The following is a 57,671-nucleotide window of genomic DNA, read 5'->3' on the forward strand; positions in this document are numbered from 1 at the left end:
AGGAGGTGGCGGCAACAATCGCCACAAAATGCGATGATTCTGTTCATGAAAAACCGAAATAGCACTCAAGGACGACAATTGTTTAATAAATAAATCCGAATCCAAAACTTCCTGATGATTTTCCACAAACCAGGCGAGCTCTGAGAAAATGGGAGTATATTCGATCTCATCTTTAAAAAGATCATGGGAACTGAGTGAGCGCGGAACTGAACAAACTCGAGAGGCAAAAGAACCACCTTGAGCAAGATAAAGTTTGCGGCTTTCTCGATAAAGACGACTTAGAGTCAGCAACTGGGAATCAAAAGGATATTCTGGCAAGACCCATTTTGAATATCTTGAAGAGGCACGGACAGAAAATAACAACTTCATCTCTGATAGAAAATTTCGCAAATCAGAATTCTTCACTCTCATCATTCACCTCTTTAGCGAAGCTCCGTTATTTAAATATAATCTTCAAACAGATCCTGGACCTGTTCTGGCGGTAACTGATAGGTAATGGCACCCAACTCTTTCAAGTAGATTTCAAGAATCTGAGTTTCAGAAAGCTTGGGAAATTCTTGCTTTAAGGCCTTCACCAATAAAGATTCAGCCTCTTTGATCATTTGCCCCACTTCACTGCCAGCATTTTTTTCTAGATAGTATAAGACAAAAAGATAAGGCATCTTTCTTACATCAATCAATATCTGCCGAAGTCGTTCACGGATTCCCACTGAACGGGTTCGTTCTATATTAAAAAAATGCGAAATAATGAACTTGTAAGCTTCTTCCAAAGCCGTCTTTTTCTCTTTGCCGAAGTAATAATAGATCAAAGAACGAGTGATTCCGGATTCTCGGGATATCTCTGAGAGAGTCCACTTAAGATGCCCCTTTGCGACCTCCATTTTGAGGATCGCGTTACAAACAGAAAAATAGATGTCTTCTTTGGACTGCGTGGTCGCCATAGGGGGATTTGACAAGAACTCGTGAAAACTGTCAATGGAAGATCCCCTTTTCGACAGAATCCGCCCAAACCTGTCAATGGGTTTAGGCGACAGAGTGACTAAACCTAAATAAATTAGGCCTATCTCAAAAAGGAGGTCTTTTATGTTTACGATGGATTCTGTTGTTCAGGGGCTTGGTCAAAAATACCTTAAAACTTACGCTAACTATATGAGCGTCACACGGCAAGATCTTCTGGAAAAACAAGAAGATAATTTTAAAAGCCTTAAAAGATCCCTGACTGGAACCCGTATCTATAGCGACCTCCGTCTGTCTCACATCCAAAGTTATGAAGAATTTGTGACTCATGTTCCCGTCTATGGTTACGACGACTATGCGCCCTATACGGACATGATCGCAGCGGGGCACAAAAATATCCTATTTAAGGACAATGTCGAGTACTTCGGCCTTTCTTCTGGCACTTCAGGAAAAGACAGTAAGCGCGTTCCCTATAACGAAAGAATGATTCGTATGTTCTTAAAATCGCAAAAACGAATCGCAAGTAAGCTGAGCACACTGGAACCAGATATCAACTTCCTCAAGGTGGGACGATTGACCTTTGGATCAGATCCCTATCTTTATTCCCAAAATGACATTAAATATGGTTATATCTCTGGAATTCTAAGCACTCGCGTTCCCAAAGCCCTTGCGAAAAACACCTTCCCTTCAAGGGAGGTCCTGGCGATTTCCAACTGGGAACGTAAAATCGAGATGCTGATCTCTGAGTCCCTCAAAGAAGACATTCAAGTTGTCAGCGGAATTCCGACCTATTTGATAAGCATCTTTGAAGCCGTTCTAAAGAAAACCGGAAAAAAGCATATCAACGAAATTTGGCCCAATCTCAAAGTCTTTATCTATGCGGCCACCCCCATTAAACAATACCAAGAACGAATCAATCGCCTTGTTGGGCATGAGCTAAATTATTATGGAGTTTATGCGGCCACGGAAGGAGCCATTGGTCTTCCCTATGAAAAATTCCAGAACGGTCGTCAGCGATATATTCTCAATCCCGACCTCATCTACTCCCTAACCCCTGTTCAGAATGCCGAACGAAACCTTGGTCTTCATGAAATCGAAATGGGAGTTCCATATTATATTAATATTGGATGCCCCAACGGACTGATTCACTATTCTATGAAAGATGTAATCACGTTTGAAGAAGTTCATGGTGATCTGGTCTTTGAATTCGTGGGACGCAAAAGCACCGGCATGAATTTGGCTGCGGAAAAGGTCAGTGATGATCAGATCTTAGATTGTTACCTGGCCACAAAAAATGCCACCAATATCGATCTTCGCCACTTCTTCTTGTCGCCGGTTTTAGAAAATGGAAAGGCTTCCTATCTTTGGACCCTTTTTGTTCCTGCTCACTCTGAAATCAACACGGAGGTCCTCGCCCAGTCTCTGGATAAGGAAATGCAACGACTCAATGGAGACTACAAAGATTGCCGAGATATCGACGTCCTCGGTCCCGCTCAGGTCTGCCTTAAAAGCGCCGACTATCTGCAAAAATATTTTGAACAAAACCGCAGTCGCGGGCAGTTCAAGATGAAAACCACATTTGAAACGGCAGAAGAGTACATAACTTTCATGCGCCAACATATTGAACAAGGAGAGACTTTACAATGATCCTCGGTCTTCTTCTTGTTGGCGGACTTTCTGCATTTGCTTTAGGCCCGGCCAGTTTCAATATTATTCGGACCTTAATTTCCAAGAGAACATGGCCATGGGCGTCCATCGCAGGATTCCTGGCTGGCGATCTCGTTTACATTGGCCTGGCGCTGATTCTTTTGCAAAGCGCCCTCTTGCAAATGCCGTGGCTCAGGATCTCTTTAACCAGTCTCACTGTTTTATGTCTGATGATCTATTCAATAAGAATTCTTTTGCCCAAACAAAAACTGCCAGAGACTTTCCTGGAATCTTTTTCTTCTCCCAGCTTTAAGAAAAGTTTTCTTCTGACATTAGCCAATTTTCACCTTGTATTCATTTATGCAGGACTTTTTGCAAATCTTGGCGCGGACGGCAAGATCGCAGTCTATAGCGGTGCCCTGGCTTATTTTATTGGGTTTCTTTTAGGTTTTTTCTCTTTGCTCTATGGGTTTCACTTTTTTCAAAGTTCACTACGAACATTATTGAGAAAAATGGAAGTGGTCGCTGCTTTTGGTTTTTTAACTTTTTCGATTTATTTGTCTTTGGAGATATTATGAAACACTTCCTTTCGCTTTCACTCATTCTTTTGCTGCCTGCATTTTCTTGGGCAAACTGCATTCTGAAGAATGAACTGCGTGGCCAGAAGCACTTTATCTGTCAGGCCCCAGGAACCAGCAAAGCCGTTCATGTGCTGGACCTTGCAGGTGGGTTTTCAGAAACGGCCTACTATCATGGATTCTTTCTTCGCAACGAAATTGAACATGGTGTCCTCAAGGGTGTCCAAGTTCGCACTGAAAGAGCTTTCTCAGAACTATCCGACAAAGATCGCCAGCAGATCTCACTGATCAAAAAGTGTGTCATCAACAACTATCGCCAGAGTGTCTCTGACGAGTTCAAAACAGGTCTTAAAAATCTCTATGCAGGTCTTAAAGACGCGGGAAGTTCCACAGACTGGTCTTCGTTTGAAGAATCCAACTACATGGTCGAGTTCTCAATTTTCACAGACTCCATGCAAAGACAGATGAGTGAGAATTCACGCAAAGGTAAAATGAAGATCTTTGCTTCTTGCGCGCCCTATTTTGTTGGAAATACCTTATTCAAACCTTTTAAGAAGCTCGCGCAAAGTTTACGTTCAATTAAAATGGGTTGCACAGGGATCAGTGCGTCGGCGTCAAGCTCCAGGGATGGGGCCCTTATCCACGGAAGAAACTTCGATACCGGTCTTTTGGGTTTTTATGAACCCAATCAGGTTGTTGTGATCAACCGACAAAAGAATGGAATCACTTCCGTGGGACTAGGCTCTGCCGGTCTTCACTACGCCGGTGGCATCAGTGGTTTTAACAACCACGGACTGACCGTCAGTCTTCATGAACTTCAAACGGAGGGAGCAAAAATCGCCTACCCCGAGGGAAGTTCCGATATTGCTCCCTACCTTCTTCATTCAGTGATTATGAATGCCCGCAGCTTGGATGAAGCGATTCAGATAATACAGACTCGCAAAGGTTTTGGCGCTTGGACCTTCTTCATTTCGGATTCTAAAACTGATGAATCGGCTTCTATCGAACTTAGCGGCGAAACCGTCGTTGTCGCTCGTCGTACTCAGAATAAATTCATGGGACAAAGCAATCACTTTATTGCTTCAGCAACAAGTCGGGAGGGATATGAATACAGCCTTAATAAAACATTGGAAACTCGTGCTCGTCTAAAACATGTAACTCGAACCATGCAAGAGGACTGGGGACGCCTTGACAGTCAATGGGTGATCGATCGTCTTTCTGGGCATTACGACGAATTAGTGGGTCCTCGCAGCTTCGGTCGTACAACAACAAAGGTTTATACCGCGGCAACTCACGTGATGGTTCCGGCCCGTCAAGAGTGGTGGATGAGTGTGGCTGAAACATATCCTACAAACAGATCTCATTTTGTCGGTTTTAGACTTGATCCGATTCAAGGCGTGAAAATCGTCGGCGTCACAAAGGCCCAGGAGGATCTAACAAAGCAAAACTGGTATGACTCGATGAATTTCTATGTCAAAGCTTATCTATCCAACGAAGAGGATCGCCAAAGTCTTTCTGGGATAGATCGCACTTTGGGACTTCTTGAAAATGCCATTCAAAAAGCTTCTGAAGATCAGGTGTATGAATTTCCATATCACTTTATGTGGGCCCGTATCAAAGTCTACCGCGCCGCCAAGGCCATTATGCAAGGACAACGCGATACCGCTTACACGGATTTACTCGAAGCCCAAGCAAAGCTTGATGAAATAAGCTCCACACTAAACAACAAACTTCACCCTTATGAAATCTTTCAGATCCAGCTTTGGAAATTCCGTGCAGAGACCTTGAAACCACAAGCCAGACAAAGCAGATCTCTTCAGGGTTTGACCCAAATCACCGCTCAACAAAATCTAAAGAGATTGATTCAACAATACCCCACTCAAAGTGAACTTTACGATCTAGAATGGAGTCTGGGAGAAAGTGCACAGCTATACATCGTACTTGATGCCGACATTCGTTTAGGAACTGTGGAGTAGTATCCGAGTCTCCGGAAATATCATGCCGAAATAATCCCTGAAGACCGCCCAATAAGGCGGTCTTCAGATTAAAGTCCTTGAACATAATCAATGGTCGAGCGACTTTCCATACTTCCGATTCCGAGTTGCCCCGAAGAGTTGTCACCTGAGCAACCGATGAATCCGCCAGCTCTAATACCGCATGTATGTTGTCTACCAGCACCCAGTCCTACGAAGTCATTGACCAGTGGGATTGTTTGCGGTGCGGTCTGTGTTCCTGAAGGACCAATAGCTAATTGACCGTAATAGTTGTCTCCCCAGCATTGGGCTTGTCCGGTGTTCTTCAGTGCGCAAGTGTGCTCTTGTCCCGCCGACAATCCAATAACTCCTGAAAGTCCACTGACGGTGACGGCAGTGTTTCTATTGGCCGTCGTTCCGTCTCCAAGTTGGCTGTAGGCATTGGCTCCCCAACACAGGACAGACCCATCGTTCTTAGTCATACAGGCGTGTTCAGAGCCTGCCACCAGATCCACGGCATTGCTTAATCCTAAAGCTAGGTTCGGAGTTTTATATTCAAGAGCGGCCGTGCCATCGCCCATCTGACCTTTGCTGTTATCTCCCCAGCAGTACACTTGATAGAAATCATCTATACCGCAAGTAAAGTTCTTACCTAACTTCAAGTCAAAGAAGCTCTTACCAACAACGACGGGTTGATTTCTTTGAGTGTTATCACCAAGACCCAATTGACCGTTGGTGTTGTCACCCCAACACTTGATAGCGTCACTCGCGTCTTTGGCGCAAGTGTGGTAGTCCCCTGCGCGGATAAATCGAGAACCTGCCAACGTCGTGACTTCAACCGGCGTCGTGTGAGGCGAAGAGTCTGAACTTCCCAATCCCAGCTGGCCTTTGTTATTTCCACCCCAACAATAAACTTTAGAGTTCGCAAGGGCACAGGTATGGTAAGCGCCAACCGCAAGATCCACAGCTCCTTTTAAAGATGTGATTTCGACTGCAGAAGTTCTCGCCGTGGTATCGCCTTGTCCTAATTGCCCCGACGTATTGTCACCCCAACAATAGATCTTCCCGCTTAAGATCGCGCAGCTATGGGAAACTCCCGATTGAACCGCGAAACCTTGATACGGAACGAGGTCATAGAAGAAGCGGGCGGAGAATAATGCGGGGGTTGAATTGAGATACGCAGACTGGTTGATTAAGTTCATATTAAGAGCTCCCGCACTCCAATTAAAACATTTCAGATTTTCTGATTGGAGTGCACATTGATAGCCCTGTCCAGCTTGCAAATCAGTCACCCCTCCTGTTAGGAAAGTATTTTGGTATATACTTGATCCTGTGATTGTTCCCCAGCAAACAAGATTGTCATTTTGAATAACACAAGTATGACCACTACCCGCCGACACACCAGAAATTGTTCCGGTTATGCCTGTAATATTAAGAGGAGATGATTTATTTGCAGCACTAGAATCAATTTGGTAGTTGGTATTATAGCCCCAACACTTAACCGTATTGTTTTGGACTGCGCAAATATGACTCTGACCCGCCGAAATAGACGTGATGGTGCCATTGGCGGCATCCAATGTTTTATATGGAGCTGTGACAGGAGTGGCTGTATTCCCCTGCCCCACTTGGCCATAAGTGTTGTCACCCCAGCAATATAAAGAACCATTTTGAACAGCGCAGGTAACGGTATTTCCTAAAGTCACATCCGTGACATTACCAGTAAGAACCTGCACGGGTGATGCTTGAGGACTTGAGGCGGTGTTGGAAACTTGCTTTCCGCTATTACTTCCCCAACAAAATAGATTTCCATTTTGAATAGCGCATGTATGCTGACCGCCTGTGGAAACCTTCGTAACCCCAGAGGTTAAACCCACAACCTGCACAGGATCTGTCGATTGTATCGTCGAATTGTTGCCTAATTGCCCAGAAGAATTCAATCCCCAACATTTAAGGGACCCACCGTGAATGGCACAGCTGTGACTAGCCCCGACGGCTACTTGCGAAGCTCCGGAGATCTTTGACTCTTGAACACCGTTTGCTGAGGCGGTTCCTAGTTGGTTGTTGCCATTATTACCCCAACACTTTGTTCGACCATTCGCCAAAACGCACATGTGGTTGGCGGAACCTCCCTTTGCAATAGCACTAATGGGTTTTGCGCCAGAAATAGGAATCGCCATGGATTTGGCGAATCCAGCATTATTTCCCATACTGCCTCCCCAACAATAATACCAAACCCCTAAAAGAGCGCAGGTATTTTGATTTCCAGCTCCGATCGTAAGAGCTTGTGTACCAACGGTCTGCGGCACTTCGGTCGTCGAATTCAACAATGGGTTTATCTGGTAAAAACTACCAGCCCCCCAACACTTCATTATACCTGTTTGAATAGCACAAGTATGAGAATTTCCCAGAACAAAGCTCGTCACGTTCCCCGTCGCCGAATTAAGAGGAACCGCCGGAGATGCCCCATAGTAATTATTCGTTCCCCCATTCGAGGTAGAACCAACTTGAAAGTTATCATTTTTTCCCCAACACTTTAAAGCTCCTCCTTGAATTGCACAGGCTCGACTGTATTTCATTTGTATGTCTGTCACGACACCACTGCCTGCATCTAAAACCAAGACGGGTGAAGGTTTTGCAATATAATCGTTGCTAGTCGTACTTTGAACCTCTCCAAATGAATTCTTTCCCCAGCACTTCACTCCCCCACTTTGGACCGCACAAACATTTTGCTCTGACACGACGACCTTCGTTACGCCGCTTGCCAAGACTGCATACGGAGACGTTACATCGGCCCCTCCGGATCCAGTCCCGATCGCCCCGCTGGCATTTTCCCCCCAACACTTTAAAGATCCCGATTGAATTGCGCACGTTACAAGATTATCCGAGATAACATTTGTTACATTCGACGCAAGTCCGGTCACACTGACGGCGGTCGATGGACTGGCGGTGATTGTCCCATCACCTAATTGTCCGCTGGAGTTATCTCCCCAACATTTCAAGGCGCCATTTTGGACTCCACAAGCATGGCTAAACCCAACCGAATAATCCGTGATTCCCGCACCACTTAAGAAAGTTTGTGGGCTGTTGGACATTCCTTGCCCCCAACATTTCAAGGTCGTTCCTTGAATCGCACAGGTTGTATAAGAATATTGACTTGAGCTATAAATTTTAACTGAGGACACGACTCCCGCTGATACATCCAACACTAAGACTGGGCTGTTTCGAAGTGTGGTATCTCCAGTTCCCAGGTTTCCCCAACCATTATATCCCCAACAATATAATGATCCATTTTTTATCGCGCAAGACGACTGACCACCAGAAACTAAATCCGTCACTCCCGTGCTTAAGCCACTGACGCCCACGTATGCTGTTGGACTATTGGAACCATTTCCATCTCCCAATTGACCGTTTGAACCATTCCCCACACAATAAACCGCCCCATTATTTAAAATACAGGCGTGATTATACCCCTGCGCAATCTTCGGATTCGCATTGATCAAATCTTTCAAAAAAGGATCTCTTCTAACCAACGACAAAGCCGCTGGTGAATCGTTATCCAAAATCGAAATTGTCATCTGCGTGATCGCACCAAAGCCCGCGCCGACGGGGGCGGCGAGTTGGACGATTAAGGTTTCTGTGGGTTCTTGCAAAGGATCATCGTAAATCGTCACAGGAATAAGGACGCTTTTTTGTCCCGCTGGGATCGTCACCATTCCATTCGTTAAGTTATGATCAGAACCAGGACTGGAGGTTCCGCTTACAATGTATTGAGCCGTCACATCGGCGGCACTGGTTTTATCTAAGACCACTTTAATATTATAAGACACGGCGTTTTCGCTTAAAGTTCGAGAGCTTTCCGCAAAACCGATCATCGGCATCGCTCCGCCCACACCAATTAAAGTGACATTCAAGGTCGCCGCTGTGAGATCCGGAGAACCCCCACTGTCATCAGCACTCAAAGTCAAAAATTGAGAATCCGTGGCTTTATAGTAGAAAATAACTTGCGTATCCACCGGCCCCAAAGTTGCATTTCCAGAAAGGGCCGTACATGCCGCATCTGAATAGAATGCTCCCGTACCACCACCGCCGAAGCTAATAATTTTAGTTGTGCCCGTGGGAACAACGTTGTTATTGGCATCTTTCACCAAAACCGCATAAGCCACGCACGTGTCACCACTGACATTCGTTAAACCACTGAGGACTAATTTCGATGGCGGCAACGGTGTCGAGGCAAAAGCCTTGGAAACCGAGATGGACAAACTTTCTGCCGTCAATGCCTGCGCTTGAAGATTTACATTTTCAGCAGAGAGATTTTTATAATAAACCACGGTGGTGCTTTGCCCACTTAAAATGCTTGCCTGTGTAATTTGATTAAGCGCCGTACACGATGAGTCTGAATAGAAGTGACCACTGCTAACACCTCCCAATGCCACTATAAGGTCGGCAGGCTGCGTGACTAAGTTTGAATACAAGTCCAAAGCCTTTAACGTGAACGGAGAACACTGTCCCACTTCCGCCGAAGCTGATCCCTGCATAGCTAAAGCCGTGGTGGCATTGGCATTCACCGTCACGGACTTCGTTCCGGCAGCTAAAGGGCCCGGGTCATCCACAGAAAGTGTCAGAGATTGAATAGAACTGTTTTTATAATAAACCATCGTTTGCTGCGCATGGGCCGGCAGTGTGATCGACGAGACCGCGGTAGCACACGCATTATCAGAATAGAAAGATCCTAATCCTGAGCCAGACAAATTCAACGTTGTAGCCGTCGCCACAGAGACATTGTTATTTACGCTGTCTTGCAGATAGATATCAAAAGCCATGCAAGAACCCGCTTGAATCGCCGCAGGTCCCACCAACGATAAGTGATGAGGCGCACCTGTGGTAATTGCCACAGCCACCGTCGCTTGAGTCAACCCGCCGGATGTGGCGGTAAGATTAATATTCTGCGCCGTCGTTGACTTAAACGAGAAATCCTTCACTGAGCTTCCCGTTAAAATCGTCACCGCACTGACTGGCGCCCCGGAACAGTCCAAAGAATTAAAATATTCCCCAGGTCCGTTCATTCCAAGATTCGCACTAAGATCTGCCCCCAGTGTCACGGGATTTTGGAAGTTATCTAAAACTTGCGCAGACACGCTGAGACACTGTCCAACCATGATAGAGTTTGCACTGATCAGTCTTAACGCCTGAGGTCCTGCCGTATTCACCGTCAGATTGAAGGTGCCAGACGTTAACCCCAAACCCGCAGCAGTAAGAACCGAATTTTCTGCCATCAGATCTTTAAAGTAGACTAATCCCGAAGATTGACCGATAGACAAATTCAAAGTGCTCGAAGCTGTCGTGCAACTAGCCTCCGAGAAAAACTGCCCTGAACCATTGCTGCTTAAAAGTACACTCAAAGAACTTGTCACCGTTGCGGTGTTGTTCCAACCATCCTGCAAAGTCACTAAGAAGGAACCACAAGCCCCGGCAGTCATAGGTGTCACACCGGAAAGAATAATTTTATTGGGACTATTGGAAGACACGGCTGCAGAGTAACTGGCATCACTCAACCCTGCCGCAGAAGCCGTGATTTGAACAGACTCGGCCAAGGTATCCAAATAATAGAAAGTCGCGCTTGCTGAACCGTTAGGTACAACGACACTTCCAATAAGACTTCCTCCAGCACAATTATTCGCGGAATAAAACGACCCACCCGTCGCTGCCAGATTCACCGTCTGTCCTGCACCACCGGCGGCAACAGATGAAGAGGTCGCACTTTGAATTGTCACTGTCATGGGCGTACACACACCCGCTTTTAGAAGTGGGTTGCTTAATGCTAACTTTGAGGCCGGTAAATTCACGACATTCACGGTGAGGCTGGAGTTTACAATCCCCGCCGCTCCGGCCTGACTGTCGTCCGCATCAAGGGTCACACTTCCTGCAGCAGAAGACTTATAGTAGACCACAGCACTCGAAGTGCCCGTACTCATCATCATGTTTGAAATAGACGCCAGACAGCTGCTATCCGAGAAATACCCTCCCGAACCCGCTGTGAATTGCACTAAAAGTCCTGAGACCAAGGGCGACACATTTCCGTAAGCATCTTCTGTGCTGACCACATAGGGTTTGCACTCATTCAGACTCAAGTTCGTAGTTCCAGAAAGTTTTAACTGAGCCGGAGCCCCCACTTGGACGGTGACACTTTTACTGCCCGCTAACAGAGGTCCCACGTCATCCGCATTAAAGATCAAGTTTGCGGGTGTTGTTGACTTAAAGTAGAAATTTTTAATCGATTGGCCCGCCACAAATGAAAGTGACGTCATCGGCCCACTACAGTCAGAGTTCTCGTAGAAGGTTCCTGCGCCGCTGCCTGTGACATTCACGGTGATAGCCCCCGTTGCCGCCTGAACCATATTGGAATCATCAACAAGCTTGATTTCATAAGCTGAAGAACACGCCCCCGCACTCACTGTGTTAGGGCCAGAAAAAGCCAATCGTGTCGGGGTTGTCACAACAATCGGATTCACCGTGACGTTAAGAAGACCATTCCCCAATGTGTCGCCATCATCGGCAATGACTTGAATCACACCAAGATCCGAAGATTTAAAATAGAACAAAGCCTGACCTTGATCCGCTGGAATTGTCAGATTTACCAAAGGCACACTGCAACTGGAATCCGAGAAGGCACTAAAACCAGCTCCTCCACTGACAGTCATCGCCACCGGAGTCGACGTGATCGTCGGAGTCAATGTTGTATCCACTAATTGCGCCACCACTGCCAAAGAGCACGCCCCTTGAGTGACCTGACTTACTCCTGATAGTTGAATTTGCGCTGGGGGTTTTGCAGAACTTTCAACATTAATAGGATAAAAGACCGATTCAATAGAAGTCGTATCCGCCTCGGCACTTAAAATCAGACTTTCAACCGCCGGTGCTTTAAGCCAGAAGTTCACAAAACTTTTATTTGCCGGCAAAGTCACCGTCGAAGCGGCCGCGATTGTCGTACACGCACTGTCCGTGTAAACGGCGGCTTGACCCAACCCACTAAAAAGAACGGCTGTCGCGGAGCTTTCACTGGTGCTTTGATTTACCGAGTTTAAAAGACGAAGTGTATAAGGACGGCAACTTTTTACCGGCAAAGAGGCGCTTCCCACAACGCTGAATTTCTTTGAACCCGTGGGCGTTCCCTCTGGCGCCGTCAATGTGATCTGCAAAAGAGCGCCGATCATTTTTTCCGTTTCATCATTAAATCGCAAAGAAACAATCTCTGATGAATTGTTTTTATAAAACAAAGGAACGGACACCTTTTCAGCCGGAAATACAACTGAACTTCCCACCGCGCTCGTGCATGCGGCATCCGTATAGAGACTTCCGCTACCAAATCCGGCTACTAAAATTGTCTTTTGTTCAGAGGGAATAATAGGACCGTTATTGGCATCTAAAATAGAAAGGATTAAAGGATTACAAGCCCCTACGCTGGCACTGGCTGAACCCGCAATATTCAGATGATGGACTGGACTGATTGGCGTCAGTATCCCCTTACTGCTATCACTAACAATTCCAGAAACCTCTCCACATCCAGTTAGAGCCAGGATGGATGAGACAAACAAGACGAGTAGACTTTGGGTTTTTGTATTTTTTTGGTCCATGTCTAACATATCGACCAAAAACACAGGACACCTTTAGAAAAACGGCTAGACCTTACAGAGATGTTGAGTACAGCATTGGCGCACTCGACTACTGTATGATTTCTTCGCGAAAAAGAATGTGTAGAATTAAGATAAGATCTTTATTTCTCTTTCAGAATACGATTTAAGGTTCCGTCTTTTCTCATCTCTTCGATAGTTTTAGAAAAGGTTTTTGCTAATTGATATCCCTCGGCCGTGTCTTGAAAAGCATAAAAAACGGCAGGCTTTCCCAAAGGTTTGCTTTTGTCATACTCAATATTTCTTACGCCACTCAACTCCAGAGCCTTTAACCCAGAACGTTCTTCCACCACGAAGGCTTCAATAACCCCTTGAGCCAATTTTTTCATATTAATGATGTCATTTTCCGCGTACTCAAACTTGATTCGTCTATTATCAACCAATTGACGAAGATAGGTGTAACGGAACGTCAGTCCCACCTTCTTGCCTTCCAGATCTTTGATGGTTTTTAAAGAGTGACCTTTTCGATAGAAAATATAATTGGTCTTATAGTAAAATGGAACTGTCTTGGTCGAGATCTTTATTCCAGAATCATCCAAAGCAGGAAAGAATCCATCAACCTGACCGTTGGAATACATCAAGAGGGCTTTTCCGGGTTGTTCAACAATGATGTTCAATTCATAGTTATTGCGTCGGGCGATTTCTTTGGTCAGATGAATGAATAAACCTTTTTCTGAATCTTCGACCAACAAAGGAATCGGAATAGTAGAAAGCTTAATGACTTTTGCGTCCGCAAAAGAAGTTAAAAGCAAAAACACCAATACGCCCAGTTTGATTTGCATAACTTAAGTAAACTTTTTTTGCTTTAAATTAGCAAGAGTTTTTCCAAAGGACCTAGGGCCAATTTCAGGGAAGTTTTTTTACCCCCAATGTGGAGTTGCGTTTTCCTTGAAATCCCTCACGTACGACAACCTCAAAACCCTCACTTTTTAAAGCTCTTTTAAGGCTTCCCTTGCAGGCGTAGGTGGACACTAGGCAATGCTCCTCAGCTCCCTCCCTCAATAACTTTGCAAGGAATTCTTCTTCCCACAAAAAAGGAGACGTTTTGGAACTGAACGCATCGTATAGAATTCCGTGATATTTAGACTCAAGGCTCACACTTGAGGAAAGCTCCTGACGTATATCATTTAAACTTTTGAAATGAGTTCGCAGAAAGGTCTTCAGATCCTGGGGCAATAAATTCGTGCCCTTTGAAACATGAGCCAAGACCAGATCGTAAACCTGCGAAACCTCCTCAGACAATCCCGCAACATCTTCGTGCAGCCATTTAAAGAAAAACTCACGCAATTCAGGAACGCTTTCATAGCTGGTAATAAGACCTACTTGCCCGGCAGACTTCCCCTGCAATAAAGCTTCCCTCGCGATTACAAGCTCAATATAGCCCAACCCCAAACCCACGATTAAAAAATGAGGCCGCTCTATATTTTCCAATATTTTGCGAATGGGCTCTCCATAAATGAGCAAGGTCTCAGCGCAAGCACCTCCAGAATGGTGCATGGATTCACCGCGGTCTTTTAGAGGATCCACGGCCTGCAGAAGACGCAAGCTGGGACTTTGATCTCCGGTGATCTCAATTTCAAATCCAATATCACTCCATGACTTCATTTGATTGACTTCCCGCAAAAGAAATTTATAACCGTCCCATGGAAAAAGGTTGGCTAGGACTTCCCTATCATACAATCAGCGAGCACTACAATAAGCTCTTTGGAGAAAAGGTCTATAAGATCCCCGTCTCTGTCGTTGATGATTGCCCTAATCGCCGTGGCCTTAAAGGGATGCAGACTTGCGTCTTTTGTGATGTCTGGGGTTCAGCTGCCAATGCTGAAAGCCTGTCCATGGAGTTAAGGGCGCAAATTGAGAAGTACCAATCTCAAGTCAGCGCTCGCTACAAAGCCAAAGCTTTTTTGATCTACTTTCAGGCTTATACCAATACTTTCACCAAGGTCTCGGCACTTCGTCATAATTTCGATGTCGCACTATCCTACCCTTGGGTGAAGGGTTTTACGGTCGGCACCCGCCCAGATTGCCTCTCGAAGGCCGTCTTGGATCTTTGGCAGGAATACCACGAAAAATCCTTTGTTGCGGTGGAATTGGGCGTTCAAAGTTTTTTTAACGACCAATTGGAGTTCATGCGCCGAGGACATACTGCTGAGGCCTCCATTGAAGCCGTTCACAAAATTGCTGAAAATACGAAGGTCGACCTGGGAATTCATCTGATCTTTGGAAATCCCGGCGAAACTGATGAGCATATTATTAAGACGGCAGAGATTGTAAACACACTTCCTATCACCAATGTGAAGCTTCATAATCTGCATGTTTTAAAGCAAACTCCTTTAGAGGAAATGTATCATCGTGGAGAGTTTGCCCCTATTGATCGAGACACCTACGCTCGCAGAGTCGAGATCTTCCTTCAACACCTGTCGCCACGTTTTGCCCTTCATCGTTTGGCCGCCTACTCATCTCGCTGGGAGGAGCTTATCGCCCCCGAGTGGACAAAAGACAAAATGGGCACACACCAATACATCATCGATCACTTGCGGGCTCAAAAGTCCTATCAATCACAAAACTACGTGGTGAAATCAGAAGAAGAGCTTTTAGCGCAAAAATTTTTGCAGCAAAAATCCGTCCCTGTGTCCTCAGTTCTTGCTTAGTTTCTGTACAATTTAAGATCGTGTAAGATCAGTACAGGAAAAATCCCGTTCAAAACAGCTAAAAACAGACTCTCAAAGCTAGACTTTAGTTTTACGAGGTAAAATAACAAAGTCTTGCTGGTTTTGTTTGCAGCATATTCAAGTCAAGCAGATCACCAAAGCTGCTTAATTGATGAGCAATGTCACAAAAAATAAGCGCTATGTTCAAAAATATTCTTGCAACTTCGACGAAAGAATTACACAGTTGGAATTGAGACCGATACCCGCCTTATGGACAAGGCACCTAGAAGACACCCCTAGATATAGGGGTCTGCTGAAAGAGAATCTGACGGCAACTAAAGGGGGTTCACCAGGACCAACAGCTAAGAATTAGCAACTCAGTCTCTCAAATAACACACATTTATATATTAAACCACGGCCTGATTTTTTACGAGGGGTGAAAAATCGGGGCGGGGATTTTTTTGCCCAAACGGAACGGGGCAGAGGGGATACACCATGTTGGAAACAACAGCTCACATCATGAGAGTTAAAAAAAGGGATGGCACACTAGAGCCGGTTGACGTCACGAAGATCGTTGAACGCGTAACTAGAAATTGTCAGGGGCTTACGCAAGTAGACCCACTCCGTGTTGCTACGAAAGCAATTAGCGGCCTTTATGATGGAGCTACAACAAACGAGCTTGATAATCTTTGCATTCAAACAGCGTCTTTGCTTATCGGTGAAGAACCTGAATACTCTCGTTTGGCTGCTCGCCTTCTTTCCATCTATATTGATGAGGAAGTTCGTTCCCAAAAGATCCAGTCTTTTGCTGATTCTGTCTCTTTCGGTTTTTCTGCAGGTCTTCTCTCTGAAACAACTTATAAGTTTGTAGAGACAAACAAAGCCGCTCTTTGTGCGGCTATTGAGCCTTATCGTACAGACCGATTTGAATATTTCGGACTTAGAACCGTTTACGATCGTTACCTTCTTAAAAACCCAACTTCCCGCCAAGTATTTGAGACACCTCAGTACTTCTTTATGCGCGTGGCTTGCGGTTTAGCACAAACAATTGAAGAAGCTATTGAGTTCTATCGCTTGATCTCCTCTCACGACTACATGGCTTCGACACCAACTTTGTTCAATTCTGGAACGACCCGTCCTCAAATGTCTTCTTGCTACCTCCTCGATTCTCCTGAAGACGACTTGAGAGCTATTTATGACAAATACACTGACATCGCCCTTCTTTCAAAATTTGCCGGTGGTATTGGGGTTGCTTATTCTCGCGTTCGTTCTCGTGGCTCTTTGATCAAAGGAACTAATGGCCACTCTAATGGCATCATTCCTTGGCTTAAAACAATGGATTCCTCTGTTGCCGCCGTCAACCAAGGTGGTAAGCGTAAAGGTGCAGCTTGCGTCTACCTTGAAACTTGGCACGCGGATATCGAGGAGTTCCTTGAACTTCGCGACAACACAGGTGACGAAGCAAAACGCACGCACAATCTGAACTTGGCAAACTGGGTTCCAGATTTGTTCATGAAGCGCGTGGAAACAGATGGCATGTGGTCTTTGTTCGATCCTCGCACGGTTCCGCACTTTGTGGACACCTACGGCCCTGAGTTTGAGGCGGCTTACGCTGAAGCTGAGGCGAATAAACTTTATGTTAAGCAAATCAAAGCCCGTGATCTTTATTCACGCATGATGAAGACTTTGGCGCAAACTGGTAATGGCTGGATGACGTTTAAAGATGCTGCGAACATGAAGGCCAACCAAACAGGTGAAGCTGGAAATGTGATTCATCTTTCAAATCTTTGCACAGAGATTTTGGAAGTCACCTCCAACAAAGAAACCGCCGTTTGCAACCTTGGTTCTGTTAACTTAGGTCGACACATTGAAAATGGTCAGTTTAGCTTTGAAAAGCTTGCGCAGTCCGTTCGCGCTGCAGTGAAGTATTTGGACCGCGTTGTTGATATCAACTTCTACCCTATTCAGACAGCTCAAGACTCCAACCACAAATGGCGTCCTGTTGGTTTGGGTGTTATGGGTCTTCAGGATGCTTTCTTCCAATTGAAGCTTCCTTTTGACTCTGCGGCGGCTCGTGATTTGTCTGCAAAAATCCAAGAAGAGATCTATTACAATGCTCTTCTGACATCTTGTGAGCTGGCTGAAAAATACGGACCTCACGGCGCTTACGAACAAACAAAGGCAGCTAAAGGCCTGTTACAGTACGATCTTTGGGGCGTAACTCCCTCTCAACCAGAGCGTTTTGAAAAACTCAAAGAACGCATTAAAAAGCATGGCTTGAGAAACTCTTTGATGATTGCGATTGCGCCAACAGCAACGATCGCATCCATCGTGGGATGTTACGAGGCTATCGAACCTCAAGTTTCTAACTTGTTCAAACGTGAAACACTTTCGGGTGAATTCATGCAAATCAATAAGTACTTGGTGTCCGACCTCAAGGCCTTAAACCTTTGGAACGAAGACCTGCGCAATGAAATCAAAATGCACGATGGCTCAATCCAAGACGTAGCGGCAATTCCTCCTCAATTGAAAGAGTTGTACCGCACCGTTTGGGAAATCCCGATGAAGTCTTTGATCGATATGGCTGCAGATCGCGGCGCTTACATCGATCAAGCGCAATCTTTGAATTTATTCATGGAAAGCCCTACGATCGGTAAAGTGTCTTCAATGTACATGTACGCATGGAAGAAAGGTGTAAAAACCACTTATTACTTGCGTTCACGTCCTGCGACGAAGATTGCTAAAACGACTGTGAAAGGCACTAGTGGATTCGCAGGAATCACAAATGCTTCAGGCAACAGTATGGATGCAGCGCCGGCGACACCTGTTGCACCGACACAAGAAGCAGCGCCGGCGAAAACATATACAGATGCTGAAGTCATAGCTTGCTCTTTGGAAAACCCAGAGGCTTGCGAAGCTTGCCAATAGTGCCCGGACCCCAGGGCCCTGCGGGGCCCTGGACGACTTAAGTACGTTTTTACTTTTTGGAGATTTTTATGATTCTAGATCCTGGCTTTGATTTGACTTTACGCCCCATGAAATACCCCGTTTTTTACGAAATGTACAAAAACGGCATCAAAAACACATGGACTGTTGATGAAGTGGATTTTTCAACAGACCTTGTTGATCTTCACACAAAATTGACTCCCGCGGAAAGACATTTGATTTCACGCTTAGTTGCTTTCTTTGCAACCGGAGACTCTATCGTTGGGAACAATCTTGTGTTGAACCTTTACAAACACGTCAATTCTCCTGAAGGACGTATGTACTTATCACGTCAACTTTATGAAGAAGCTCTGCACGTGCAGTTCTACCTCACATTGTTGGATACTTACATTCCGAATCCCGACGAAAGAGCCGAAGCTTTTTCCGCAATCGAAAATATTCCTTCTATCAAAAAGAAGGCTGATTTCTGTTTTAAATGGATCGACTCCATCAACACACTCGACACTCTTAAAACAAAAGAAGATCGTCGCCGCTTCTTGATGAACCTGATCTGCTTTGCAACTTGTGTGGAAGGTTTGTTCTTCTATGCTGCTTTTGCCTATGTATATTTCTTACGTTCAAAAGGTCTTTTGGCAGGTCTCGCCTCTGGAACAAACTGGGTCTTCCGCGATGAATCCATGCACATGACCTTCGCTATGGAAGTTATCAAGACGGCTCGCAAAGAAGAGCCAGATCTTTTCAACTCTCAAATGGAAGACATGGTCACTCAAATGCTTGAAGACGCTATTGAGTGTGAAATGGAATTTGCAAATGACGTTCTTCACTTGGGTGTCGCAGGTCTTTCACCAAAAGACATGAGACAGTATCTTGAGTACTGTGCGGATCAACGTCTTGAAAGCTTGAACATTGCTCCTCGCTACAACGTGAAGAATCCGTTCTCTTTCATGGAACTCCAAGACATGCAAGAGCTTGCAAACTTCTTTGAAAGAAGAGTTTCCGCTTACCAAGTGGGCGTAAGTGGGGCAGTTTCCTTCGACGAAACGTTCTAGGTGAAAAACACTTTTTTTTGGGTTTTCTTTTTTCTAGTTTGTATGGGGGTAGGATTTCTTCACGGAGTCCTGCCCCAAGGTCTTTCGCGAAGCTACTTTTCCAGTCCTCAAAAAATTCAAATTTTGACCACGGACGAAATCTTCTTTCCTGCGGAACTTCGCGAAGAACTTGAAGAAGAACTTCATGTTAAGTTTTCCGTCACTGTCACTCGCGATTGGGATGCGATCTTAGCCAACACCGTCGCCAGCCCTGGCGTGGACTTGATCTTTCTCCCCTCCTTTTGGGCACAAACTTTGGCGCGACAAGGCCTCTTGGCGGATATTTCAGGACCTGGAAAAGAGCTCCAGCTTCGCGTCGCCTCTGACTTTTTGGGGGCTCAACCTCAAGAAGGATTTTATTTTCTTCCCTTTTATTGGATGAAGACGGGAATAAAAACCCCCGACACTGGAAGTTTTGTCGATTTTCTTAAAAATAAAAAAGAGACCACTCTTTTCCTTCTGGCCGATGAAGATCTTTTGCTGAAGCACTTTCAACTCTGGAAAGAACAGGGCATTTTAGATTTAGTCTCTCAAAAGAAGATACTCACATTACAACTGGATCAAATTAACCAGAAGAAAGAAGCTGAGGGCGCCCTTGAAGGCCCACTCAAGGAAGATTCTAAAGACTCCTCTTTACCACAACTCAGTGCTTTGCTGATTTGGGGCGCTACAATCCCCATGACTTCATCCAATAAAGATCTTGCTCTTGATGTTCTCACCACGCTCAGCGCTGCCGAGCACCAGGAGAAAATTCTGCTTAAGACACCCTTCAACTCAACATTCACGACGGTCACTGGAAATGACATTCCTCTTCACCGTCGCGCTGAATTCATTCGTGATTTACGACTTAAAGACACCCTGATTTTTGAGAAGAAAGACCAAGAGGCGAAGAGCAAACTTAAAAATGATTTCAACATCATTTTGTGAGGGTGATAGCACTCGCACCCTGAACATCATTCGTCACAACCACGTTATCAGCATCATAAGCCTGTAACACAAATCGAACAGAATGAACGCCTGCCGCTAAATTTGATGTCTTAATCGCCAAGTTAAACTTTCCGTTCTTACAGGTCGCCACATTACTATTCACATCGGTGGCTGTGTTCAGATCTAAAATCTCCAGTTGTGACCCATTTTCTAAAGCCACAATCTCATGTTTGGGATAGGTCGACACATAACATTCCCCCGAGACCTCTGCTTTTGACATAGCTGCCGTCGTATTCACAGTCGGGTTATAGACCTTCAAATACAGTTCTTCCGATTTTGGTGTTTTATTAACCTCATAGGTGGAGGGATCGTCTTTCTGATTCGTCAACAAGGAGTTTCCATTAATCGGAGTACAAGCGACTCCCATTAAAAGCATACCCAACACCGCCATCAATCTGAAAGCTGAAGATTTCATAAAGATCCCCCACTCTTATAGGATAAATGAGGCCGCCGTAGAGCTAAATCAGTTTTTGAGCAGAGTCTAGTTTTGAGACATAAAAGTCTCAATTACGACCTTTCAGGACCGCTCCGACCGTCGAAACCACCTTTTGTTCCAAGATACAGGGATCTAGAAAAAGAAAGTACGTCGAAACCATGGTGGTTGCAAATGGTGCCAGCCCCATGAAAATACCAATGCCAGCATGGAATAAGACTCCCATGATCAACCACGCATTTCTCGTTTTTGGCCAGGCCACCATCACCGGGAAATACACCTCAAAAAGTATAGTCACATACGCCACAATGGGAATCACCCACGGGACCATCCGCAAAAAAGAGAAGTCCATGGTGGTCATCTGCGGATTGGCCATCACACTCCATAAGGCCGTTCCATCCCACCAACTGCCCCCTTTTAACTTCTCCCACCCCGTGTAAGCGTATATGACGCTGATTTGAACCTGCATCATGCGAATCATCAGCGAACTTAACGTGTCGGAAGGCTTAAAATTCACTTTCTTGTTGCGAAAGAGATTCAAAATACTCAAGCGCTCACAAGACTGGGTAAAGGACATATAAAACAAAAAAAGCGCGGCAATAATATCCGCCCCAAAATTCACTGCATAATTTCGTTGAATGAAACCAGCATCAATCACCCATGCCAGCCACATGATCCAACGCCCGCCGATTCCCAAAGTGAGGAGCCCCAACAAGACCACCAACAAGATGTGCATGGATAGATTCCAGGAGTCCGGCCACACACTCCATAAGAATGGAGGACGGTAAAGATCCTGCATCACCTCCAAAGCCATGGCCTTAGAGATCCAGCTACTATCCGAATAATACTGGATATTAAAAACTCGCCCCAGATACATGTAGAACATGGTTCCACACAGCAAGACCCGCATGAAGGCAAGCCCTAAAAGATTCTGTGGGCCAAACCAAAACTGATCCCATTTTTCCCAGATCTTTTTCATAGAGCTTCCTCGTCTGTTCCACCCACGCAAGAAGTCGACTCACGCGTCACTTGAAGCTCTCGAGATAAATCCTGAACGGCCTCATCCTTTAAGGTCACAACTTGATCCAAGGTCGGAACTGTTTCCACAACATGCTCCATTTCAACCGAGGTGGCGCCGGGATACTGCCGACATAACCACGGACCAAACAGCAGACGAAGACGTTTAGGGTCTATAACCATAAAGCGCATGACGTAGAGTTCTCTTTTGCGTTCTCCGGAAAGAACACCCTTATTTTTTTCGGCGGGAAAAAAGCCCTCAATGGGCTCTTTAACTTCATTACCCTCGGGATCCTGATAACGAATCAGGTAGCGGATATACATTGTATGTGCTGGATCCGGAGAAAAGAAATTCCAACTGGCGTTCAAGCCTATGGAGTTAGCGTAGGGAACTATGAAACGCGAAGTAGTGCGCCCAAAGTAGGCTCCTACATTGGGCATCACCATCATCGTAAAGATATTATATACAATCCACAGACTCAGAAGAGTCTTAAACAGAAGTTTCACCTTCTTCATCAATGTCGTCAGCCTCACCTAAGAAGGGTAATTCTTCATCTTCAGAAGACTCTTCATCACCATCAGCAAAAAGCTGATCATCAGAAGCCTGCTCTAGATCCTCGTCGTTATCAAAAGCTTCGATCGCCTCTGTAACCTCGTCGGAAATCTCTTCAGTTCCCTCTTCAGTGCCAGCCGCTTCCGCAGAGGCTTCCACCGGTTCTCCACCTTCAACATTGGCGGAACCTGTCTTCATAAAGGCCGCTTTTTTCTCAGCCGCGATAGCTACTAAAGTCGTGCCGGCCGCTAAAGCCTCATCGTACTTCTTCAACCAGTTGGCATCACGAGTGGAGACCGGCTCTCCAAACGCCAAGGCATCACGGATATTTTGAGCGCGCTCTTGATCACGTTTTTCCGCCTGACGGCGCTTTTCTTCTTCAAAGAAATTCGTGGTCGTGGTGATTTCTTCCAGTTGTTCCTGGATCTTCATCAGCTCTTCTTCACCTTGAGAATAAGATCCCATCGCCACATTCTCAGAAAGAGAATCTGTGATGGACGCCAAAGTTGGTTTTTCTTCAGCTTGTTCTTCGTCAATTCCTTCCGGAAGAAGCTCATCAATTTGTGATAAAGTCGGAAGCTCTTTCAAACTTCTCAATCCGAAAATCTCGAGGAACTTCTTCGTTGTTCCATACTGCATCGGACGACCAGGAAGTTCAGACTTCCCTTCAAAACAAACCAGGTTCTTTTCCATCAAAGCCCGCAATAAGTGGCCAGATTCTACGCCGCGAATTTCATCAACTTCATTTTTAACAGTAGGTTGCTTGTAAGCCACGATGGACAAAACTTCCAAGGCAGGTCCAGACAACTTAAATTGGCGAGTCTTCAGCGTGCGTTTCAAGAACTCCATATTGTCGATCTTGGTGCGCAGTTGATAACCACCTGGAACTTCTTCCAAAGTGACACCACGGCGTCCGCCAGCGTATTCCACAGCCAACTGATCCAGGGCTCTGCGAATTTTATCACCACGAACGTTCGTTCCCTTAAAAAGAAGTTTTAAAGACGCCAAACTGACAGGACGATCACTGGCGAAAAGAACGCTTTCAACGATACTTTCAAGACGCTCTTCTTCAACAAACTCCACTTCCTCAATCTCGGCGGAATCGAAATTATCAAGCTCAGTTCCTTCAACAGAAACCTCGTCCTCTGAGGACATTTCCAAACTTTCAACTTCTTCTTCACTAACCTCAGGAAGGAAGCCTTCAGATTCTTCTTCCTCTTGAAGGAACACGGAGGACTCAGTTTCAACGTCTGATTCAGAAAAACTTTCTTCTGACTCTTGAGTATCCACTTCAGAGTGATCTAATTCTTCGTTCATCAATTCATCTTTTTCTTCTGACATGGTCCCCTCTTAAACTTCCGTCACGTCATCTTTAAATAATTCATTTTCAGCAGCCAGAATTTCGTCATCAGTCGCCGCCTCATTGCCGGCTTCTTCGACGAAATCAACGCCCAGATCCATCTGCATCTGATTGCCGCCGTCTTCCAGGCGATCCTCAGCATCAGCAAGCAAGAAATCTTCGTCGGCTTCAATCTTTTTAGATTCTTCCATCATCTTCTCGGCCACTTCATCCGCTCTCATGGAGTCATATTCTTCCACACGAGACAAGACATCCGTCTCAATGACTTTTTTTGAGTCCACCCAGATGTCCGAATAAGGCTCTGACTGGTAAAGACCGACGAAACCCATTTTTCCAAGCTCTAACAAAGACAAGAAAGTAATCAGAACCTGACGAGCGCGATCTTCCGTTGCCGAGACCAAATCCATCAAAGTGACCTTCTGACCCACGACCAAACGATCTTTGATTTCCAAAATACGACTGGCAATAGATTGCGCTTTGGCTGCAACCTGATGCACTTTCTTTTTCACAGAACGAAGCATCTTACGATAACTTGAAATCAAAGAAAAAAGAGCATTGTCTTCAAGAACGATTTCTTCTTCTTTTTGATCTAGAGACTCTCGACTTCCACGCAACCAAACATCACGCCCCACCAAAGGACGTTCATAAAGAAGTTTCGCCGCCTCTTGATACTTTTGGTATTCAAGAAGTTTCTGGACGAGCTCTTTACGAGGATCTTCATTTTCAACGATTTCCCCATTTTCATCGTACTGAGGAAGAAGCATACGGGACTTAATTTGAATCAAGGTCGATGCCATAGCGACAAATTCGCCGGCCACTTCCAGATCAAGTTCTTTCATCAACTTGATATAATCAAGGTACTGCTTGGTGATCTCATGGATTTTAATATCCATGATATCCATCTCTTCTTTACGAATTAGATAAAGAAGAAGCCCCAAGGGTCCTTCGAATTTAGGCAACTGTACTGTAATACTCATGAAAGACGGTCCCCTCTACCACTTCATATTAGAACGCACTATTTCCAAAGTCTTCTGAGCTTCCTTGCGTGCCTTTTCGCATCCTGCGTCGATGATTGAATCAAGCAGACCTGGATTATTCAACAATTCTTTTTTCTTTTCTCGAGGTCCCTGAGAAAGTTTTTCGATATTTGCTGCAAGGCGGCCTTTACAGTCCCCACAGCCAATTCCAGCGCTGCGACACCCTTCCTCCACCCACTGCAGATCCTCTGCCGTCGAGTAAAGTTTGTGATATCCATAGACAGAACATTTTGTCGGCTCTCCCGGATCTTCACGTCTGACACGCGCTGGATCCGTCACCATCAAATTCACTTTTTTCTTAACATCTTTTTCAGAGTCCTCGGTCAAATAAAGAGTATTCCCGTAAGACTTTGACATCTTTCGTCCGTCCAAACCTGGCACCAAAGGAATCTCCGTTAAAAGCGGAGACATCTCGGGAAGTTTGGCTTTATAAAGATGATTAAAACGACGCACGATTTCACGAGCCAATTCCAAGTGAGAAACCTGATCTGCTCCCACGGGAACTTTTTGTGCACGATAAATCGCAATATCTGCCGCCTGAAGAACAGGATACGCAAAACGACCCAGATTATGGGTGTCATTCGCCTTCATCTCCTCGATGGCGTCTTTCCAGGTGTTCACTCTCTCAAGCCATCCCATCGGAATCATATTTGCAAAAATCATAAAAAGTTCTAAATGCTCAGGAACGCGACTTTGTACAAACAAGGTCACCTTCTCAGGATCTACTCCCCAAGCAATAAACTCTGCGATCATCTCACGTGTCCAGGGCGCGATCTCTTTGGGAGACTTGTAGGCCGTGGTCATCCCGTGCCAATCCATCGCTCCGAAAAAGCATTCATATTCGTCTTGAAGTTTTGTCCAGTTCTGCAACGTCCCCCAGTAGTGACCAATGTGAAGGCGTCCCGTCACACGCATTCCAGACATCACACGAAGTTTACGCGTCGTCGCAGGAGTTACCTCAGAACTCATAGCCCAAAACCTCCCAAAGCCAAAGTCACAAGCTGGTTATAACTCCAGATCACGGGCACAGCGAGAACACGCAAGACTCCCGTCAATACCAAAGCCATCAAAATCATACTGGTGATATGTTCGTTTTGTTCCAACTTATAATTGATCTGGGCAGGAAGAAAACGAGCTAACACTTTTCCACCATCCAAAGGGTGGAGAGGAAGAATATTAAAAACCGCTAAAAACAAATTCGTCACAATAAAGGTTTTCAAAATCTCAATAAGCCCGCTCGCATAGTTTGCTGCCATAAAATATTTTGCAACCAGTGCAATCAAAAAGGCTCCAATGATCGCCAGCAAAATGTTCGAAACAGGCCCCGCCAAGGCAATCCAAAACATATCCACACGAGGATTTTTAAGATTGCGCGTGTTGACCGGAACAGGCTTAGCCCAACCAAAAAAGATCGGCGTCGCCAAGACGATGGAGACCAACGGAAGAATCAACGTTCCAATCAGATCCATGTGCGCAAGAGGGTTCATGGTCAAACGCCCCATGACCTCTGCCGTATTGTCCCCACGGCGACGCGCCACCCAACCGTGAGCGTACTCATGGAAACAGAGTGCAAAAAGAAACGGAATAAAATAAACGCCTATCTTGGCGCCAATCTCGATCATATCCATACAACCTCACGCTAAATCACACCTAGACCCTTGTCTAGTATGGCGAAACACTTGCACATTTAAAGTGCAATCAGTGTAACACAGCTCGTTAAGAGAAAAGCTCTCGTCTTTCCAAGGCCTTGAATAAATCCTTTGAAACAGATATTTTCTCCCCCATCGTACCTAACGCTTTAACAAAAATCTGGGGGCATTAGGAGAGGTGGAACTTCCCCAAAGTCCATCGCAAAAGCTCCACCTCGCCTAATGCTCCCTCGATCGAAGGGAAAATTATGTCTGATACTACGAATGCGCGTCCGGCGCTCACTATGCTTTCTGAAGACGAAACCGCTTTTCGCGACGCTGTCAGAGCTTTTGCTGAGTCTGAAATTAAACCTCATGTGACACACATGGACGAAAAAGCGGAACTAAACCCTGAGATTCTAAAAAAGCTTTTTGAAATGGGTTTGATGGGGATCGAAACTCCTGAAAAATGGGGTGGCGCAGGTTCGACATTCACGATGGCTTGCTTGGCGGTAGAAGAAATCGGCCGCGTTGATGGCTCCGTGTCTGTCTTGGTTGACGTACAAAACACTTTGACCACAAACGCCTTCCTTAAGTGGGGAACTGAAGCTCAAAAAGAAAAATATCTCGGCAAAATGGCTTCGGAATGGGTGGGCGCTTACGCACTTTCTGAATCTTCTTCTGGATCCGATGCCTTTGCTTTAAAACTTAAAGCAGAAGACAAAGGCGACAAGTTTGTCTTGAATGGTTCAAAACTTTGGATCACGAACGGCAAAGAAGCCAACGTCTTCATCGTTTTTGCTAACATCGACCACTCTAAGGGCTACAAAGGGATCACAGCTTTCATCGTAGAAAAATCTTTCCCAGGCTTCAAAGTCGGCAAAAAAGAAGACAAATTGGGTATCCGCGCTTCTTCAACCACCGAACTTCTTTTTGAAAACTGCGAAGTTCCTAAGGCCAATGTTCTTGGCGAAGTAGGTAAGGGATATAAAATTGCGATTGAGACTTTAAACGAAGGTCGTATCGGCATCGGTGCGCAAATGATCGGTATTGCCCAAGGTGCTTACGAGGCGGCCCTGGCTTACGTCAAAGGACGCGAGCAGTTCGGAAAGCCTATCGCCCACTTCCAAGGTGTTCAATTCCAATTAGCTGAAATGCGCACGGAACTCGAGGCGGCTCGTTTGATGGTTTACAACGCAGCTCGCTTGAAAGATGCAGGACAAGACTTCATTGAATCAGCAGCTATGGCGAAACTTTATGCTTCTCGCGCGGCAGAGAAAATCACCTCTAAAGCAATTGATCTTTTCGGCGGCAACGGCTTCACCAAAGAATACCCTGTAGAGAAATTCTGGCGTGATGCGAAGATCGGTCAGATCTATGAAGGCACAACAAATATGCAATTACAGACCATCGCAAAGATGGAATTGGATAAGTAATTTTTTGCGGAGTGACTCTTACGCAGGCAAAGGGGGACAACGTCCCCCTTTCTTTTCTCCACTCCTGAGGAGCCCTCCAATCCGGGATTCAAACAACGAACCTTAACAGACACGTTTTTCCGTTGAGAGCGCTCCCCCAAGACGCTACACTTGTCTCATGAAATTCATCCTTGCGCTCCTTCTTTCCATAGCCTCCTCTTCGTATGCTGCGGACAAAGTCTTCCGCCTCCACCTCTCTAACGAACCCAGTGGTCTTGATCCCAACAAACAACGCACCTCTTCTTCAAGCTACCTTCTTGGCAACCTCTATCGCAATTTCTTCACCTTTGATGACCAAAAGGGACTTGTTCCCGACCTGGGGAGCGAATGCAAACGCGACAAAAAACAAAACCTCATCTGCACTCTCAAAAAAGACTTGGTTTGGAGTGACAAAACCCCTTTAACCGCTGACGACTTTATTCGCACATACAAAAAAATACTCTCTCCTAAAAACTCAGTCCCCAGAGCTGACTTGCTGTTCAAAATTAAAAATGCCGAAGAAATTTACCGCGGAAAACTGGGGGTCGACGCCTTGGGCGTTTCTGCCCCCGACAAGTGGACGCTGAAATTCGAATTCGAAAAACCAGACCCCGAATTTGAATACAACTTAGCCACTTCAATTCTGGCTCCTACAAAAGAAGATCTCACTGCTTTTACTGGACCCTACAAACTCAAAGAGTGGAAAAAGGGACAAAAGATCATTCTTGAGCCCAATGCTCTTTATAAAGACGGACATCCCAAAAGACCATTCATTGAGTTTCTTTTTATCGAAGAAGATACCGTCGCATTGCAGCTCTATGAAAAAAATGAACTTCAATTTCTAAGACGGCTTCCGACGCTGTTTATTCCGCGCTATAAAAGCCACAAAGACTTTCATTGGTTCCCAGTCACTCGTCTGGATTATTTGGGATTCGGACCCGAGTTGGCCGCTCAAGAAGACCTTCGCAAAGCTTTTACTTACTCTCTGAACTACGCCGAATTACAGAAGATTTTTTCTTCTGAAGGAAGACCTGGCTGCATCGGCCTTCCCGACTCCTGGTTTCCCAAAAATGCACCTTGTTTTGATTTTGATCTAAAGAAAGTTCCGTCCTTAAAAAACACAAAAAGTTACACTCTGATGTTTTCAGCTCTTGGCGGGGAAGATCATAAGAGAGCCACCGAGTGGTTACAGAATCAGTGGCAAAAAAACGCCGGCATTAAGACTCACTTAGAAGTGAAGGACAACAAGATCTTCTTGCAAATTCTTCAGCAAGAACCCCCAGCCCTTTTTCGAAAAGGCGTGTCGCCGGATCGCCCCACGTGTTTATCTTCTTTAGAAACCTTCGCCCCCACAAATCCCGAGAATTACTTGCGCATTAAATCTCCTGAGTACGAAGGCATTTTGTCCTCACTAGCCCTTGCAAAAACGACTCAGGAGCAAAAAAAATGGTGCCTGGCGGGAGCTGAGTATCTCATGAAGAATCATCTCATGATTCCATTGGGGGCGATTCACTTTTCAATCCTGGTTAAACCTGAATTCACGGGCTGGAAACTGAATCAAATGAATCAGCTGGACTTGTCCAACCTCCACCCCCGACCCTAGAATAAAAGTCTATGAACGCAGCAACTCAGTCCGTCGATATTCACAAAGATCAGATTATTTTTAGCGAAGGAGATGCAGGCGATTGCGCCTATATCATCGAAAAAGGTCGAGTTCTGGTCTATATCACCAAAGACAAAGAAGAAATCCCCCTGACGATTCTCGGTGAGGGAGAAATTTTCGGAGAAATGGCTCTGATTGACACCCAAAGCCGCTCCGCGAGCGTTCGAGCCCTGGAAGATGTGCGCCTAGCTATCGTCACTAAGCAACAAGTGCTTGAGCGGGTTTCCACCGCCGACAAAGTTGTACAACTCCTGATGCGTGTGCTTTTAAAGCGACTGCGCCGCAAAACGACAAATTCTCCTGTGGGAGCACGAACAAGTGATATTGAGTTTGATAACTCTGGAGCTGGCGACGATGGAACCCAAAACGCTCTCGATCAAATCAAACTGGAAAATCAGATTTTCCAGGCTTTTCAGAATAAAGAATTTGAACTTTTCTATCAGCCGATCGTCAATTTAAAAACCAAACAGATCACCGGGTGCGAAGCCTTGCTTCGCTGGAACAGCCCCATGCATGGTTTGGTTTCGCCGAACTTATTTATCGATGTTATTGAAAACTCCTCCATGGTGATTCCTATTGGCCATTGGATTATCAATCAGGCCCTGAAGGATCTTCGTACTATTCAAGATCAGCTTCGTCTGAACAAAAAAGACAAGATGGCGGACGAATTCATGATGAGCATTAATATCTCGGGGCGCCAATTCACTCACTCTGATTTTGTGAACAATTTGGAAGATTTGCGCGAAAAACATGATATTCAAACGAAGAATATCAAACTTGAGATGACCGAAAGAATTATGATGGATGGAGCCATCGCCTTAGAGGCCCTGAATCAATGCCGCAATCAGGGTTACGCTATTTCCATTGACGACTTCGGGACGGGATTCTCAAGCCTCCAATACCTCACGCAGATGCCCATCAGCTTCCTTAAGATTGACCGCTCTTTTGTTATGAAGGTTCTTTCAGATCCTAAATCAAAAGCCGTTGTCAGTTCCATCATCCACTTGGCTCACGCCATGGATATCGAAATCATCGCCGAAGGTATCGAACACAACGAAGAATCCCTTGTTCTTGAAACCCTCGGAGCTCGCTATGGTCAGGGCTATCTTTTCTCCAAGCCCATAGATCTTGGCCGCTTTCTGAAACTCATCTAGACGGCACATCAAAATCAGGCTGCACCTTGTCTCAAAATGAGATTTGGCGAGTTTTATTCAAAGTTCTAAAGTCCTTAAAGTGTCCTCCGATAAGTCTTATGTCTTAAGACAATCAACCAGCTTAAGATTTCAACTGGAGGTCACAGAGATGGCTGACAAAAAATTCGAAAAGCAAATTCCCAATAACGTTGTTTCCCTTGAATCTGCTCGCTGCTGCGGCGAAGGCTGCAAAAAGAAATCTGAAAAAGCCGGTTTCTGCGCAGAACACTTTGACTGGTTCAAAGCAGGCCTGATCACCAAAGAAGGCATGAAGGCTCCTGACTTTGACAAGAAGTACTATCATTACGTGGCGAAAAAAGCGGCGTAATCGTTCTTATTTCAAATTTCATCCGTTAAAAGCCGGGACCCCATCCCGGCTTTTTTAGTTTTAGGGAAGTTGCGCCCAAAAGACTGAAAATAGAATCAGGCCGACAAAGAAATACTTAAAACCGATGGAAAACGCTTCGCGCATGGACATGACTTCTCTTCGGCCCCCTCCTTTGCTAACATAAGTCCAGAGTTCCAGACACCAGGAGAGTCCCCTCATGAAAAAGGCCGCACTTATTACAGGCGCCAGCAGTGGAATTGGCGCTGCCACCGCCATTGAATACTCAAAAAATGGATATTTCGTTTACCTCATGGGGCGAAATAAAGAACGCCTTCAAGAGGTCGCTCTTCAGTGTCGCGGAGGAGCCTCGATTGTCTCGTGTGATATCACAGATCTCCCCGCCCTAAATAAGCGCCTGGATGAAGTTCTTAGCGCTAAAATCCACCGCGTAGAAGTGATCGTGAATAACGCCGGCATCTATGATGTTCACTCCACCGAAAAGGGGTCTGATGAAATATGGACGCGACAGTTTGAGGTCAACCTCTTAGGTCCGGTTCGGATCGTACGCGCTTTCTTCCCTTACTTCAAACAACACGGCGGAGGCAGCATCGTAAATATTTCTTCCACTTTAGGCCTTCGTCCTCAGGGACCTACCTCCGCTTATGCGGCGATGAAGGCCGCCATGGTGAACTGGACCCAAAGTCTTGCTTATGAAGGGGGCGAATTCAAAATCCGCGCAAATTGCATTTGCCCCGGGATTGTGGATACCCCCATTCATAGTTTTCACAACCTAGATCCCGAAAAGAAGACGGAAGCTCTCGAAAAAATGAAGCCCCTGCAACCCTTGGGTCGCATCGGAACTCCCGAGGACGTCGCAAGGGCTGCGTATTTTTTTGGATCTGAACTTTCAAGCTGGACGACCGGCGCGGTGGTTCCTGTCGATGGCGGGATCAACCTCACATGATTTTAACTTTAAAAAGCCCCTTTAGCAGCGCTCACCTGTACTCCCAACCACAATGGGATGAGGCAAAAAATCGAGACACTTTTGGTCGCTGTCATACTTCCTACGGGCATGGCCATAACTATGTCTTAGAGGTGGGCTTTATAATTAAGAACTCAGAACTGACCACAAAAAAAGACTCCTACCAAAAGTTATTAAAAGGTCTCACGGACCGTTTAGATCACGAGCATCTGAATTTTGAAATTCCGGAATTTAAAAGCACTATCCCCACGACTGAAAATATCGCATTATATTTTTTTAAAAAACTCACTGACTCCCTTTCTGACAAAGATATTTCTTTTCTTCGTCTTTACGAAATGGACCAACTGTGGACGGAGATCCGCTTATGAGCGAAGAAAAAGTACGTTTATCAAAACTCATGGCCGAACGTGGCATCTGCTCACGCCGTGAAGCCGATGAGTATATCTCTAAGGGCCTCGTTCTAGTGGACGGGATCAAGATCGATCAACTAGGCACAAAAGTAGATCCGAACGTCAAGATCACTCTTGAGGCGCAAGCGTTGAAACAACAAAAACGTTTGGCAACCATCATTTTAAATAAACCCATTGGTTATGTCTCTGCGCAACCTGAACCGCCTTACCAACCGGCCGTAAAGCTGATTACTCCGGAAAATCAATTTGGCGACTCTAAACAACGACTGCGCCCGGAACATTTTCAGGGCCTTGCCGTCGCCGGACGACTGGATATCGATTCCCAGGGGCTTTTGTTGTTTACTCAAGATGGTCGTATCGCCAAAAAAATCATTGGCGAAGAATCTAAGATCGAAAAAGAGTATATTGTGCGCGTAGAGGGAAAGCTCCCTGCCGACAAATTAAAACTTCTCAATCACGGCCTCTCTTTGGATGGAAAACCCTTGAAGCCAGCCAAGGTCGAATGGATTAACGAAGATCAATTGCGCTTTATCTTGCGCGAGGGAAAAAAACGTCAGATCCGTCGCATGTGCGAAGCGGTGGGGCTTAAGGTCACGGGATTAAAACGAGTGCGCGTGGGGAACCTTCGTTTGGGTAAACTCCCTGAAGGAAAATGGCGCTTCCTTGAAGACGACGAAAGCCTTGATTGATCTATCGAGGTTTTAAGAAATCCTGACGAAGATTTTCAAAATATTGAATCTCCGCCTCTGTGAAGCCGGCCTTCAGACGCAGGTCTTTATTCAAAGGCTCAATCCTTTTGGGCAAACGCTGCCTTAATGAATCCATGCGTTCTGGAAAGTCCACACCCGGATCGCGCTTATCGGTTTTGCAAATTTCCCGATACCAACGAGAACCAAAATCAACATGGCCGATCTCTTCAAAATTAATTTGTTTCACAATTTTCTGAATGGTTTCTTTTCCTGCCGTTCCTTCAAGGCGGCGAATCAAAGTATCCCCCGCATCCAGCCCACTGCCTTCAAGATAGCGATGCACAATCAAGATGCGATCTAACAAACTGTCTTCAGGCCCGACCGCGCGCCAAAGAGCTAAGTGAACCGGCCAGTCTCCCCACTTAAAACCGAGGGATTCAATCCCCTCAAGACACATTCTTAAATGTTCTGCTTCAGAAATCGTCACAGCCATCAATTCTTCACGAAACCCCTCTGGAGCCTCTGGAAACTCGGTCAAGGTGCGAACCCCTAACTCCATCGCCTGAAGCTCAATGCTTGCCAGATCATGAAGCATGCGCGCCTGGCCCTCGGGGGTAGAGAATCCCTTCTTAGGAGGGTGTTGTTTTGGATGCAAAATGGGGACATTTCGAGCCGGCTCCAAGGGAACAGTCCAGGGACTGGTCAACTTAAGAGCCGCTTCGCAGGACTTTTCGATATTTTTAATCTTATCCCACACGTCGGGAGTCGAAAAACTGAACATGCCCCCTTTTACATCCCGCTCCCTTTCTTGCCAAATATTTCCTGATTTGTTGCAATAGCACTTAGCGCAATAAACAAACGATCTGCGCTAGGAGATATATGGGAAAGTCATGGAAAAACGCGGGTAAAGTTGAGAAGGCTCAACAAAAAGGGCAAATATTCACCAAGCTAGCCAGAGAGATCTCTGTCGCTGCAAAAGCTGGTGGCCCTGACCCGAGCGCCAATTCCCGTCTCCGCCTGGCCATTGATGCTGCTAAAAAAGTTTCTTGCCCCAATGATACGATCGAAAGAGCGATCAAAAAGGGAGCGGGTCTTTTGGATGATGGTAAAATCATTGAAGAGATCACCTACGAGGGATATGGCCCTCATGGTGTTGGCGTTATCGTGGAATGCCAAACTGATAACAAACACAGAACAGCGCCCGATATGCGTCACGCCTTTAAGTCACATGAAGGCAATATGGGGGAAGTTGGTTCTGTCGCGTGGATGTTTGATCGCGTCGGCCTTATCGAAGGCACCAAGGACGGATCTTATGATCCCGACGAGGAAGCTATCGAAGCGGGCGCCAATGAGGTTTCTCGCGATGAAAATGGCACCTGTGAGTTTTTCAGCAATGCCGAGGATCTGGACGCTGTTCGTGATGCTTTAATGAAGCGTGGCTGGAAGATCACAACCAGTGAACTGTCCTTCAAAGCTAAGAACATTACAGAGCTCACTGAGGCTCAACGTAAAGATGTGGAAGAGTTTTTGAACTATCTTGACGATATGGATGACACTCACCGCGTTCACGCGACGGTTTAAACATTCAGAAATTCCTCACGTATTTATCCTGGCGAGAGTTCATCTCGTCAGGATACACACTTCCCTCCCTACGACGAGCGTCACCTGACAATTTAATCAATACTCGTCTTAAACATGCTAGGATTTCTATGTAAAGGGAGGCCCTATGAAACAGATTCTTTTCATCGCCTTTCTCTTAAGTATTCCTCACTTCATCAAGGGATCACCCAATTGGGTTGAACCGGATGGCAGCAGCATGGATGCCACTCAGCTCATCCTGCGAAAACAGATAATGGAATCAGAAAAAAAACCAATTCCACGAGAGCCCGCCAGCACCTCTGAAAAGAAAACCTCTTCCTCCACTTGCGGGAAAAACACAGAAGGACGGGGCGATAAATCCTCTTGTTCTGATGCTGTGGACTCTACGAAAAAGACCTCTGATACAAAATAAAAAAGGAGCTTTTTGGGGCTCCCTTTTCAATCTTCTGATTTAATTTATTATTATTTCTTTAACGCTTGCACGATGTAAGAAATGTTCGTCACATCTTCACCGCGACAACCATCCTCTGTGCAACGATTGCTCTTAGTGCATTTTTTCGCGCGATCATAGGTAAAATCCGTTGCTCCGCGAACCAGGATTCCAACAACCTCATTAGTTCTGGCGTTAAAAACAGCAGAGCCAGAGTTTCCACCGTAAGTATCTAGGTTGGAGTTGAAATAAGTCCCCAACTGATTACGAACAACCGCTCCGTCCGCCACTTTCGTAGGAAGTCCTGACGGATGACCTACCACATAGATTGCATCCCCTGGTTGAACCGGCGTTTGTTGCAAAGTCAAAGCCCGATGACCACGAACAGGGCGATCCAATTTGACCAAAGCGTAGTCCTGCGCACTGGTGTATTCGCGAGCCACGATTTCTTTGCACTTATAAACATCCTCTGCAGGGACTGATTCAGGACCTGTTTTTGCGTCGGCCATTTTGAAACCAAAAACAAAAGCATAGCTAGAACAGTCAGAACTGCTGATACAGTGACCCGCCGTCGCTATAAGATCTTCTCCCACCAAAGAACCCGAACAGTTTGCAGCCGTGGGCTGATCGTAGAATGGTTCATCAGAACAAAGATTCATCTCTCGGCCATATTGAGAAGTGAGGATTTTCATCACACCATTTCCTGAATCCGTAAGATCACGAACATGAATCAAGGCAACAGTAGAGTCTGCAATTTCACGCACATCTGCGCGAGTGACTTCGTACACATCAGCACGATTGTCTTCTCCGTAGATAACTTTGGGTGTGATATTAACAAATCCAACTGAACACGTGGCTGCGAACGCGACACTGATGGCCGCTACAAATGAATTCCTTTTCACTTTTTCCCCTCTGAATGTTCATCCTGAACATTCCCCTCTTAAAAAGTCTGCGTAATGTGAGGAGGAAAAACAAACTATTTTTTATTCTTAAGAAGATATTCGAAAGCCGTCGCATAGAGTTTGATCTGCTTCAACATCGAATGCAGGCCGTTAGCCCTGCTCGGAGAAAGATTCCCTTCGAACCCCAAAGCTCTTAAAAACTCAGGCGGTGTTGAGAGAATTTCACTCGGCGTTGCCCCTGAATAAACTCTTAACAAAAGCCCCACCAAGCCCTTCACAATCAGGGCATCACTGTCACCTTGAAGAACCACTTGGCCCTGTTCATTGAGATGAGCCACCAACCAGACTTGAGACTGGCATCCTTTCACGATGTTCTGCTCTGTTTTCAAATCTTCGGACAATTCGGGCAAAGTCTTTCCCAAATCAATAATCTTTTTATAACGATCTTCCCATTGCGTGAGCGCTGAGAATTCCTGAATGACCTGATCTTGTCTTTCTTTAATGCTTGCCATGTCTATTTCTCTTTCACCATATGGGGTAGAAATGAAAAGAGGTCCTCCTCTAACGCCTGCCCCTGCTCGCCGATTAATTCATGAAATGCTTTTTTATCCATATTCACGACGACATCGTGACATTTCTTATAAAAGCTTTCCTGATCTTCATAATACCCGTTCCAAAGTTCTTTGGCCTTACTTTCTGGCATCACCCAGGATTTTTTTTCAGCCACTGTCCCCTCAAAACGATTGTGATAATCTAATAAAGTCATAATCTGACGTGGGGAAAAATCCAACATCACCAACGCTTCTTCCAATAAGGCCAGCTCCACGTACCAAAGATAGCTGCTCATCTTTTCCCAGAATTTAAGTCCTGCTTTTCCATAAGAACTCTTGCAAAAGAACGTGGTGCAGACAACGCCACGATTTCTCCACACATTGCAATTTTGCTTTTCTTTGTTGTAGTAGGGACAAAGCCACTCTTCCCTTTGCCCAAAATCACCTTCTTGCCTTTGATTAAAGGCCACTTGGTATTTTACAGGAGCCACCATTCCAATCGGCAGCGCGTACTCACGACGCGCGATCTTATCACGAAAGATCCGATGTGCTTCTGTTGAGGACTCTTCTTTAAAAAGAGCCCCGACCATGTAGTTCGGAAGAAAGGGATGAAAAGTACAACACTTCAAATCCTCGCGATAGTGGATCTTCCCACGATGTCGAGGACGCGACATCGCACAAGAATCGCAAGTCGCTTTTTGTTCATCTGGGGAGAAATTTAAAATCTCCCGAGGTAAGATATTTTCGTAAACACGGGGAAGCTGGTATTTTAACAACATAGACAACTAGGGTTTAATTTTACAACGAGCAACAATACGATCTTTAAAAGACCTCATAACTTCAAAGCGCGTCAGACTTTCGTCCCAGGTCCACTTAAGATCTCCGCAGCTCACGAAAAAAGGAAAGGCCACTTCCCCTTCCGCCGCATGAGATTTTTGCATAAGAATTTTGGGAACTAATTTTTCCATCACCCACTGAACCGAACTGGTTTCAAGTAAATGGTTTTTCTCTAACTCCAGAGCCATCTCAACCGGTGTCACAAACCCCGTCTGGTCTTGCAGAAGCAAGGCGCCTCCGTCCAAGTAAGTATTCTTGCTATAAACAACCCGGATAAATTGATAAAACTCAATCCCCTGATTGGCATATTCTTTTGCGATCTGAGCATAGATCTCGGCATCCTGCTCGCCATTGTCACCAATCAGAATTACCTTACGGGGTTTTTTATCATCCAGAAGATTGCGCAACGTCTGAATCTTGTGAACATCACTGCCGTAGTCTGTGCGAGGGATGTAGGTTCCTTGCGGGAACTTGCCGTTTCTTAAAAACTTACGGTGAGTTCGCCCCATAAACCACTCTGGAGCCCGAGATAGATAGATAATTTCTGTTTCAGGGCGATCCTTCACGATGAGATTGTAAAGCTCGCTCATGCCCAAGAAGCGGCTTTCTTCATCAAAAGCATATTGTGCCGCGGAAGAAAGATCCTTCACGTTCGCCAATTTGATCGTATCATCCACATCGCTCACCAAAAGAGTTTGAGCGTGCCCTGCCGTGGAAAGTAACAACAAAAAAATGGCGACGAGATTCTTCATAAAAAAAGCCCTCTTTTCAGAGGGCTCTTATAGCATAAATACGCTCTTGATCCATGGGATTTCTATTAAATACCCTGGTCTGAGAACTGTATTACAAATCGTGCTGGGGTGGCCCAAATGGCGAAGGTGTTCGCCTCGTCACGGAATGAAAAATTTGCTCCATTGGTATGAAATTGATCAAACAAGGCCTTGGCTTGATCCCCTTTGACTTCGAAATAGGCTTTCCCTGGGGCGATGCGACCGTAAGCACTTTGATGGACATAAATAGAACACTGGTAATTGTTCTCTCCGCGACGGGCACAGACAAAGTTCAAGACATTCTGAGGAGCCTCCAAGGCTTTCCCCTTCCCCAAGAAAGAATCCTGTTCAGGGCGGTTCATAACGTCAAATAACAACTGAGGAGTCCCATCGACCGAACCATCATATTGAGTCGACGCGATATTGATGATCATCTGGCGACCCATGAATTGCCCTTTGGTGACAGCAAAGGCGGAAGTCAAAGAAAGGCTCAAAACTAAAAACAGAAAAAATCTCATCACACACGTCCTTGGTTGATTTCTTTGAGCTTAGCCAGTGTCTAAAATATATTCAACCGCATTCCCAAACCTGTCATGTTGGAGGGCTAACACGGTTCGCCTGGCATGCCCCAAACTGAGACCTTATTCTTCAATATATTCAATATCTTAAGGTGTGTTTTAACGAGACAGCCCCGGACCCCATGGCCCACCCCTTGCTCTTTAGAAAGACAAAGACGGACAACCCAACAAGGGGGAACTTATGAAGACACTTCTTACTATCGCAATCTTGGCTTTTTCTTGCAGCTCTTTTGCTTGGACCAGCAAAGAGGCCCCAGGGAAAGAATATACTTTTAAGTACCAGCTTTCAGGACAAACCCTTGAAGTCAAGAGAGCCGCTGGCAGTTACGAAGAAGCTTATGAACAAGCCGCACAACAATGTTTTAGCTTCTATAAGGGCGCAGGCAAAGTGTCTGAAGACCGTGGTCTGGACATTATCGACGTTTGCGCAAACCCTCGTTCTTAATTTTTGACAAGCAGCATAAGTTCCATGATTCCGTCTTCCCCTTAAGGCCGCTCCTCGATTATATTAAATCGACATCTAAGGAGCGGTTTTAAAATGGGAATTCTCAAATCCATCGGTGATTTTCTAGTAGGCAAAGATCCAGATATTTTCGACGAAAAAGGAAATGTCGCCCACAAACTTCCTAAAAAGAAATGGGAAGCTTGGCACAATCGCACTAAAACAGATCCTCAAAATAACTGGCGAAACCACACCGGTATTACGGGTGCTTCCAAGAAAAAGGGAAATTAATTTTTCTCGTCCCTAAAGCTGCTCTGACAGGGCAGCTTCATGTTTTGATCTCAGTCTAATTCGAAAGATGATACTTTTCCTTAAGTGCTTCAATCATCTGCTGAGGATTCTCAGAGGCTTTCACAAAAAAGATATCATCCACTTGTCGGCCCCAGGTATGCACCTTCGCTGATTTAATACTAAAACCCAAATCACTCAAAGACTTTGCCGCTGACGCCAAAAGGCCTGGCTGATCGGGACCTTTAAAACTGATCACCCACTCTTTTTCATCGGCACTGATAAGCTGAATTCCATCAAACTTCACATCAGGAATCGATTTAGACTGAACCTTGGCATTTTCAAGAATCTTGGTCAGTTGAGAAATATTTTTTGAAGTCACCACTTGAAACCAGTCATAAACGCCCACCTTGGATAAGGTGTGGATCGAAGCATGGCGAATTCCCAAGCCCAATGAATATAATTGCCCCACATAATCGCTTAAAAGGCCTTTACGATCTTTTTTCTCATGGAAGCGAATCCAGATCTCTCCCTTGCGAGTTTTATAAACCCAGGGCTTTAAAGAACTCTCAGCCAACTCTGCTTTTTTTAGATCGTCCACCAAATCCTTCATGGCCAGACTGTCTAGCAGAACGGGACCCAACTCCTCAATAATCTCGGAAGGAATATTCAACTTTTTACGAGCCCGCAACGTCTGAAAGTCGAAATAGTCTTGGGCCTTTTTAGATTCCAAACTTATAACCAGCTCTTTAAGAAGTTTCGACTTCCACTCATTCCAGGCTTCGGGATTCGTGGCACGAATGTCGATCGCCGTAAATAGCGCCAAACGATAGAGTCTGGCTCCTTCGACACCTTTTTCACGCAACTCTTGCCACACCTTGGGATCTTTAGGGTTTTTACGGAAGGCCGCTTGAGAAAGCTCCAGATGATTTTTCACCATCCATTTTACTTCCTCCGTAAAAACTTTATTAAAGCCGTAACTGCGAAAATCTTTTTCCACGATCGCCACACCTAAATCAGCGTGGTGTTCCGAACTTTCCAAACCTTTTGCCAGATCATGATAAAGACACGCCCAAGAAAGAATGCGCCAGTCTTCGTTTGTCAGCTTGTTATGGAATATTTTAAGAGGTCCTAGTTCAGAGGCCTTCTTATAAATTCGTTTCACCTCACGACATGCCTGCATGATATGAGAGTCAGCCGTAAAACGATGATACTGATCGTGCTGAACGTACCCCACCAGGCGGCGGATCTCGGGAACCAATTTATCAATAAGTCGGGAACGAAAGACACTGACCAGAAAAGGATCTGGCACTGTGACCTGAAGAACTTTTTCTAAAACAGCCCCTCGGCGTTTTGCCAAGGATTTCACTTTCATATCTGGTAAAAGAAGGTCGAGCTTCTCGCGCACCTTCTTTTGCACCAGAACGCTGGAGTTTTTATGTAACACAGACGTGAAGTCCTCAAACTTCTTGAACTCCAGTCCTTCGAGGGATTTTAATTCTTTCTCGGAGGCTTCCGCCACCTCAACAATCCAGTCAGAATAGAAATGCACTCGTGAAAGGCCACGCTGCAAATCACGCATAAAATCTTTGTGCGACTTAAATCCCATCCACTGACCAAGATCAAACTGAATGGCATTCGAAAGAATGTCGCCGTGTCCTTCAAGATGCAGCTTATGACGAAGACTTAAGAAATAACTGCGATAGTATTGAAGCACATTCAGCGCGTGTCCAGGATGAGTGAATTTTTCCGCGAAGAGTTCATAGATCTGCAACCCTTGCTCCAGATCGCGAAGTCCCCCAGGACCGTACTTGATGTTTGGTTCTAAATAGTTCGTGATGGAATCAAAACGACGAGCTCGATTTTTTCGTTCTTCCTTCACGGCCTTGAGAAGAACCTGACGATAGTATTTCTTCCTATTCCAGATCTTTTTCTGCTGTTCAAACAGCTTACGAGCCGCTTCCGGAGTCCAAGGACGCGCTTTCAATAACGCCAGAATATCAAAGGCCTCGACATTTTCCGTCCAGTCTTCGGGATTCTGAGGCATACGATAGCGCAGCTTAAAACCTTGTTCTTGCAGATGATCCACGAATCTTTTTACTGTCGCCTCGTCCCCACAGAAAAGCACATCGATATCAGACTTAGGACTCAATTCCCCCCGCGCCCAGGAGCCCAAAATCACAGGATGACAAGCTTCCCACTCTTTAGATGATTTAAAAAGTTCTTCAAGTCGAGCTCCCAGCCACGAGGAAAAGTTCTCATTTGAAAAACAAAACACCTGACGAACATCTCCGTCAGGTGTCATAAGCGGCGGAGTTAAAACATCCTGTGCTTGAGCCCACTGTTCTGAAGAAAGGAAGGACTTTAAAGCCATAGGTAGTTAAACTTCCTGTCCAGTGCGAGCCACAATCTCTTTCCACTTCGCAATCTGATTCATCGCCTCTAAAGGACTCATCTGCATCAGAGGGAACTTCTCAACTTCGTCCATCAAACTCTGAATCTCTTGCGGCAATTTTGTCGAGGCCTCAATATCATGTGGAACCGTTTCTACAGAAAGCTGATCCAATAACGAAAGCTGGCTTGTCGCCTGAACGCGCTTAGATTCCACTTCACGCAAAAGTCCCTTCGCTCTTTTTGTAACAGCGGCCGGAAGTCCAGCTAGCTCCGCCACCTGAACCCCGTAGGACTTTAATGCCGGCCCCTTCACCAGAGTATGTAAGAAACGAATTTCACCATTTCTTTCTGCCACCGTCATGTGGGCATTGGTGATTTGAGCGAAGCTCTGATCAAGTGTCGTCAGTTCATGATAGTGAGTCGCAAAGAACGTCAAAGCCTTCACGTCACTTAAAAGATGTTCTAAAATCGCTTGCGCCAAACACATTCCATCAAAGGTGCTTGTTCCGCGCCCCACTTCATCCAGAATCACCAGTGAATTCTGCGTGGCATTTTTAAGCATTGCGGAGGTCTCCGTCATCTCGACCATAAAAGTAGAAAGACCTTCGGACAACTGATCGCTGGCTCCAATACGAGTGAAGATGGCATCAAAAACAGGCAAGAAAGCTTCATCACAAGGAACAAAAGATCCCATTTGCGCTAAGATCGCCGTCAATGCAACTTGTCTCATCAAAGTCGATTTCCCGGCCATATTGGGACCGGTCAGCAACAAACACGAGTGCGGACGAAGCTCAATGTCGTTCGCTACGAAATTCTTTTTCACGGTTTGTTCGACAACTGGATGACGACTGGCCCGAAGCTTCAAAGACCCATCTTGGGTAAATTGAGGACGAACATATTTTTCTTCAAGACTTAACCAAGCAAGTCCCGCCACCACATCCATTTCACTGCATTCACGAGCCAAGGCCAACAATGCCGGGCACTGATGAAGGATTTCTTTTCTAAGAGCTTCAAAGAACTCATATTCAAGGTCTGCGCGTTTGGTATTGGCGCTCAAAACTTTTCGTTCCAACTCCACCAACTCGTCCGTGCAATAGCGTTCTGCATTGGTCAGTGTTTGTTTTCTTTGATAGTGGGCAGGAGCCTTGTCTTTATGAGTATTGGTAATCTCAATGTAGTACCCAAAGACGTTATTATAGCGAATCTTCAGACTCGAAATTCCTGTCTTTTCTTTTTCCTCTGCCTCCATGCGCGCAACCAAAGACTGAGAGTGAGTTGAAAGCTCAATCAACTCATCCAACTCGGCAGAGATCCCCTGACGGATTAAGTAACCTTGTTTGGTCGCCAAGGGCGGATCTTCAACCAAAGTGCGTTCAATTTTATAGGCCAACTCGCGAAGAGGTTCAAAATTGGCCGTTCCTCCGCTGGCATGAACAAGAACTTCCAAAGCACTAATTCCGGCATGCACGCTTCCCGCCAAAGCCAGAAGATCGCGACCATTGCACTGAGGTTGAGAAATTTTTCCCAAACGGCGCTCAATATCGCCCATTTGCCCTAGTATTTGCCGAGCGCGTTTAAGTTCAAGAACATGGCTTCGCCAAAAATCCACTGCGTTTAATCGTGATTCGATCGACTTGATATCGCGCAAAGGAAAACTCAACCACTGACGCAGAAGACGACTTCCCGCTGAGGTCTGAGTGCGATTGATCGAGTGAAATAAACTTCCCAATCCTTCGCCTTTGTAAGTTGAAAATACCTCAAGATGTCGCAGAACAGTCCCTGAAACTTCCAGGCGATGTTCAAGATCTTTTTCAATGAATGGAGACAGTGTCGCCAAAGATTCTTCGCCAGAAAGATTTTTTACGTAAGAGATCAAACGCGCCGAAGAAAGTGGCGCCTGATTCTTCAATAGATCATGAAGGGCAGATTCAATCTCTTCATGATAGCTGATAAGAACCCCATCAAGTCCTTTCAGCAAAGACTCGTCCTCTTTTGCGATCACCACTTCGGCAACCGGAAGAATTTGAATAAAACGCAAAAGATCTTTGGTGTTCTTTGATCTAAAGAAAAAGGCCTCGCCCGTTGTCGTATCCAAAAAACTGATCGACTCATTGTCCAGACTGACGAGATAATGAGGTTTGGTCCCGTCCAGAGTGTCAGAGTCATAAACCATACCTGGAGTGAGAACACGGGTCACCCCGCGCTTTACAATCCCTTTCGCTAATTTAGGATCTTCAAGCTGATCACAAATGGCCACCTTAAATCCCGCAGCCAAAAGCTTATTGATCGGGCCTGCGATCGAGTGATGAGGAACTCCGCACATCGGCGTTTCATCTTGTGATTTTTTATTTCTCTGGGTTAGCGCAATCCCCAGAACAGGAGCCGCTGTGACAGCGTCCTCATAAAACATCTCAAAAAAATCCCCCATACGAAAAAGAAGGATTTTATCCTGATGAATTGATTTAATATCCCAGAACTGTTTCATGAGCGGCGTAAGATTCGACATAGGGAAAAAAAGTAGCTAAGGCAGGGCGCCAATACACTCGAAAACGCATCGCATCTTGAGAGGGAAACAGACCTTTTTTAAGGTTTTTAAAATCATCCGATGTAGCGGCGCATTAAAATGATTTTAGTCGGTAAACCACTTGATAAGTGCGCACCCAGGACTTCCAGAAGAGTTGCTGTTATAACCTGGCTGACCGGTCGTGGTTCCACAAAAAATACTCGGGCTCAATGTCCCTGAAATCATTTGATAGAAGTAGCTTGAATGTCGGTAAGGATGAGACGCCAAAGGGGGCGAGTATGTGCCCGCACCGTAAATATATCCATCGATAGAACTACTATAACCAGCTCCACTGGCACCTTCAGTGCAAGTTCCACCCGTTGCCCCTCCACCACCTTGAGCCGTCACAAGAGCGGTTCCACTAGAAACAACGGAAATCGTACTCGTTCCTCCAGTCCCCGCAATTCCACTGCTGACCCCGACACCGCCGGCACCCACTGTGATTGATAGACTGTTTCCCATGCCGTTAGCATAGTAATTAGAAGAGTATCCCCCGAAGCCCCCAAATCCTCCATCATCTGGTGCGCAAGATCCGGGATTATATGCCCCACCTCCGCCGCCGCCCCAGGCTCTCAGGCAGACAAAGGCATCCGTTGGAACAGCCAAGGTTTGAGTCCCCACTGTCTTATAGATTCGAATCTCGGTGTTTCCCGTTCGGATTTCTTGAGAACAGGGGTCTCGAAGCGTAAAGTCTTTAACAACAGGGACTGAATAATTCCAGCTACTGTCCCTGACAGTGACACAAAGTCTTTTTGGATCACTCAAAGAAAGTCCTGATAAAGACGTGGCCGTGGCAATAGAGACATCCAGAGAATAGCTCGTCGAAGCACAATCTCCTCCCGCCGCAATAAGAGCGTAAGAGTAGGCACTCAAATCAACATCCCCCGTTTCAACCGCAAAAAGAGCAGTACTTAAGGACGTCTGGCGATAGCGAATTGTGAAACCACTACTGGGCGCTGTGGTGTCTTTAATCCAAGAAACACTTTGCGAAGTAAGATTTCCGGCAAGGTCTTTAGCCTCAATACAGAAACTCAAAGCTCCGTCTGTTAACCCCGCAATATTGAGATTGTAAGAACCCGCATTTCCTAAAACAAAAGATTCTCCAGCAAGAGCGCTTAAACACGCGGAGGTCGACCCCAAAAGGACTTTCGAACGATAATAGTTAAATTCTCCGGTCACAGAGTAATTGAAATTAGTGGCATTACTACGTCCCGAGGGAAAACCACCCAAAGCAAGAGCCGGAGTTTGAGTATCTTTAAGAACTTCAACGGTCGAGGCCGCAGTCCCTAAGTTTCCGGCGCTGTCCACTTGTGTCGCCGTCATGATGTGAGTTCCTTCAAACAGCAAATTTGTATCTAAATCGTAACTCCATACTCCCGCAGCACAACTTACCGTGAATGACGAGTATGCCCCATCCGACAAAATAACATTGAAACCAGACTCACACGTGCCCGAGAATGAAAGACTCCCAGGCCCCGTGGCATTGACTGTTTGAATGGAAACAGGGCTCAAAATAGAGAGTGCAGGTGCCACAGTATCTTTAACAACAGTGACTTGCCTTTCCATCGCTGCGAAAGTTCCGCTTGAATGATTAAAACGGAATGTCACCAAGCCCTCAGGCACGGTCGTTAGACTCACTGAACCGCTCCATACTCCCGAAGAGCATAAGAACTGCGAAGTGCCCACGCCCCATGAAACATCAACAGCACGTCCTGACTCAGAACAGGTTCCCGACAACGGAAAGCTTCCGCTGTTAGAAGCATTTATAAATGAGGTGACCAATGGAGAAGACACTGTCAGACTTGGAAAGCCTGATTTCACAACGGCGGCAGAATGTCCCGCAGACCTATTCCCAACAAAGTCCACATGCTCAACCTCAAGATGAAATGTTCCATTCTCCGGGCGAGAGGACGTGTCCAACAGAACACTCCACACACCGGCCGCACACTTTGTCTCACCGCTAAAGTCGCCTGTCACCAGTAGACTCTCGCCATTTTCACTGCAGGTGCCAGAAAGCGACAGGCTCTGGTCGCCGGGCGCAACCGCATAACTTGTCGAAGCCAATGTCATGCTAGGTGCCACGGTATCAAAGAAATAATTTAACAAATAACTTTCGGTCGCAAAACCATTCATGACCCCGCGAAAGGAAAGGGTCAATCTATTCGTCGTCGAGACCGCCCCTTCACTGAAGGGATCCCCCGGGTTCAGGATCTTGACAGACGCCTTCCCATCGCTACAATCCAGATCATTTCCCGCATAAGACGAGTCAACAAAGGGAGAAAGCGAAACCCACTGATCCCCTTTTTGAATTTCAATATTTTTAACATGAGTGTCGCAGGTAAAATCGACCACCAAACCGTTGGTGACGTTGGCAGCATTGATAAGAACATTGCCTTGAGTATCGACAGATAAAGACTTCACTTTTCCAGAAAAGGAAAATCGATAACCCAACGCACTCACGACGGGTTCCACCTGCGTGCACCCCATTAGAGCAATGATTCCCCAAAAGGCAAAAAAGAAAGCTAGACTCTTCATCTAGCTTCTTTTCGGTTTACGGGCTCTTCCTCTTGATACGATCTCGTTCTATTTTGAGACAATTGAATAATTTTAACTATCAATATCGTGGGCAAAGCACGATCCGCCCGCTCGCCTTACTAAGACAACGTGGACATCAGCTTTGTATAGATCCCATCAAAACCACCGTTACTCATAATGAGAATAACGTCACCACGATGAGCTCGCGCCTTCAAAGCAGAAACAATCTGATCCGCCCCATCAAAATCTTCAGCAACCACGCCGGACTTTTTAAGATCATCCACCAGTTCATGGGAAGAAAATCGATTCTCTTCGTCGATTTTGGATTGATCAAAAGCTTTTGCCAAAAGAACTTCGTGAGAGCCTTTAAAGGCTTCAACATAGTCTTTTTGAAAGACCTTCCGACGAGACGTCGCACTTCGCGGTTCAAAGACAGAGAAGACCTTACGTCCCGGGTATTTCTTTTGAATTCCCTTCACTGTTTCGCGGACCGCCGTCGGATGATGGGCAAAATCTTCGATCACCAAGATCCCATTAGGCTCACCTAGAATTTCTTGACGACGCTTCACTCCTTCAAAAGACTCAAGGGCTCGTTGGATCTTATTTTCTGAAAATTCAAGACACTTCGACATTGCCACAACTGCCGTCGCGTTGAGAATATTATAGTCGCCGGTGATCTGCATCGCATACGGGCCTAAGATTTCACCCTTATGATGAACCTCAAAACCAACGCCATTTTGATCCTGGAATAAAACTTTTGCGCGGAAGTCACACTCGGACTTAAAACCATAGGTGAACGAGTTTTTGCATTTCGCAAGTTTTTTTAGCTCTAAAACATTGGCGTCTTCACCACAGGCAATCAAAGTTCCATTTTCGGGAATCAAATTCATAAGACGAGCAAAGGAATCCTTTACAGCCTGCAGGTCCTTATAGATATCCGCATGATCAAACTCCACAGAGGTTAGAATCACGTGTTTGGGACGATAGTGGACAAACTTGGGGACTTTATCAAAGAAGGCGGTATCATATTCGTCACCTTCAATAACAAAATAATTCCCTTCCGGATTCTTAAAAGATTGAGAAAAATTCTTAGGAATTCCACCGATCAGAAACCCCGGTTTCACACCTTGAGTTTCCGCAACCCAGGACATCATCGACGTGGTGGTGGTTTTCCCATGCGTTCCGGAAACAACGACGCTTTCACGGTTTTCAATGATGAACTCACCCATCGCTTTGGGTAAAGACGTATAAGGAACACCCAGCTTCATGAGTTCTTGGGCTTCTTCGTTGTTGGCTGAAATTACATTTCCAACAATCACAAAATCAGGACGAGGATGAAGGTTTTCGGCCCTGTAGCCTTTCATGATCGAAATTCCCAAACTCTCAAGCTGAGTGGACATCGGAGGATAAGGATTTAAATCACTTCCCGTGATCTTAAACCCACGATCCTTTAAAAGCCCCGCCATCGAGGCCATCGCTGTTCCGCAAATTCCCATCAAGTGAATATGACTTCCCGGTTTTAATTCCATCTAAACCCCACTGCGTCGGTAATTTTCAACAATCCAATTATGTATCTCGGGACGTAATTTTCCAAAGGCTTTATTTTCAGAGCCGTACAAGACTCGATTGGATAAAATAATCACACTCATATCCATCTTAGGGTCATACCACACCGAGGTTCCGGTAAAGCCCGTATGCCCGATAGAATCTAAAGAAAAATAGGTTCCACAGCTTGCCGATCCCGGAGTGGGCATCATGTACCCCATGGCCCAATCGCCTTTCCCTTCCGGCAAGGCTCTTTTTGCAAAGAGCTGCGCCGTCTTTTGGCGGATAGAATAGCGAGCAATCCCCATAAGCTGTGAACGCAAATGCAGAGAGAACCAACCCACATCGTCAATACTGCCAAAAAGCCCTGCATGAGTCGACACCCCACCTAAAGACCAGCAGTTGAGGTCGTGCACTTCCCCTTGAATCAGCTTCTTGCGAACAGGACATTCTTCTGTCGGTGCAAACAAACCCACTCGAGTTGAGAACTGATTGTCGGGATGAAACTCCAACGTGGTGCCCAGATAAAACTTATTTTTAATATCTTCCCAGACATCCAAAAGAGGTTTGTCGAATAATTTTTCAATGATGAAACTCAACACCAAGAATCCCACATCCGAATAAACTGCCGTGTCCTGCTTTTCTAACTTCAGACTTTGAAGCATTTGCTGAAGTTGCTCGCGGCGCTTTTCGCGGGGCAGTTGGGTGTTGATCTCTTGATACAGCGGCAGCCACCAAGGAAGCCCAGAACTATGAGTTAATAGCTCGGTTACTTTGGTTTCTTTATGATTAAACCAAGGCAGAATTTCTGAAACTTTGGTTTCAAAATTCCACTTCCCAAGTTCAAAGGCATACATCATGGCCTGAGTCGCAAAGATCACCTTCGTAAGACTTGCCAAATCATAATACGCATAGTTATTGCCGACAGCCACGTCGCAGATGATTCGTCCGCCCTGATAGGCGCGAACCATCACTCCAGGAGTCGTATCCTTAATGCGCTCTTCAAGCTGTTTGATCAGATTCTTTTCAAGTACTGAAAATTTCACTTACGTCCTCCGGTTTCTATCAACAGATGACCACGCCCTTCTTTCACACTCAAAACACAAGGAGTATTAAAAGGAACGGGTCTTTGAATCACCGCATGTCCAGCTTCCAACCCTTGAAAGACTGGGATATCTAAATCTTGCGCCCAGCGCTTAAAGACCAATTTAAAATTATTTTTCTTAGTGGCGGGCTCTTCGCCCCCAATAAAGTCCCCTAAGATCAACCCATGACAGTTTTTGAAAACGCCCGCCTGACGAAATTGTTCAAACATTCGATCAATGCGGTAACCTCTTTCACCAAGGTCCTCGACAAAAAGCAGGGAGTTCCGCGCTTGAATCTGCCAGGGGGTCCCCATCGTCGACTGCAAGACCGTCAGATTCCCTCCGACAACTTTGGACTTTAAATTTCTCACCTTCGACGCGGCCTCATTCAAAGGCTTTAACTTTTTAAACTCAACATGAGTTTGCTCGCCGAAAAGAATACGATGCAATTCTTTCTCAAGCTTCGGCGGCACCAGGTTTCGTCCTAAACGATCCAACAAAGGTGCATGAAGAGGCTTCCAGCCCCACTCTTGCACAAAGAAGGTATGCAACGACGTAATATCACTGATTCCAATAAGCAACTTTGGTTCTTTCGGTTTTTTGAGTTTAGAGAGCATTGGAACTAGGCGGTTGCTGCCGTATCCTCCGCGCAGACACCAAATAACTTGGGAATCCTTGGATTCAATCGCCGCTTTTAAAAAAGCAAATCTGTGCTCGTCTTCATGAGCATGCAAAAAATGCGATTTAATCAGTCCCTTGGGGATTCGCGGCTGCAGTTTCCATTTTAAAAGAAAATCCCGCGCGCCATCCACTTCATGAGCTTGCGACGGATAACCCGGAGCCACCACATCAATCACATCGCCATCTTTAAGAAATTTCCAGTTAGACACCGCTACACTCTCTTAATAATATCTTTAATCGATTTTTTATGTTTTTTACCGGTGAAGATCTCATCGATCTCTCTCGGTTTCAAAAGACTGCGCACTTGATCGTCCACAACCAATTTATCCTTCAGATGCTCGCCGTAACCTAAAGAGTGACATAGGCGCTGAACCAACGCATACGCCTCTTCGCGAACCATGCCTTTTTGAATAAGTGCCAAAAGAACATGAGAGCTGAAGATTTGACCTTGCGAACTTTCAATATTTTCAAGCATCCGTTTCTTATTAACATCTAAGCCATCCAAAAGGATGCTCATGCGATTCAAAGCATAATCAGCCACAATAAAAGCATCCGGGAAAACAACCCGCTCAACCGAAGAATGACTGATATCTCGTTCATGCCAAAGAGCCACGTTCTCTAGACCTGCAATCGCATAACCACGCAGAAGGCGAGACAATCCCGTGATGTTTTCCGCACTGATAGGGTTCTTTTTATGGGGCATTGCCGAGGACCCTTTTTGTCCCTTTGTGAATCCCTCAGTCACCTCAGCCACATCACTTCTTTGCAGGTGGCGAAGCTCCACGGCCAAACGCTCTAACCCAGTACCCAAGATCGCCAAGGCGTTAAGCATCTCTGCATGACGATCCCGAGGAATGACTTGCGTCGCGATGGTTTCTGCTTTTAAACGAAGTTTTTTTGCCACCAAAGCTTCAACCTTCGCCGGCTGACTGGAATATGTTCCGACCGCCCCGCTCAGTTTACAAATCATCATATTGTCCAAGGCGGCCTTCACGCGCTTTTTATTGCGTCCTGTTTCAGCCAGGAAGCCGGCCATCTTAAACCCGAAAGTCGTAGGCTCTGCAAACATCCCATGGGTGCGTCCGGCACACAAAGTTTCCGCGTGCTTCGTCACCAGGTTTTTTAAAGATTTCTCTAGGGCGACGATCGACTTCATCAACACCGCGCCCGCTTCACGAATTTGCAGACTGAAGGCGGTATCAAGAACATCAGAGGACGTCAGGCCATAGTGAATGTATTTCCCTTGCGGTCCCACGCTCTCAGCCAGATTTGAAACAAACGCGATAACGTCATGTTTGGTTTCTTTTTCGATTTCAGAAATACGCTTCACATTAAATCGCGCCTTTTGCGCAATCGTTTTCGCAGCTCCTTTAGGAATGATTCCCAGTTGTGCCTGAACTTGCGCAACGGCGATCTCCACTTCCATCATTTTTCCGAATCTATGATCCGCATGCCACAAGAGGCCCATTTCGGGTCGGGTGTATCGTTCGATCACGGAGCTTGTTCCTTTCTCTTTTTCTCTTTTTGTTCTTTCAAAAGCTTTTCTTTCCACCAATGAGAAATCTTACCTAAGATCATTTCATGGCGCTCGAAATAAGCTCCCCAGGAGTAATGAGGCCACTCCTCTGGACCATCTAGATGCAAGTTACTAAAAAGAACTTTTCCACGCCGTGAACTTTGCGGAGCTCCAAAAACCGGAAACCGAGAAGCTCCCAATTGCGCGTAAGTATAATAGTACTCTTGCGGAAAACTTAACACCTGCGGATCTGACAAAGACATTCGCATCATCAAGTAGGTCTTCATACGTTCACTGCGGATCGTAAGATATTCTTTGTTAAATCTTTGGACTGTGGGAATCCTCATCCAAACATCAAACTGATCGGGCACGGTGGTTCTTTGCAAGACCAGCATGTTTTCGTGAGTCCAGGGCGAATACAAGTCATCCATCACCAACGTATGAGTCGGCAAATGATCTCTCTCAAAACACTGCTGAAGACCCACGCGGTAACGCACCCAACACCACTCAGGCTCTAAGGGTCCCTCAGGGAAGAAGTACTTCCCAAGTCGTTCATTTAAAAAATAAGTCTCTTCGCTGGTGAGCATCCAAACGATTTGCTCAATTCGAAACAAGCCCTGCTTTTCTCCGGACAATTCAAGGCCGGTGATCGTTTTACCACCGCCGAAAGAGGCATCGACAATTTGATGGGGGCGAATGACCTCAACCCCTTTGGTTGCAAGCCATTCCAAAGATTTTTCTAAACCGTTGCGCGTCGCTTGTCGCACCAAGAAAGATGAAAACACCGGCAAAGGTTCCCCTCGACGAGCCCCTTGCGCATTCGGCATGTAAGTGGTCCCGGCCCACTGATGGGCCAAGTGCAACAACCAACTATTTTCAAAATCAAAGGCATCAAGGTTTTTATAAAGATGCTTGCCATTTTTAGCGCCGGGAAGACTTAAAAGAAATTCCTTGATATGCGGCGACAGCGGACTTTTATCAATCTTGAATTTCGTGATGGGCCCTTTACATTCAAAAGGTCCTTCTTTAAGCCACAAGGTAAAACCATTGGAGACTTCAGAATAGGGATCATCAAAATACAAACGCTCCATTTGAGATTCAGAAATCTTCTCGTTACGGAAAAAACCAAAAGGCCCTTCCACATCCTCCGAAGGCCAGACCCCCAGCTTTCCTGAGACATCGACCAGAGTCGTTTTAATACCTTCTTGAGCCAACGCTGCCGCCAACCAATGACCGCGACCAAACGCCGAAACCAAGATGACTGGATTTCCCAACTCCATCGTCTTTTAAACTCCCACAAAAATTTAAAAATGAAGCCTAAATGCTTTTAATGATTAGAAAATCAGCCTCCAGCAAAGTCAAAGCCGCGCGCTGCATCTAAACAGTCCCCGGGGTCTTTTTCTTGTGAATTCGAACGCACCCCCTTAGACTCGGAAGTCCTACGGAGGTTCTATGCGCCTGCTTCTTACTATATCCCTCATTTTTGGAGCTTCTTGGAGTTTTGCAGAGACCCCGAAGAATTTCTTCGAGCTTTCAGCAAATACGATCTCTGGGAAAAAGGTTCATTTCTCAACTTACAGGGGCAAAGTGGTTCTCGTGGTAAACACCGCCTCCCAATGCGGTTTCACCCCCCAGTTGAAGGATCTTGAAGCTTTGTACAAAAAATACGCAGATCGTGGCTTCATTGTCCTCGCCTTCCCCTCCAATGACTTCAAACAAGAAAAAAGCGCCAACGAAGAGGTTCAGAAGTTTGCTGAAAAGGAGTATGGGATAACTTTCCCACTTTTCGAGAAGGCCCCGGTGACGGGCAAAGATCAACAACCCGTTTATCAATTTCTGACCACGCAAAAACCCGGACTTTTATTTAAAGACGTCGCATGGAATTTTGAGAAGTTCCTGATCAACCGACGCGGGGACGTAATCGAACGATGGAGTTCCATCACCAAGCCTTCTTCCGATTCAGTCATCAAGAAAATCGAAAAAGCCTTGGACGAGCCCCTCTAGATCCTTAAACCTGACATTGATGTCTCAGATTGAAACAATAGCGAAAGTCTGGACTTCGTTTTGATACTTTTTTTTGAAGTTTTCCCCCCTTTTATTCGATAATAATCAGAGGGGGAACTTGTGAAAACCGCAGCACCACTATTTCGAATTTTTCTTCTGGCTTTTCTATTGGGCCTCAATCTGCTTTCTCCGACTCAAGCTCAGGCCGAGTCTGATCACAAATCCTATCTTTTAGCGCAAGTAGACCCCGACGAAGCTTATGATCCCTTCACCGACTACAGCGAATTTGATGAAGAGTCCGACGAAGAGGCGGATATCAACTTCTTCCGTAACGGGCGTTTTTTCACCGTAGGCCTTGCGGGCGGGATGCGCGGATTCACAGGAAACTTTGCAAATACTTATGAAGGCGCGCCTACTTTTGGACTTTTCTTAACTTATTTCTTTGATCTTCGCCTGGCTATGAGTTTGGGATTCCAAACGGGCGATCATGCGGTGAAGTTTTCCGTGAACAATCAATCTAAGACCTACACGGGAAATGTCTCTATCACTTCGATGAATTTCGACCTCAAGTATTACATGAACACCCAAAACGTAACCCGTGGTTTGGCCGATTTAAATCCTTATATTTTAGGAGGCCTAGCGCAATTTTATCGCACTTACACGATCGCAGGCCTTGATGGATTCAGCCGGGACTCGACAATGGGTTTTGATTTAGGGGCCGGTCTTGAGATCCCCCTGATGCGTAAAAAAGCTTACCTTGGAATCCAAGGGACTTACCACTATGTGAATTTCAGCGATGAAAATAAGTCTTACGTGGATGGCACCGAGAAGCTGGACCAGAACATCACCGGAGACTTCTACAATCTCCTCTTCATTCTAGGAATGAATTTCTAACCCAGAAAGACTCCCACAACTTGCAATAGAAGCCCCAGCAGAATTACGCCGGGAGCAACCCATTGTAACGTGAAACGCCAGTGTGGATACATGGTGTAACTGACAAATTTATCTTTATCGATAAAACTGAGTTCGCGCTCCTTTTCGGACGTTCCGCGATTATAAGCCCACAAAATCCCCAGCGCCACTAAAGGCAAAAGCCAATTAATCAACAAAGAGTCTAAAGACTCAATCAAAGACTTCCCCAACACTCGAACATCTTCAAAAATCGAACTTGAAAGAGCCGGGATGATCGTCAACACCAAGGCCACAAGCCCTGAGTACCAGGTCGCACGACCCCGATCCATCTTCTTTTGCGCATCCACCCAATTAGAAACCACGACTTCTAAAAGTCCGATGCTGGCATTCAGCGCCGCCATATAAAGACACGCAAAGAAAGCCAAACCAAACAAAGCCCCACCCCGAATACCCAACAAATAACGAGGCAACACCTCAAACATCAAAGCGGGATCGGTTAAAGGCACATTCGACGCTTGAAAGGCCACCGGGAAAATCATAACCACGGCAATAAGCGAAATAGCCGTATCCACCAAGGTCACGCGGAAACCTGCCGTTGGAGGATGATCTTCTTCGCGCATGTAAGATCCAAAGGTCACCAAAGTTCCAAACCCCACTGATAGCGTGAAAAACACGTGCCCCAGAGCGTGATTCAAAGAGGACCAGGTCAGTTTGGAAAAATCGGGATAAAATAGAAAACGCAGAACTTCAGGAGTTGAAGGCAAAGAAAAAGACCTCACAACAAGGATCACCACCAAAGCCACGAACAATGGCATCGTATAGCTGATCCACTTTTCAAGTCCTTCTTGAACACCCTTTACAACCACCACGACAGTGATAAGCAAATGAGCACTGGCTAACATCAACTGCAGCCAACCATTCGACATCAGGGCAGCAAGATTTGTTTTCGCCGTAACAATTTCAGGAGGACTAAACACAGAGATTAAAAACTGAGTCATAAAGTGCAAGACCCAGCCACTGATCACAGCATAATAAGAAAGCACTACAATGCTAAGAATGACCGCAAAACGCCCTGCCCACCGAAAACTGCGCCCCGCCTTCTGACTTAATTGCTGAGTCGCCACAATCACAGAACGACGGCTGTTTTTACCGATCATAAGCTCCGCAATCAACATCGGAGCCCCAATCGCTAGAGCCATGAAAACGTAGATGAGAATAAAAGCCCCACCTCCATTTTCACCAACCACATAGGGAAAACGCCATAGATTCCCCAGACCACAGGCAGAGCCGATAGCCAATAAGTAAAATCCAAAGCGTGTTCTCCATGCGCCCCGTTTAGCCATTTTCTCCGCCGCGACGAGATTTCATACAGAAAATACGAATCGGAAGTCCATGCAAATCCCAACGGTTCTTGATGTTTTTCACCAAGAAACGACGGTAAGAGTTCGTCACTCCATCGGGATGGTTTGCAAAGGCAATAAACGCAGGGGGACGTTGATAAGTCTGAGTCAGATAGTAGAACTTCACATTCGTCGTTCCCCACACCGGAGCCGGAGCCTTACGAATCGTCTCAAAGAAGAAGTCGTTCAGCTCTGAAGTTGGGACACGGAAGTTCAGTTGATCAGATACTTTTTCGATCATCTCAAAAAGCTCATCAATTCCGTAACCCGTTTTAGCACTGGTAAAGACCACATGAACGTCATCAAAGAAGTGGAACGTGCGCTCCACTTGCTCGCGGAAGGTTTTGCGATATTCAGGAATCTCACGTCCTCCCAGATCCGACTTGTTGGCAACCAGAATCACGCCCTTATGATCTTCAAGAATTGCTTGCATAATACGAGCATCCTGATCCGTAGGGCCGATCGTTCCATCTACCATCAACAAAACCAGATCCGCACGACGAATCGCCTCTTGGGACTTGAACGCCGAAATGATTTCCAAATCCTCTTCTCGACGTGCTGACTTTCTAAGGCCCGCTGTATCCACCAAAGTGTAGCGTTTGCCGTTGTAAATAAACGGAGAGTCGACGGAGTCAATCGTCGTTCCCGCAACTTCCGACACGATCATGCGGTTGGAACCCAAAATCGCATTGCAAATAGAGCTTTTTCCAACATTGGGTTTCCCCACGATCGCGATATTCATGCCCTCTTTAACAGTCCCTGGATTTTCGGGAATCTGCTTGGTGATCCACTCTAAAATATCTGAAAGACCGCGACGCTGTTCAAAAGAGGCCGAAACAATATCAACGCCGAACTCATAGAAGTCCGATTTTGCAATTTCTTCCTCAGTCACCTTATCGACCTTATTGATCACCAAAAGGAAGGGTTTCCCTGTCTGCTTGGCCACACGGATAATATCACGGTCTTCAGGAACCAGACCAATACGACCATCCATGACCGCGACGATCAAATCTACAGAATGCAGGAATTCAGTCACTTGCTCTTTAATCAATTTAGAGAAAATATCACCAGCTTCAGTGATTCCCCCTGTATCGATCAAATCAAATTGTTTTCCCCAAATATCAACCGGCTCAATGATAATATCACGAGTCACTCCGGCTTGATCTTTCACCACGGCCTTACGGCTGCCGGTGATAATGTTAAATAACGTCGACTTTCCTACGTTGGGTCGACCGATGATCGCCACTTTGGGCGCAAACTCAGTCCTCAGATTTTGTGACATATCCCAACTCCTTCATCATTCTTTTGTTTTCAAACCATTCTGGTTTACATGCGACCTTAAGATCCAAAAAGATCTTTTCATCCATTAGTTTTTCA

The 57,671-nt window shown here is 45.8% G+C and carries 48 protein-coding genes and 1 pseudogene (1 of these 49 running past the window's edge); 20 read left to right on the forward strand and 29 right to left on the reverse strand.

Features of this window, described 5'->3' with window-relative positions; genetic code table 11:
• Window positions 1-414 (reverse strand): annotated as a pseudogene (locus tag ACM64D_RS01565) (hypothetical protein); the annotation flags it as partial.
• A gap of 26 nt (window positions 415-440) precedes the next feature.
• The gene (locus ACM64D_RS01570; protein WP_415061427.1) at window positions 441-941 is read right to left on the reverse strand and encodes a TetR/AcrR family transcriptional regulator; all 501 of its coding nucleotides are present in this window, start codon (window positions 939-941) and stop codon (window positions 441-443) included.
• 142 nt (window positions 942-1,083) lie between these two features.
• Here ACM64D_RS01570 and ACM64D_RS01575 point away from each other — a divergent pair, with 142 nt between their 5' ends.
• The 3 genes from ACM64D_RS01575 to ACM64D_RS01585 are packed head-to-tail and all read left to right on the forward strand — an operon-like array spanning window position 1,084 to window position 5,158.
• Window positions 1,084-2,604 (forward strand): GH3 auxin-responsive promoter family protein, encoded by a 1,521-nt coding sequence (locus ACM64D_RS01575; RefSeq protein WP_415061428.1) that lies wholly within the window; start codon window positions 1,084-1,086, stop codon window positions 2,602-2,604.
• A complete protein-coding gene (locus tag ACM64D_RS01580; protein WP_415061429.1) occupies window positions 2,601-3,182 on the forward strand; it encodes a LysE family transporter in 582 nt (193 codons plus the stop codon). The genes ACM64D_RS01575 and ACM64D_RS01580 overlap by 4 nt, the downstream gene beginning before the upstream one ends.
• Window positions 3,179-5,158, forward strand: a complete 1,980-nt coding sequence (locus ACM64D_RS01585) for a C45 family autoproteolytic acyltransferase/hydolase (protein ID WP_415061430.1) — start codon at window positions 3,179-3,181, stop codon at window positions 5,156-5,158. Before ACM64D_RS01580 ends, ACM64D_RS01585 begins: the two co-directional genes overlap by 4 nt.
• A 68-nt stretch (window positions 5,159-5,226) precedes the next feature.
• Here ACM64D_RS01585 and ACM64D_RS01590 read toward each other — a convergent pair whose 3' ends face one another.
• The 3 genes from ACM64D_RS01590 to ACM64D_RS01600 all read right to left on the reverse strand — a co-directional run bounded on the left by ACM64D_RS01590 (window position 5,227) and on the right by ACM64D_RS01600 (window position 14,448).
• Entirely contained in the window at window positions 5,227-12,786 is a 7,560-nt protein-coding gene (locus ACM64D_RS01590; RefSeq protein ID WP_415061431.1) for a Calx-beta domain-containing protein, read from the reverse strand.
• A gap of 140 nt (window positions 12,787-12,926) precedes the next feature.
• Window positions 12,927-13,625, reverse strand: coding sequence for a substrate-binding periplasmic protein (locus ACM64D_RS01595; RefSeq protein WP_415061432.1), 699 nt, complete (start codon window positions 13,623-13,625; stop codon window positions 12,927-12,929).
• 64 nt (window positions 13,626-13,689) lie between these two features.
• Window positions 13,690-14,448: an MnmC family methyltransferase gene (locus tag ACM64D_RS01600; protein WP_415061433.1), complete on the reverse strand. Its 759-nt coding sequence runs from the start codon at window positions 14,446-14,448 to the stop codon at window positions 13,690-13,692.
• A gap of 38 nt (window positions 14,449-14,486) precedes the next feature.
• Here ACM64D_RS01600 and ACM64D_RS01605 point away from each other — a divergent pair, with 38 nt between their 5' ends.
• The 4 genes from ACM64D_RS01605 to ACM64D_RS01620 all read left to right on the forward strand — a co-directional run bounded on the left by ACM64D_RS01605 (window position 14,487) and on the right by ACM64D_RS01620 (window position 20,455).
• Window positions 14,487-15,494: a TIGR01212 family radical SAM protein gene (locus ACM64D_RS01605; protein WP_415061434.1), complete on the forward strand. Its 1,008-nt coding sequence runs from the start codon at window positions 14,487-14,489 to the stop codon at window positions 15,492-15,494.
• A gap of 495 nt (window positions 15,495-15,989) precedes the next feature.
• The gene (locus ACM64D_RS01610) at window positions 15,990-18,422 is read left to right on the forward strand and encodes a ribonucleoside-diphosphate reductase subunit alpha (protein WP_415061435.1); all 2,433 of its coding nucleotides are present in this window, start codon (window positions 15,990-15,992) and stop codon (window positions 18,420-18,422) included.
• A 68-nt stretch (window positions 18,423-18,490) separates the two neighbouring features.
• Window positions 18,491-19,489, forward strand: coding sequence for a ribonucleotide-diphosphate reductase subunit beta (locus ACM64D_RS01615; protein ID WP_415061436.1), 999 nt, complete (start codon window positions 18,491-18,493; stop codon window positions 19,487-19,489).
• A 42-nt stretch (window positions 19,490-19,531) separates the two neighbouring features.
• The gene (locus tag ACM64D_RS01620; protein WP_415061437.1) at window positions 19,532-20,455 is read left to right on the forward strand and encodes a hypothetical protein; all 924 of its coding nucleotides are present in this window, start codon (window positions 19,532-19,534) and stop codon (window positions 20,453-20,455) included.
• Here the strand turns inward: ACM64D_RS01620 and ACM64D_RS01625 are convergent.
• The 7 genes from ACM64D_RS01625 to ACM64D_RS01655 form a co-directional block, all read right to left on the reverse strand.
• Window positions 20,445-20,930: a hypothetical protein gene (locus ACM64D_RS01625; protein WP_415061438.1), complete on the reverse strand. Its 486-nt coding sequence runs from the start codon at window positions 20,928-20,930 to the stop codon at window positions 20,445-20,447. The two genes, ACM64D_RS01620 and ACM64D_RS01625, sit on opposite strands and share 11 nt — an antisense overlap.
• 88 nt (window positions 20,931-21,018) lie before the next feature.
• Complete coding sequence (locus ACM64D_RS01630; RefSeq protein ID WP_415061439.1) at window positions 21,019-21,927, reverse strand: HTTM domain-containing protein; 909 nt, start codon at window positions 21,925-21,927, stop codon at window positions 21,019-21,021.
• Window positions 21,924-22,481 carry a hypothetical protein gene (locus ACM64D_RS01635; protein WP_415061440.1) on the reverse strand — a complete coding sequence of 186 codons (558 nt, stop codon included), beginning with the start codon at window positions 22,479-22,481 and terminating at the stop codon, window positions 21,924-21,926. The genes ACM64D_RS01630 and ACM64D_RS01635 overlap by 4 nt, the downstream gene beginning before the upstream one ends.
• The gene (gene scpB, locus ACM64D_RS01640; protein WP_415061441.1) at window positions 22,456-23,859 is read right to left on the reverse strand and encodes an SMC-Scp complex subunit ScpB; all 1,404 of its coding nucleotides are present in this window, start codon (window positions 23,857-23,859) and stop codon (window positions 22,456-22,458) included. Before scpB ends, ACM64D_RS01635 begins: the two co-directional genes overlap by 26 nt.
• A gap of 9 nt (window positions 23,860-23,868) precedes the next feature.
• Window positions 23,869-24,855 (reverse strand): segregation and condensation protein A, encoded by a 987-nt coding sequence (locus ACM64D_RS01645; protein WP_415061442.1) that lies wholly within the window; start codon window positions 24,853-24,855, stop codon window positions 23,869-23,871.
• Window positions 24,856-24,870: 15 nt separating this feature from the next.
• Complete coding sequence (trpS, locus tag ACM64D_RS01650; RefSeq protein WP_415061443.1) at window positions 24,871-25,884, reverse strand: tryptophan--tRNA ligase; 1,014 nt, start codon at window positions 25,882-25,884, stop codon at window positions 24,871-24,873.
• Window positions 25,881-26,543, reverse strand: coding sequence for a site-2 protease family protein (locus ACM64D_RS01655; RefSeq protein ID WP_415061444.1), 663 nt, complete (start codon window positions 26,541-26,543; stop codon window positions 25,881-25,883). Before ACM64D_RS01655 ends, trpS begins: the two co-directional genes overlap by 4 nt.
• 269 nt (window positions 26,544-26,812) lie before the next feature.
• Between ACM64D_RS01655 and ACM64D_RS01660 the strand changes: the two genes are divergently transcribed.
• The 7 genes from ACM64D_RS01660 (at window position 26,813) to ACM64D_RS01690 (ending at window position 33,262) form a co-directional block, all read left to right on the forward strand.
• Complete coding sequence (locus ACM64D_RS01660; RefSeq protein ID WP_415061445.1) at window positions 26,813-27,979, forward strand: acyl-CoA dehydrogenase; 1,167 nt, start codon at window positions 26,813-26,815, stop codon at window positions 27,977-27,979.
• A gap of 157 nt (window positions 27,980-28,136) precedes the next feature.
• A complete protein-coding gene (locus ACM64D_RS01665; protein ID WP_415061446.1) occupies window positions 28,137-29,600 on the forward strand; it encodes a peptide ABC transporter substrate-binding protein in 1,464 nt (487 codons plus the stop codon).
• A gap of 11 nt (window positions 29,601-29,611) precedes the next feature.
• Entirely contained in the window at window positions 29,612-30,814 is a 1,203-nt protein-coding gene (locus ACM64D_RS01670; RefSeq protein WP_415061447.1) for an EAL domain-containing protein, read from the forward strand.
• 148 nt (window positions 30,815-30,962) lie between these two features.
• Window positions 30,963-31,181 (forward strand): hypothetical protein, encoded by a 219-nt coding sequence (locus ACM64D_RS01675; RefSeq protein WP_340591654.1) that lies wholly within the window; start codon window positions 30,963-30,965, stop codon window positions 31,179-31,181.
• Window positions 31,182-31,398: 217 nt separating this feature from the next.
• Window positions 31,399-32,145: an SDR family NAD(P)-dependent oxidoreductase gene (locus ACM64D_RS01680; RefSeq protein ID WP_415061448.1), complete on the forward strand. Its 747-nt coding sequence runs from the start codon at window positions 31,399-31,401 to the stop codon at window positions 32,143-32,145.
• Window positions 32,142-32,531: a 6-carboxytetrahydropterin synthase gene (locus ACM64D_RS01685; protein ID WP_415061449.1), complete on the forward strand. Its 390-nt coding sequence runs from the start codon at window positions 32,142-32,144 to the stop codon at window positions 32,529-32,531. The genes ACM64D_RS01680 and ACM64D_RS01685 overlap by 4 nt, the downstream gene beginning before the upstream one ends.
• Window positions 32,528-33,262, forward strand: coding sequence for a pseudouridine synthase (locus tag ACM64D_RS01690; protein WP_415061450.1), 735 nt, complete (start codon window positions 32,528-32,530; stop codon window positions 33,260-33,262). Before ACM64D_RS01685 ends, ACM64D_RS01690 begins: the two co-directional genes overlap by 4 nt.
• 1 nt (window position 33,263) lies before the next feature.
• Here the strand turns inward: ACM64D_RS01690 and ACM64D_RS01695 are convergent, their stop codons facing one another.
• A complete protein-coding gene (locus tag ACM64D_RS01695) occupies window positions 33,264-34,043 on the reverse strand; it encodes a DUF455 family protein (protein WP_415061451.1) in 780 nt (259 codons plus the stop codon).
• A 98-nt stretch (window positions 34,044-34,141) separates the two neighbouring features.
• Here ACM64D_RS01695 and ACM64D_RS01700 point away from each other — a divergent pair, with 98 nt between their 5' ends.
• Complete coding sequence (locus ACM64D_RS01700; protein ID WP_415061452.1) at window positions 34,142-34,843, forward strand: YebC/PmpR family DNA-binding transcriptional regulator; 702 nt, start codon at window positions 34,142-34,144, stop codon at window positions 34,841-34,843.
• Window positions 34,844-34,988: 145 nt separating this feature from the next.
• The gene (locus ACM64D_RS01705; protein ID WP_415061453.1) at window positions 34,989-35,273 is read left to right on the forward strand and encodes a hypothetical protein; all 285 of its coding nucleotides are present in this window, start codon (window positions 34,989-34,991) and stop codon (window positions 35,271-35,273) included.
• A gap of 50 nt (window positions 35,274-35,323) precedes the next feature.
• On the opposite strand, the gene ACM64D_RS01710 is transcribed toward ACM64D_RS01705, so the two are convergent.
• The 5 genes from ACM64D_RS01710 to ACM64D_RS01730 form a co-directional block, all read right to left on the reverse strand.
• Window positions 35,324-36,193, reverse strand: a complete 870-nt coding sequence (locus ACM64D_RS01710) for a trypsin-like peptidase domain-containing protein (protein ID WP_415061454.1) — start codon at window positions 36,191-36,193, stop codon at window positions 35,324-35,326.
• A 74-nt stretch (window positions 36,194-36,267) separates the two neighbouring features.
• Window positions 36,268-36,705, reverse strand: coding sequence for a SufE family protein (locus ACM64D_RS01715; protein ID WP_415061455.1), 438 nt, complete (start codon window positions 36,703-36,705; stop codon window positions 36,268-36,270).
• Window positions 36,706-36,707: 2 nt separating this feature from the next.
• Entirely contained in the window at window positions 36,708-37,523 is an 816-nt protein-coding gene (locus ACM64D_RS01720) for a hypothetical protein (protein WP_415061456.1), read from the reverse strand.
• A 6-nt stretch (window positions 37,524-37,529) separates the two neighbouring features.
• Window positions 37,530-38,333 carry a phosphatase domain-containing protein gene (locus tag ACM64D_RS01725; protein ID WP_415061457.1) on the reverse strand — a complete coding sequence of 268 codons (804 nt, stop codon included), beginning with the start codon at window positions 38,331-38,333 and terminating at the stop codon, window positions 37,530-37,532.
• A 65-nt stretch (window positions 38,334-38,398) separates the two neighbouring features.
• A complete protein-coding gene (locus ACM64D_RS01730) occupies window positions 38,399-38,869 on the reverse strand; it encodes a hypothetical protein (protein WP_415061458.1) in 471 nt (156 codons plus the stop codon).
• A 241-nt stretch (window positions 38,870-39,110) separates the two neighbouring features.
• Between ACM64D_RS01730 and ACM64D_RS01735 the strand changes: the two genes are divergently transcribed.
• Both ACM64D_RS01735 and ACM64D_RS01740 read left to right on the forward strand, forming a co-directional pair.
• Entirely contained in the window at window positions 39,111-39,374 is a 264-nt protein-coding gene (locus ACM64D_RS01735; protein WP_415061459.1) for a hypothetical protein, read from the forward strand.
• Window positions 39,375-39,467: 93 nt separating this feature from the next.
• Window positions 39,468-39,662: a hypothetical protein gene (locus ACM64D_RS01740; protein ID WP_415061460.1), complete on the forward strand. Its 195-nt coding sequence runs from the start codon at window positions 39,468-39,470 to the stop codon at window positions 39,660-39,662.
• 55 nt (window positions 39,663-39,717) lie between these two features.
• On the opposite strand, the gene ACM64D_RS01745 is transcribed toward ACM64D_RS01740, so the two are convergent.
• From ACM64D_RS01745 to ACM64D_RS01780, 8 genes are all read right to left on the reverse strand, one after another.
• Window positions 39,718-42,033: an HD domain-containing protein gene (locus ACM64D_RS01745; RefSeq protein WP_415061461.1), complete on the reverse strand. Its 2,316-nt coding sequence runs from the start codon at window positions 42,031-42,033 to the stop codon at window positions 39,718-39,720.
• A 6-nt stretch (window positions 42,034-42,039) separates the two neighbouring features.
• Entirely contained in the window at window positions 42,040-44,538 is a 2,499-nt protein-coding gene (gene mutS, locus ACM64D_RS01750; protein ID WP_415061462.1) for a DNA mismatch repair protein MutS, read from the reverse strand.
• A gap of 144 nt (window positions 44,539-44,682) precedes the next feature.
• Window positions 44,683-47,151, reverse strand: a complete 2,469-nt coding sequence (locus ACM64D_RS01755; RefSeq protein ID WP_415061463.1) for a hypothetical protein — start codon at window positions 47,149-47,151, stop codon at window positions 44,683-44,685.
• A 119-nt stretch (window positions 47,152-47,270) separates the two neighbouring features.
• Complete coding sequence (gene mpl, locus ACM64D_RS01760; RefSeq protein WP_415061464.1) at window positions 47,271-48,680, reverse strand: UDP-N-acetylmuramate:L-alanyl-gamma-D-glutamyl-meso-diaminopimelate ligase; 1,410 nt, start codon at window positions 48,678-48,680, stop codon at window positions 47,271-47,273.
• The gene (locus ACM64D_RS01765; RefSeq protein ID WP_415061465.1) at window positions 48,681-49,742 is read right to left on the reverse strand and encodes a serine hydrolase domain-containing protein; all 1,062 of its coding nucleotides are present in this window, start codon (window positions 49,740-49,742) and stop codon (window positions 48,681-48,683) included.
• The gene (locus ACM64D_RS01770) at window positions 49,739-50,671 is read right to left on the reverse strand and encodes a S66 peptidase family protein (RefSeq protein ID WP_415061466.1); all 933 of its coding nucleotides are present in this window, start codon (window positions 50,669-50,671) and stop codon (window positions 49,739-49,741) included. Before ACM64D_RS01770 ends, ACM64D_RS01765 begins: the two co-directional genes overlap by 4 nt.
• Before the next feature lie 2 nt (window positions 50,672-50,673).
• The gene (gene purB / locus ACM64D_RS01775; RefSeq protein ID WP_415061510.1) at window positions 50,674-51,957 is read right to left on the reverse strand and encodes an adenylosuccinate lyase; all 1,284 of its coding nucleotides are present in this window, start codon (window positions 51,955-51,957) and stop codon (window positions 50,674-50,676) included.
• The gene (locus ACM64D_RS01780) at window positions 51,954-53,258 is read right to left on the reverse strand and encodes a hypothetical protein (RefSeq protein ID WP_415061467.1); all 1,305 of its coding nucleotides are present in this window, start codon (window positions 53,256-53,258) and stop codon (window positions 51,954-51,956) included. The genes purB and ACM64D_RS01780 overlap by 4 nt, the downstream gene beginning before the upstream one ends.
• Before the next feature lie 172 nt (window positions 53,259-53,430).
• Here ACM64D_RS01780 and ACM64D_RS01785 point away from each other — a divergent pair, with 172 nt between their 5' ends.
• On the forward strand, window positions 53,431-53,982 hold the full coding sequence (locus ACM64D_RS01785) for a glutathione peroxidase (RefSeq protein WP_415061468.1): 552 nt from the start codon (window positions 53,431-53,433) through the stop codon (window positions 53,980-53,982).
• 120 nt (window positions 53,983-54,102) lie between these two features.
• Window positions 54,103-54,876 (forward strand): outer membrane beta-barrel protein, encoded by a 774-nt coding sequence (locus tag ACM64D_RS01790; RefSeq protein WP_415061469.1) that lies wholly within the window; start codon window positions 54,103-54,105, stop codon window positions 54,874-54,876.
• Here ACM64D_RS01790 and ACM64D_RS01795 read toward each other — a convergent pair.
• The 3 genes in view from ACM64D_RS01795 to era are tightly spaced (each overlapping or abutting the next) and all read right to left on the reverse strand, a layout consistent with a single transcriptional unit that may run on beyond the window.
• On the reverse strand, window positions 54,873-56,237 hold the full coding sequence (locus tag ACM64D_RS01795; protein WP_415061470.1) for a sodium-dependent transporter: 1,365 nt from the start codon (window positions 56,235-56,237) through the stop codon (window positions 54,873-54,875). The genes ACM64D_RS01790 and ACM64D_RS01795 overlap by 4 nt on opposite strands.
• Window positions 56,230-57,576 (reverse strand): ribosome biogenesis GTPase Der, encoded by a 1,347-nt coding sequence (der, locus tag ACM64D_RS01800; RefSeq protein WP_415061471.1) that lies wholly within the window; start codon window positions 57,574-57,576, stop codon window positions 56,230-56,232. Before der ends, ACM64D_RS01795 begins: the two co-directional genes overlap by 8 nt.
• Window positions 57,554-57,671, reverse strand: partial view of a GTPase Era gene (gene era, locus ACM64D_RS01805; protein WP_415061472.1) — the final stretch only. 800 nt of this gene lie beyond the right edge of the window; only the last 118 of its 918 coding nucleotides appear in the window; its start codon lies beyond the right edge, outside the window — the gene reads right to left on this strand; it ends in the stop codon at window positions 57,554-57,556. The genes der and era overlap by 23 nt, the downstream gene beginning before the upstream one ends.

Origin of the sequence: Bdellovibrio sp. (assembly GCF_047637665.1) — a bacterium.
In the GTDB taxonomy this organism is placed as follows: domain Bacteria; phylum Bdellovibrionota; class Bdellovibrionia; order Bdellovibrionales; family Bdellovibrionaceae; genus Bdellovibrio.

What these genes read in the sequence shown, in the direction of transcription:
- ACM64D_RS01755 (WP_415061463.1), bottom strand. Translation starts at nt 47,151, where the DNA reads ATGAAGAGTCTAGCTTTCTTTTTTGCCTTTTGGGGAATCATTGCTCTA.
- der (WP_415061471.1), bottom strand. Translation starts at nt 57,576, where the DNA reads ATGTCACAAAATCTGAGGACTGAGTTTGCGCCCAAAGTGGCGATCATC.
- ACM64D_RS01690 (WP_415061450.1), top strand. Translation starts at nt 32,528, where the DNA reads ATGAGCGAAGAAAAAGTACGTTTATCAAAACTCATGGCCGAACGTGGC.
- ACM64D_RS01575 (WP_415061428.1), top strand. Translation starts at nt 1,084, where the DNA reads ATGTTTACGATGGATTCTGTTGTTCAGGGGCTTGGTCAAAAATACCTT.
- ACM64D_RS01695 (WP_415061451.1), bottom strand. Translation starts at nt 34,043, where the DNA reads ATGTTCAGTTTTTCGACTCCCGACGTGTGGGATAAGATTAAAAATATC.
- ACM64D_RS01780 (WP_415061467.1), bottom strand. Translation starts at nt 53,258, where the DNA reads ATGGAGTTGGGAAATCCAGTCATCTTGGTTTCGGCGTTTGGTCGCGGT.
- ACM64D_RS01585 (WP_415061430.1), top strand. Translation starts at nt 3,179, where the DNA reads ATGAAACACTTCCTTTCGCTTTCACTCATTCTTTTGCTGCCTGCATTT.
- ACM64D_RS01730 (WP_415061458.1), bottom strand. Translation starts at nt 38,869, where the DNA reads ATGAGATTTTTTCTGTTTTTAGTTTTGAGCCTTTCTTTGACTTCCGCC.
- ACM64D_RS01610 (WP_415061435.1), top strand. Translation starts at nt 15,990, where the DNA reads ATGTTGGAAACAACAGCTCACATCATGAGAGTTAAAAAAAGGGATGGC.
- ACM64D_RS01625 (WP_415061438.1), bottom strand. Translation starts at nt 20,930, where the DNA reads ATGAAATCTTCAGCTTTCAGATTGATGGCGGTGTTGGGTATGCTTTTA.
- ACM64D_RS01615 (WP_415061436.1), top strand. Translation starts at nt 18,491, where the DNA reads ATGATTCTAGATCCTGGCTTTGATTTGACTTTACGCCCCATGAAATAC.
- ACM64D_RS01630 (WP_415061439.1), bottom strand. Translation starts at nt 21,927, where the DNA reads ATGAAAAAGATCTGGGAAAAATGGGATCAGTTTTGGTTTGGCCCACAG.
- ACM64D_RS01725 (WP_415061457.1), bottom strand. Translation starts at nt 38,333, where the DNA reads ATGAAGAATCTCGTCGCCATTTTTTTGTTGTTACTTTCCACGGCAGGG.
- trpS (WP_415061443.1), bottom strand. Translation starts at nt 25,884, where the DNA reads ATGAGTTCTGAGGTAACTCCTGCGACGACGCGTAAACTTCGTGTGATG.
- ACM64D_RS01700 (WP_415061452.1), top strand. Translation starts at nt 34,142, where the DNA reads ATGGGAAAGTCATGGAAAAACGCGGGTAAAGTTGAGAAGGCTCAACAA.
- ACM64D_RS01600 (WP_415061433.1), bottom strand. Translation starts at nt 14,448, where the DNA reads ATGAAGTCATGGAGTGATATTGGATTTGAAATTGAGATCACCGGAGAT.
- ACM64D_RS01685 (WP_415061449.1), top strand. Translation starts at nt 32,142, where the DNA reads ATGATTTTAACTTTAAAAAGCCCCTTTAGCAGCGCTCACCTGTACTCC.
- ACM64D_RS01680 (WP_415061448.1), top strand. Translation starts at nt 31,399, where the DNA reads ATGAAAAAGGCCGCACTTATTACAGGCGCCAGCAGTGGAATTGGCGCT.
- ACM64D_RS01590 (WP_415061431.1), bottom strand. Translation starts at nt 12,786, where the DNA reads ATGGACCAAAAAAATACAAAAACCCAAAGTCTACTCGTCTTGTTTGTC.
- ACM64D_RS01745 (WP_415061461.1), bottom strand. Translation starts at nt 42,033, where the DNA reads ATGGCTTTAAAGTCCTTCCTTTCTTCAGAACAGTGGGCTCAAGCACAG.
- ACM64D_RS01580 (WP_415061429.1), top strand. Translation starts at nt 2,601, where the DNA reads ATGATCCTCGGTCTTCTTCTTGTTGGCGGACTTTCTGCATTTGCTTTA.
- ACM64D_RS01670 (WP_415061447.1), top strand. Translation starts at nt 29,612, where the DNA reads ATGAACGCAGCAACTCAGTCCGTCGATATTCACAAAGATCAGATTATT.
- scpB (WP_415061441.1), bottom strand. Translation starts at nt 23,859, where the DNA reads ATGTCAGAAGAAAAAGATGAATTGATGAACGAAGAATTAGATCACTCT.
- ACM64D_RS01620 (WP_415061437.1), top strand. Translation starts at nt 19,532, where the DNA reads ATGGGGGTAGGATTTCTTCACGGAGTCCTGCCCCAAGGTCTTTCGCGA.
- ACM64D_RS01720 (WP_415061456.1), bottom strand. Translation starts at nt 37,523, where the DNA reads ATGTTGTTAAAATACCAGCTTCCCCGTGTTTACGAAAATATCTTACCT.
- ACM64D_RS01570 (WP_415061427.1), bottom strand. Translation starts at nt 941, where the DNA reads ATGGCGACCACGCAGTCCAAAGAAGACATCTATTTTTCTGTTTGTAAC.
- ACM64D_RS01605 (WP_415061434.1), top strand. Translation starts at nt 14,487, where the DNA reads ATGGAAAAAGGTTGGCTAGGACTTCCCTATCATACAATCAGCGAGCAC.
- ACM64D_RS01675 (WP_340591654.1), top strand. Translation starts at nt 30,963, where the DNA reads ATGGCTGACAAAAAATTCGAAAAGCAAATTCCCAATAACGTTGTTTCC.
- mutS (WP_415061462.1), bottom strand. Translation starts at nt 44,538, where the DNA reads ATGAAACAGTTCTGGGATATTAAATCAATTCATCAGGATAAAATCCTT.
- ACM64D_RS01595 (WP_415061432.1), bottom strand. Translation starts at nt 13,625, where the DNA reads ATGCAAATCAAACTGGGCGTATTGGTGTTTTTGCTTTTAACTTCTTTT.
- ACM64D_RS01655 (WP_415061444.1), bottom strand. Translation starts at nt 26,543, where the DNA reads ATGGATATGATCGAGATTGGCGCCAAGATAGGCGTTTATTTTATTCCG.
- ACM64D_RS01660 (WP_415061445.1), top strand. Translation starts at nt 26,813, where the DNA reads ATGTCTGATACTACGAATGCGCGTCCGGCGCTCACTATGCTTTCTGAA.
- ACM64D_RS01785 (WP_415061468.1), top strand. Translation starts at nt 53,431, where the DNA reads ATGCGCCTGCTTCTTACTATATCCCTCATTTTTGGAGCTTCTTGGAGT.
- ACM64D_RS01795 (WP_415061470.1), bottom strand. Translation starts at nt 56,237, where the DNA reads ATGGCTAAACGGGGCGCATGGAGAACACGCTTTGGATTTTACTTATTG.
- ACM64D_RS01635 (WP_415061440.1), bottom strand. Translation starts at nt 22,481, where the DNA reads ATGAAGAAGGTGAAACTTCTGTTTAAGACTCTTCTGAGTCTGTGGATT.
- mpl (WP_415061464.1), bottom strand. Translation starts at nt 48,680, where the DNA reads ATGGAATTAAAACCGGGAAGTCATATTCACTTGATGGGAATTTGCGGA.
- ACM64D_RS01705 (WP_415061453.1), top strand. Translation starts at nt 34,989, where the DNA reads ATGAAACAGATTCTTTTCATCGCCTTTCTCTTAAGTATTCCTCACTTC.
- ACM64D_RS01665 (WP_415061446.1), top strand. Translation starts at nt 28,137, where the DNA reads ATGAAATTCATCCTTGCGCTCCTTCTTTCCATAGCCTCCTCTTCGTAT.
- ACM64D_RS01715 (WP_415061455.1), bottom strand. Translation starts at nt 36,705, where the DNA reads ATGGCAAGCATTAAAGAAAGACAAGATCAGGTCATTCAGGAATTCTCA.
- ACM64D_RS01740 (WP_415061460.1), top strand. Translation starts at nt 39,468, where the DNA reads ATGGGAATTCTCAAATCCATCGGTGATTTTCTAGTAGGCAAAGATCCA.
- ACM64D_RS01645 (WP_415061442.1), bottom strand. Translation starts at nt 24,855, where the DNA reads ATGAGTATTACAGTACAGTTGCCTAAATTCGAAGGACCCTTGGGGCTT.
- ACM64D_RS01735 (WP_415061459.1), top strand. Translation starts at nt 39,111, where the DNA reads ATGAAGACACTTCTTACTATCGCAATCTTGGCTTTTTCTTGCAGCTCT.